We start from the raw sequence: 57671 nt of genomic DNA on the forward strand, positions 1-57671 counted from the left end.
ATATAATTTAAATGAGCATATATAGTTAGGAATAAGCAAGCTTAAAGAAAATTCATCCTCAATACTTATAGAAAACAGTAAAATTATATAAATAAAACAGTAAAAAGAGAGAAGAACTTGTTATTAAAATACAGTCTTCTCTCTTTTTTATTTTGATATTTTTTATTGAATAACTATATTTTAATTTAATTAATCACTTTAAGAAGTGTTTAATAAAAAATTATAAAGGAGAAGACGTACGATGGGAAAAAATAAAAAAGATGAAGTTTTATATAATGAGAAAGGAGAACGTGTCATTATTAAAGAAAAAAAGAAAAATCCTTTACTAGTTGGTTGTTTAGGTCTAATCATAATAATTATCATAATAAGTGCTTGTGCTGCAGCTTTAGGTGGTGGAAACAATAATAAATCATCAAATGATAAGGCTGAACAACAAGAGAAAAAATCAAGTAAGAATAATGATGAGAAAAATAAAAATGAATCTACTAATCAAGAAGAAAAAGATAGCCCTAAAACAACAAGAGAACAAAAAGCTGCTTTGAAAAAAGCAGAAACTTATTCTAAAACAATGCATATGTCTAAAAACGGTATCTATAATCAACTTACGTCATCAGTGGAAGGATTTAAACCCGAAGACGCTCAATATGCGGTAGATCATTTAAAAGCAGACTATAATAAGAATGCTTTAGAAAAAGCTAAAGAATATGCTAAAACTATGAATATGTCTAATGATGCGATTCATCAACAATTAACTTCGACTATAGAAGGTTTTACAGCTGAAGAAGCACAATATGCAATAGATCATTTAAAAAATTAAAATCTTTATACAAAACAATGGGGTGTTATTAAAACTACCCTATTGTTTTTTATTTATTATATCATTTCAAATACTCACCTTTGTTCCTTGATGAAAGATCAACTTCCATTCATCTTTATATAAAACCCATATCGAACTTCTATTACTAGCCATGCCAGAGCTTTTGTTTACTAAAATATATTTACACAAATAACTATTATTTGATAATTGTACTTCGTTAAAATTCAATATTTCATACTCATTAGAATCTAAATCAACCTCAATAAAATCTTCTTTTTTAAATACCTTTCCAGATTGGCCAAATTCTTCAAATTCAGGATGAAGGATATCTAAATACTTTCCATTTTTTCTATTATCCGAATTCAAGTGAAAATATTCGTATTCGATCATAAAATACACCCTTTTCTATCGTATATATTTTATAGTGATTAATTATCTTAATCATACACCTAAAAATATTATTTTTGTTTTCTATAACAATAATTTATATATAATCATTAACTTGAATATTCATTGTATATTGATATCATTAATTTGAGGTGGTAAAAATGAGATTTGAAGATAAAAAAGAACTAGAATTCACCGTTTTAGGCTTCGATATTAAGATTGATACTTTCTACAAATTACTTTATCAAATTAACGATATAATCTTAGCAATGTTCTTTATCGTTGGTAGTTTTTTATTTTTTAAAGAGTCTACAACATTTGCTGGTACTGTTTTATTTGTAATTGGTAGTATTCAAATGCTTATAAGACCATTAATCGCTATTACACGAGACATTCATATTAGTAAGGTAAAAAAAGATATTACAAAATAGATAAAAATAGGAGTGGGACAGAAATCTTATTTTAATAAATAGATTTCGTAGTCTCACCCCGGCAAGGATAACTAGGGTTGGAAAAAGCTTGATATAAGCGCATTTTTAATCCAGTCAGCTACTGCCATTTTAATAAATGAGGCTGAGACATGTATTTATGTCCCAGCCTCATTTTGTTATTTCTTAATTCTAGCATTTTTTCTTATGTTTACAGTTATTATATCAACTCTTAAATGATATTTCACTTTAGACTTTTCTCGTGAAGATATACGAAAGTACTTTTAAAAGTGTAACTACTTGGATTATTGTCTTAGTTAATCCAATAAGAAGTACTCTACTTGGATTATTGTCTTAGTTAATCCAACAAAAGGTACTCTACTTGGATTATTGTCTTAGTTAATCCAACAAAAGGTGCTCTACCTGGATTTTCGGCTTAGTTAATCCAACAAAAGGTGCTCTACTTGGATTTTCGGCTTAATTAATCCAACAAAAGGTGCTCTATTTGGATTTTCGGCCTAGTTAATCCAACAAAAGGTGCTCTACTTGGATTTTCGGCCTAATTAATCCAATAATAAAATCAACTCTTGCATTTTTGATTAATCCCATCCAAAAAAGAGCTAAGGATTTATATCCCTAGCTCCTCTATCGATATTAATATTGCTTAATATATTGTTCTCTTTCCCATTCTGATACTTGGGTTCTGTAGTAATCCCATTCTAATGATTTAGATTGGATAAATTGTCTGTAAATGTGATTACCTAATGCTGATCTTACTACATCGTTTTCTTTCATTGCTTTAACAGCTGTGTAAAGTGTTGATGGTAAGTCTTGTACGCCCACCGCTTCTCTTTCTTCTCTGTTCATTTCATAGATGTTTTGGTCTACTGATTCTGGTGGTGTTAATTTGTGTTTAATACCGTCTAATCCTGCTTCTAAGATTGTAGCTAATGCTAAGTATGGATTAGCTGCTGGGTCTACTGAACGGATTTCGACACGTGTTGACACGCCTCTTGATACTGGTATTCTTACTAGTGGTGAACGGTTCTGTCCACTCCATGCGATATAACATGGTGCTTCGTAACCTGGTACTAGTCGTTTGTATGAGTTAACTAATGGATTACATACTGCTGTGAATCCTCTTGCATTTTTCAAGATACCTGCAATAAAGTGGAATGCATTATCTGTAAGTTGCATGTCGCCATCTGGATCGAAGAACGCATTTTCTTTACCATTGAATAATGATACGTTAAAGTGCATTCCGCTTCCGTTTACACCGAATAATGGTTTTGGCATAAATGTTGCGTGTAAATTATGTTTACGTGCGATAGTTTTAACAACGAGTTTGAATGTTTGAATGTTATCACATGCTGTAATTGCGTCAGCATATTTAAAGTCTATTTCATGTTGGCCAGGTGCCACTTCATGGTGACTTGCTTCGATATCAAAGCCCATATCTTCTAATTCTAGTACGATATCACGACGACAGTTCTCACCTAAGTCTGTTGGTGCTAAGTCGAAGTATCCACCATTATCATTTAATTCTAATGTTGGTTCACCTTTTTCGTCTAGTTTAAATAAGAAGAATTCTGGTTCTGGTCCTAAGTTGAAATCTGTAAATCCTAATTCTTGCATTTCTTTTAAGACACGTTTCAAGTTAGTACGTGGGTCACCTGGGAATGGATTACCGTCTGGACTATAAACGTCACAGATTAATCGTGCTACTTTACCTTTACCTGCAGTCCATGGGAAAATCACCCAAGTGTTCAGGTCAGGACATAGATACATATCCGATTCTTCAATTCGCACGAATCCTTCAATTGAAGAACCGTCAAACATCATTTCATTGTTTAAAACTTTTGCTAATTGTGCAATTGGTACCTCTACATTTTTAATTGTTCCTAAAATGTCTGTAAATTGTAACCTTAAATAACGTACGTTTTCTTCGTCTGCAAAGCGAAAAATATCTTCTTTCGTAAATGTTTGCTTAGCCATGTGTTGATCCTCCAGTATTTTATTTAAAAAATCTTGATAAATCTCCACGGTTGAGTGGACCTTCTGTCTTCGAGGTACCTCTAATAACCCGCTCTCTCATACGTAGTTCTTCATCTGAAAGGTCATTTTTTTCTTCTAGAAGAATTTGTTTAATCCCTTTCATATTGAATCCCTTTTCGATGAGATTTTTAATTTCAAGTAATCTCTCTAAGTCATTTAATGAAAACAACCTCTGATTACCGTCAGTTCTTGTCGGTGTAACCAGCTCATTACTTTCATAATATCTGATTTGTCTTGCTGTAAGTTCTGTTAATTTGATGACTACACCTATTGGAAACACGGCCATGTTTCTTCTAATTAAATCTCTTGACAGCACGACCGCCTCCTTCTACTAAGAACTTAAAATAAATTTAGCACATAAATTTTCAGAAAACAATTATGTGTGAGGAAACCTCACACATAATTATAACATAACTAATTCTTTTTTCATTAATGTTTCCACTGCTCTAATTATCGCGATTTTAACGTGTTCATATGTTAATCCACCTTGAATATAAGCTTCATACGGTGCTCTAATTGGGCCATCAGCTGTTAATTCAATTGAAGAACCTTGTACAAAAGTTCCTGCTGCCATAATGACATCATCTTCATAGCCCGGCATATAACTAGGCATCGGGCTGAAATGTGCATTGATTGGCGATGCATGTTGTATAGACTGACAAAATGCAATCATTTGTTCAGCTGTATCAAATGTTACAGATTGTATTAAATCAGTTCTTTCATCTGTGTAATGTGGTGTTGTCTTCATATTTAATTTCTCCAATAGTAAGGACGTAAACAATGCGCCTTTTAAGCTTTGACTAACTACGTGTGGCGCTAAAAAGAACCCTTGATACATTTCAGGTAAACTACCTAATGAAGCCCCCGCTTCTTTACCGATACCAGGAGCTGTTAATCTATATGCACAACGCTCTATTAAATTTTGTTTACCTGAAATATATCCACCTATTTTAGATAATCCACCGCCTGGGTTTTTGATTAAAGAACCAGCAATTAAATCTGCGCCTACTTCTATAGGCTCTTTATCCTCTACGAATTCACCATAACAGTTATCTACGAAAATAATAATTTCTGGATAAACTTCTTTTATTCTAGTAATGGCATATCCTATTTGCTTTATTGTTAATGAAGGTCTAGAACTATAGCCTTTAGATCGTTGTATTGCGATTACTTTTGTTTTATCATTTATTTTGTTTAATACAGCATCAATATCAATATCATTATCTTTTAAAGGAACTTCATTGTATTGAATACCTTGTTCAATAAAACTCCCGATACCATTTCCATTAACACCGATTACTTCTAATAAAGTGTCATAAGGTGTACCTGTTATATACAGTAATTCTTCACCGTGTTTTAATTGACTATTTAATGCTATTGTAATCGCATGTGTTCCTGAAATAATTTGTGGTCTAACTAAACTATCTTCAGCTCGAAAGACTTCTGTATATACTTCTTCTAAATGATCTCGTCCCATATCATCATAACCATATCCTGTAGTACCGACTAAATCTGCTTCTGATATTTTCACTTTATGGAAAGCATCCAATACGCGTTCTTGAGCAATTAATGCATTATGCTCAATTCCATCAAAATATGGTCTTAATGTTGTTTCTACTTCTTTTACTAATGATTGTAATTTTTCTTCCATTTCTTTACCTCTTATTTTTGTTTATATCCTGTTATTTTATACATTTCATTTGTTTCATCAAACTCTAACGTTTCTACTAGTGTATGTGTTTTTTGCCAATACAATTGGTCAGCATCAGACGCATCTAATTCCATCTCATAATATTCCATTGTATTTTTAATCATTTCTACTAGCTTGTCTTTGAATACAACTTGATCTTGTTTATCTCTTGCTGACACAAATATAGAATTCTCGGAGACAGGTTGATTGATGTTATCTACTTTATCTTTTTTATTGAACACAACTAACATTGGAATGTGATTCATATCTAATTGTTTCACAAGTTTCATAACAGTTTCATACTGTTCCATATAATGTGGGTGACTAGCATCTACAACATGTATTAATAGTTGTGCATATTTTGCTTCTTCTAATGTTGATTTAAATGCTGCTATAAGTGTCGTAGGCAATTTTTGAATAAATCCAACCGTATCAGATAATATAATATTAAATCCTTCGTTTATTGAAACAGCTCTTGATTTAGGGTCTAACGTTGCGAATAATAAATCTTGTTCAAATGTTTCATCTTGTGATAACTGATTAAACCATGAAGATTTACCAGCGTTAGTATAACCTATTAACGCGACTTGATAAGCTTGGTTATGTTGTCTTCTTTCCCTATATCTTGAACGGTGAGATACAATCGTTTCTAGTTGATGTTTAATTTCGTTCATGCGCGTTCTAATGTGTCTTCTATCAGTTTCCAGTTTAGTTTCACCAGGACCTCTTGTACCAATTCCGCCACCTAAACGTGATAGACTTTTACCATGGCCAGACAGTCTAGGCAGTAAATAATCTAATTGTGCAAGTTCGACTTGTAACTGCCCTTCTCTACTAGAAGCACGTTGCGCAAATATTTCTAAAATTAATTGTGTTCTATCTATAATTTTAGTATCAAACAACTCATCTAATTGTTTCGACTGTGCAGTTGTTAACTCATCGTTAGCGATAATAGCATTTACTTTTACATCGTTTAAATCGATATATTCAACCACTTCTTCTATTTTACCTTTACCAAAGTAATATTGTTGATCTGGTCTATCTCTTTTTTGAGTAAATACTTCAATCACTTCTAATTGACTTGTTTTAGCTAAAGATTTTAGTTCTTCAACTGTTGATTGAAACGTATCCTCATCTACTTGTTTATCATGGAAAGCTAATAATATTACTTTCTCCGTTTCATGATCTGTTGTTATTAAATCATTTTTCATTTTTATCACGCTCTCTTTACTTCATTTTAACATATAATTAGATATGCATATTAATATGACTTTGAATAAATCTTTACTATAATAGAGTTAAGAAAAGGAGTGATTAGAATGTCTATATATGACTTCGAGGTTGCTAAAACAAATGGAGATACTTATTCGTTATCTGAATATAAAGGTAAAGCACTATTGATTGTCAATACAGCAAGTGAATGTGGTTTCACTCCACAGTTTGAAGGATTGGAACAACTTTATCAAGATTATAAAGATAAAGACTTTGTAGTACTTGGTTTCCCTTGTAACCAATTTGGTAATCAAGAACCAGGTGATTCATATGAAGCTTATCAAAATTGTAAATTAAATTATGGTGTTACATTCCCAATGCACGAAAAGATCAAAGTAAAAGGTTCTGATCAACATCCACTTTATGACTATTTAACAAGTGCTAAAAAAGGCATTTTAAACGGCTCCATAAAATGGAACTTCACTAAGTTTTTAGTGAATAAAGATGGAGAAGTTGTTAATCGCTTCTCACCACAAAAAAGTCCAGAACAGTTAAGAAATGCTATAGAAGAAGTATTATAAAAAGAAAGAGTTCGAGACTTTAATCATTGTTTCGGGCTCTTTCTATGTATTTGCAGTAGTGGACTCGATGTCTATGTTGCACGTGGATTTTGTAGTTCAAAACTTGGCTATAGCATTATCCTTATTGCCTTTTCTTGCCAAACGTGTCAACAGCGATAGCCTTATTGCCTTTTCTTGCCAAACGTATCAATAACGGTAGCCTTATTGCCTTTTCTCAGTAGTCTTGTCAATAAAGAGAATGTTATGTTTCACGTGAGCATCGTCTCGAAATATAACATTCTCTTTATTTATTAAAATAAAAAAGCTAAGACAAATAAATTGTCTTAGCTTTTTTAGCCACGAGCACAAAAATTACGCATTTTCTTTATTTTCTTCTTCTTGTGCTACGACAAAAGTAGAAATAGCATGTTTGTAGATAAGATTTTCAGTACCTAGAATATCTAGTAATACAACATTCTCGTCAAAACCTACAATTTTGCCTTTCATTTGGAAACCGTTTAATAAGAAGACTGTTAATTCAGTACCTTCAGATTTGAACTTCTCCAATAATACTTCTTGAATATTTTCTTTCTCTGCCATATGACTTTCCCCTTCACTTGGATAATTGGATTACGTTGTCTGCGATTTCTGATAAAGACTGTTCATCCCGTCGAAACCAAGTTACATTCATTTTATTTTTAAACCATGTCAATTGACGTTTGGCGTATCTTCTTGAATTCTGCTTGATTTGTTCTATTGCAATATCTATGTCTTTTTCTCCTTTTACAACGGGTATTAACTCTTTGTATCCAATTGCTTGCATACTTTGTGAATGTTCATACCCCATATCAACGAGATTAGATACTTCTCTTAATAATCCTCGCTCCAACATCATGTCAACACGCATATTAATTCTTTCATATAAAGTTTCGCGCGACATGTCTATCCCAATTAATAATGTACCATATTTTCCAGAAAATGTCTGGCTTTTCTTTCTTTCACTTAATGTTTTTTTAGTCTTCAAGTAGTACTCTATGGCTCTTTCTACTCTTTGACGATTGTTTGGATGCACTGATGACGCAGTTTCTGGATCAAATTCTTTTAAATAATTGTGCAATTCAATATTTGTATAATTCGATAATTCATCAAATTTATTATTAATTTTTTCCAATTCTTCATTTGTGATTTCTTCTTTTTCTAAATGATAATCATACAGTACTGACTGAACATATAAACCAGACCCACCTACTAATATAGGAAGTTTTCCTCTATTATGAATATCATCGATTATATTGGAAACATCTTCTTTAAACTTGTACACAGAATAAGGCTCATCTGGATTGTATGCATCCACTAAATGATGTTTTATGCCTTCTTTTTCTTGTTCTGTTACTTTTGCTGTACCTATATCTAATCCTTTATAAATTTGAAATGCATCACCATTGATAACTTCACCATTTAAAGCTTGAGCTAATCGTATACTAAGTTCAGTTTTACCAACTGCTGTTGGACCTACTATTGCGATTAACGGTTTTTTCGACATATTATTGTTCCTCTTTTTCTAATTGTTTAATTTGCGTCATCAACCAATTAAAGATGTGTTCATATACTACAGATTGGTTCGTTTCAAATAATACTTCATGTCTTTTATTTTTATATAATTGTACAGTGACATGTTTAACGCCATTTCTTTTATATAACGTGGCAAGCTTTTTAATACCTGTTCCAAAACCTCCAAAGTGATCTTCTTTACCAGAAAGCAGTAATATGGGCATATTGAGGTTTTGTTTTTTGATATAGCTTGATTTTTTGGATTGTTCAGCCGCTTTCACTGTTTCTAAAAAGACTCTGTGAGATACTGAATACCCAGTATAAGGATCTTCTTCGTAAATCTTTTTATTTTCTTCACTTTCGCTAATCCAATTGTTATCTTTATTTAATTCTTTATGTTTTCTATTAGGCGTCTTAAAGGCTAAGTTATTAATAAGTTTAGATTTAGTACGATTACCTAAAAATAGATTAACAAATTTTAATCCATATAAATTTAATTTACCTTGAATATTTGAATAGACAACAGTGCCGGATAAAATTAATATATTAACATCATCCGGATAATCATGAACATATTTTCTTGCTACTAAAGATCCCATAGAGCGACCTAACAGAATATAGGGCAAGTCATTGTTCAATTCAGGTTTGAAAGTATCTCTAATTTCTTTTAAATCTTCTACTAATTCTTTTAAACTATTAAAATGACCTCTAGTAGATTCTTCAATTTTTTTACCGTGGCCACGATGATTATGCCTAATAACATGGAAACCTCTTTTACAAAAATACTCTACTATGCCATCATATCTATCTTTATGTTCTGAAACACCATGTAAAATATGTAAGATACCTATTGGTTTTTCATCAGTTTTATCAATCGTCACTTCTAATGTTTGGCCAGATGATAATGTTATCATGTGATTAAATCTTCTCAAGATACGTACGCCTCCCTCAACCGTTATTATAGCAAATTCTATACTGCTTAAAAATACATTGCTTTCATACATAAAAATGCACCCAAAAATCAAGAGAAAATCTCACTTTTTGGGTGCGTTATTTGTAATCTTTAATTATTTAGCAATTGCAGGTTGATCATTTGGGTTAATCGCTTCTTTAACTGCTTTTTCTAATTCTTGTTTGTATACGCGTTTAGTATCTGCATCGTAGTTAAGAACTTTAGCCATAACTTCTAAGATACCATCTTTATATTCTAATACGTAATTGATATCAAAGTATAATCTACCTGAACGACGTACTAAGAAGTCAGTTGGTTTATGCACCATTTCTTTTTGAATACTATAGATAACTTCTGCATAAACTTCAACAGGTAAATCTAAGTCAGCAACTTGCGTAGCATGTGCAATTTCAAATACTTCATCTACGTTTGAACCATATTTTCTAGCTAAGTAACGTGCCACATCTTCAGAAAGATTGTAGTTTTTAGCTTCTTCTACTTTACTTTCAACAAATGCATCGTAGTTATTGCTTCCTCCTACGTTACCACCAGAAATATAAGTGTGCTTAGTCTCACAAGGTTTGAATTTCAATTTGTATTCTTCTTTTAATCGTTTACTTAATAAGTCTACAATATCTTGAGCCATGTGACGGTAACCTGTTAACTTACCACCAGCTATTGTTAATAGACCTGAGTCGCCTTCCCATATTTCATCTTTACGAGAAATTTCAGAAGGGTCTTTTCCTTTTTCAAAGATAAGAGGTCTTACACCAGCCCAAGTTGACTCGATATCACTATCTACAACTTTAACTGTAGGGAACATATAACGAATTGCATCTAGTAAATATTGACGATCTTCTTCAGTAACTTTAGGTGAAGATTTATCGTTATCATATACAGTGTCAGTTGTACCAACGTATGCTTTACCTTCTCTAGGAATAGCAAAAATCATTCTGCCATCACTTTCAGTATCAAAGTATACTGCTTGTCCTAATGGGAAGACACTTTGATCAATAACAATGTGTACACCTTTAGTTAGTCTTAATTGTTTATTATTAGTAGAATAGTCTTTACTTCTCACGTCATCTACCCAAGGTCCTGCAGCGTTAATAACTCTTTTACCTTTAATTTCAAACATTTCATTGTGAAGTAAATCTGTCACTTCTACACCTGAAACTTTATTTTTCTTGTTATATAAGAATTGATTTGCTTTAGCATAGTTGATGATATCTGCTCCAAATTCACGTGCGCGTTTCATTACTTCAATTGTTAAACGTGCATCATCAGTACGATATTCAACATAGTAACCGCCACCTTTAAGGCCATCTTGTTTAACAAGTGGTTCTTTTTCGATAGTTTCGTCTCTATTTAACATTGAACGGCGTTCTGATTTTTTAACACCTGCAAGAAAGTCATATACTTTTAATCCAATAGAAGTTGAAAATGGTCCCATACTTCCACCTTTATGCATCGGTAATAACATCCATTCAGGTGTTGTTACGTGAGGTCCATTTTCATATACAATTGCTCTTTCTTTACCAGTTTCAGCTACTACTCCAACTTGAAGTTGTTTTAAGTAACGTAAACCACCATGTACTAATTTAGTACTTCTAGAACTTGTACCTTGAGCAAAGTCTTGCATTTCTACTAAAGCGACTTTCATACCACGTTGTGAAGCATCAAGTGCGATTCCTGCACCTGTAATACCTCCACCTATAATAACGACATCATATTCTTTACTTTTAAGTTGATCTTTAACTTGATTACGATTTAATGCTGATAATTGTTGCATAACCATTTCCTCCTATAAATGTAAAAAAATGAGAGACTTATCCCTACAAATTAAATTGTATGAACAAAGCCTCTCACATCTCTACGGAATATTAACTTACCTTAATGATAACACAACTTAATCTAATTTAAAAGCTTGAGTGGCTTTAACTGCTGTTTTCCAACCTTTATAAAGAGATTCTCTCTCTTCTTCTTCAAGTTCTGGTTTGAATTCAGTTTCTAATTTCCATCTTTCTTGTATTTCATCTTTTGATTTCCAGAATCCAACTGCTAAACCTGCTAGGTATGCAGCACCTAATGCTGTTGTTTCACTTACTTCTGGTCTTTCAACAGGTGTATTTACAATATCAGCTTGGAATTGCATTAAGAAATCATTCTTAACAGCTCCACCATCTACTCTTAAAGTTTCTACAGTAATACCTGAATCTTTTTCCATTGCTTCTAATACGTCACGAGTTTGATAACATAATGATTCTAAAGTAACTCTAATGAAATGTTCTTTTTCAGTACCTCGAGTTAAACCAAATATTGCACCACGTGCGTCAGCATCCCAATATGGTGTACCTAAACCAACGAATGCTGGTACTACATAAACACCTTCTGTTGATTTAACACGTTTAGCATAATCTTCAGAAGCTGGTGCTGATTTAATCATTCTTAAACCGTCTCTTAACCATTGGATAGCTGAACCAGATACGAATATACTACCTTCAAGTGCATAATTAACTTTACCATCTAAACCGTATGCTAATGTTGTTAATAAACCGCTTTCTGATTTAACTGCTTTTTCACCAGTGTTCATTAACATGAAACCACCAGTACCGTATGTGTTTTTAACTTCACCTTTTTCGAAACATGCTTGTCCAAATAAAGCAGCTTGTTGGTCACCTGCTACACCTGCAATTGGAATTTTTTCACCGAAGAAATGATGCTCTTGTGTATAGCCGTAAACTTCACTTGAAGGTTTTACTTCAGGTAACATTGATGAAGGTACAGTTAAATATTCTAATAGCTCTTCATCCCATTTTAAATCATAAATATTGTACATTAAAGTACGACTAGCATTTGAATAGTCTGTAATGTGCGTGCCACCAGTGAATTTCCAAATTAGCCATGTATCAATTGTACCGAATAATAAATCGCCATTTTCAGCTTTTTCTCTAGCACCTTCAACATTATCTAAAATCCATTTTACTTTCGTACCTGAGAAATATGGATCTAATAGTAAACCAGTTTTATCTTTGAAAATTGGCTCTAAATCTTTAGATTTTAACTCAGCACAAATGTCTTGTGTTTGTCTTGATTGCCATACAATTGCGTGATATACAGGACGTCCAGTATTTTTATCCCACACAACTGCAGTTTCCCTTTGGTTTGTAATTCCGATACCTTCAATTTGTTCAGGGGAAATATTATTCTCGTTTAATACACTTGCAATAACGGATAAAACTGATGTCCAAATTTCATTTGCATCATGTTCTACCCAACCACCTTTTGGAAAGTATTGCTTAAACTCACGTTGGCTTACAAATTGAATTGTCCCGTCTTTATCAAATAAAATCGCTCTTGAACTTGTCGTTCCTTGGTCAATTGATAAAATATATTTTTCCATATTAAACACTCCTAATATTTTGTATATTACAGAATCTCTGAAGTTTCATCTTTAAGAATTGCTTTATTCAATACTATACCGAATAACACTACAACGACAGTAAAGATGATTGAGAAAATGATAAATCCATTAACGATCCCGTTAAATAAAATGTTATATAAAGCTGCACCAAACATACCACCAGCGATTGGACCTAAAATAGGTACCGGTGAGTATTTCCAGTTAGAATCACCTTTACCTGGAATAGGTAATAACATATGCATAATACGAGGACCGATATCACGTGCTGGATTAATAGCATAACCTGTAGCTCCCCCTAAACTTAAACCAATCGCTACGATTAATAAACCAACTATTACTGGATTTAAACCATCTGTAAATTTATTAGCTCCTATAAATAATAATCCCATAACTAAGATCATAGTTCCAATAATCTCACTTAAGAAGTTTGCGATATAGTTTGGATATGAAGGTCCTGTAGAGAATACTCCAAGCTTCGCACCTTGATCTTCAGTTTTTTCCAGTGAGGTAAGTAAGAAGCCCAAACGAAACCTGCACCGATCATTGCACCAATCATTTGTGCAATAATAAACGGAATAACTTTAGACCAAGGGAATGATCCATCAATTGCAAATCCTAACGTTACTGCAGGGTTTAAATGCGCTCCCGACACATTACCTACTGCATAAACACCTAACATTACGGCTAAACCCCAACCTAATGAAATAACTATCCAATCAGCACCTTTACCTAAAGTCCCTTTTAGGTTGACGTTAGCACAAACACCGCCACCAAATAAAGTTAATATGGCAGTTCCTACTAATTCTGCCAAAAATTCACTCATATTAAACAACCTCCTATAGATTCTTGCTAATACATAAAAAGACCCCTACACAAACCTATACAAATTCATTGCATAGATATCCACGTAGAGGTCTCATTTACTCATCTCATATATTAACTTACTTAAGAGTATAATACTTAATGAAAACGTTGTCAAATCGACTTACCAAATTTCTGTATCACTTGTCGTTATATACTTTGCACCGCTTTCAATAGCTAATTGTATTTCTTCTTCAGTGTTAATTAAACCACCAGCTATAATACTTTTCCCAGTCTTTTCACTAATTTCTTTTATTACTTTCGCAGCAACTCCAGGTAATACTTCAACGAAATCCGGATCAGCTTGTTTAATCAATTCTATACTTCTACTTAAAGCAGTACTATCCAATATAAATACTCTTAAAGTTGTAAGTGTATTTAACTTTTTAGCTCTTCTAATAACTTTTGTCTTAGTAGAAATAACACCATGCGGTCTGAATTGCTGAATAATATATTCAACAGCCGCTTCATCATTTGATAATCCTTTAATTAAATCTATATGCAACATAACTTCTTTATCGTTTTTCTTCATTTGATTTAAGATACCTTGTAAATGACCAATATGGGTATCTAATAAAACACATCTTTTATAATCTAACTTAAAAAACTTTTCCATATCTTTCATAGAGCGAATTGCGGGTAATAAATGCTCGTTCATATTATCCTCCTACATTACACGTTTAAATAACTTTTCTAGTTCATAAGTCGTTAATTCTATAATAATTGGTCTACCATGCGGACAAGTGAATGGATCAGTTGTTTCTCTTAACTCGTCTATTAAATGAGCCATTTCATGATTTCTTAAATAATGATTCGCTTTTATAGATTTTTTACAACTCATCATGATTGCCGCATCTTCTCTAAGTTTCTTAATATCTACACGCTCATGTTTTAATACATAATCAATCATATCTTTAATGACTTCTTCTGCTTCAACTTGAGGTAACCATACAGGATATTCACTAACCATATAATCATGATGACCAATAGGTTCTAAAAATATTCCTGCTTCTTTCAATGGTTGAAAGTATTTTTCTATAATCATATGTTCATCTCTAGAAAAATTAAAAGTTAAAGGTAATAATAAACTTTGAGTCTCGTTTGTTACCTCACCAATTTTCTCTTTGAAATACTCATATTTAATACGTTCTTGAGCTGCGTGTTGATCTATCATAAACATACCTGTATCATTTTGCGCGATGATATATGTGCCGTGAACTTGCCCTACTACTTCCATATAAGGAACTCTAGGTTTATCTTGCGTTTCATGTTGTTCAGGTGGCAATTCGTATGTGTCTTGATCGTATTGTGTTTGTTCTGTTTCTTCTCGCAAAATTGGTTCTTCTTTTTCAATATTAAACTCATTTTCCGGATTTTTATTTTCTTGTTCTTCATCTTCTACGTGATGAGCGCCTTGTTCTTCTTGTATATAAGAATTATTCTCTTTCGGTTTAAAATGCCATTGTGATGATGGTTCACTTTTTTCTGTTTCAGAAATAATAGGTTTAGGATCATTTATTGAGTTTGTAAAATTTGGTGTTGTAGGAGAATGATTCTCAGATGATGTTTCTGTTCGATTTTTTGCTTCAAAATCTAAACGTTGTTGTTCAAATATTTCTTTCTGAGATTTCTTTTGTTGATGCTTCTCTAACGAAGTACCAGGTATTAAAGATAATCCTCTAAATGCTTCTTTAATTTTATGATTAATTAAATCGAACAACGACTGTTCTTTTGAAATTCTAACTTCTAATTTAGTTGGATGCACATTCACATCAACTAAAATTGGATCCATTTCAATATTTAAGTAAACGATAGGATATCGACCAATTGGTAAAAGTGTGTGATAACCTTCAATAATCGCCTTATTCAATACAAAATTCTTAATATAACGCCCATTTATGAATATAGAAATATAATGCCTATTGCTTCTTGTATGTTCGGGTTTACAAACGAATCCGTGCATAACATAGTCTTCAGTTTCACCTTTAATTTCAACTAAATCTTTCGCGATTTTCATACCATATATTTCAGCCATTACTTCATTTGTACGGCCAGAGCCATTTGTCGATATTACTGTTTTTTCATCAGAAACTAAGTTAAACGCTATGTGCGGATGACTCATCGCCATTCGGTTAACAATATCTGTAATTTTCCCTAATTCAGTATATAAACTTTTTACATATTTTAATCTTGCAGGTGTGTTATAGAACAATTCGCTAACAAGAATATCAGTTCCTTTTTTAGCTTTAGCTGGCTGTTGTTTAATTATTTCTCCATTTTCAACAAGGACTTCATGACCTAATAGACCATCTGTACAAGTTTTCATAGTTACTTTACTGACTGAGGATATACTCGCTAAAGCCTCACCTCTAAATCCTAAAGTTCTAATATGGAATAAATCATAATCGTTATCAATTTTACTTGTAGCGTGCCTACCAAAAGCTTTACCGATATCCTCTTCATCTATGCCTGTGCCATTATCTACAACTCTTATTGATTGTATACCTGATTCTTTAATTGTAATGTCAATTTGTGTTGCTTGTGCATCTATAGCATTTTCCAACAACTCTTTAACAACTGAAGCTGGTCTTTCAACCACTTCTCCAGCTGCTATTTTATTGGCTAAGGATAATTCAAGTTCTTTAATTTTTCCCAATGCATTCACACTTTCTATTTAATTTGATTTTGAATTTCTTGAAGTTTAGTTAAAGCTTCAATTGGCGTCATATTCATTAAATCCATAGATTTTATTTGTTTTTCAACTTTTGAAGGTGTTTGTTCTTCGAATAATTGGAAAGATGGCTGTTCAAACGTTTGTTCATTGCGCTCAACACGCGTATTGGATTCTAGTTCTTCTAGAATAACATTTGCTCTTTCGATAATTTCATCTGGTAAATCAGTTAGTTTTGCTACATGAATACCATAACTTTGATCTACTGCACCTTCTTTAACTTTATGCAGAAAGATTAATTCACCTTGGTACTCTTGTGCAGCTACATGTATATTTTTAAGTCCAGATAAAGTTTCGTCCAAATGTGTTAACTCATGATAATGCGTAGAGAATAATGTTTTAGCTTTAGTATTATGATGCACATATTCAATCATGGATTGTGCTAAAGCTAACCCGTCAAATGTAGATGTTCCTCGACCAATTTCATCAAAAATAATTAAACTGTCTTCAGTTGCTCCTACCATTGCTTTTTCAGCTTCTAACATTTCAACCATAAATGTACTCTTACCAGAAACTAAATCATCCGCTGCTCCGATTCTCGTAAATATTTGATCAAATATTGGCAATAGCGCATAATCTGCTGGCACATAAGCTCCCATTTGAGCCATAATGCTAATTATAGCTATTTGCCTCATATACGTACTTTTACCAGACATATTTGGTCCTGTAATTAAATATATAAAACCATCTTGGTTCAAATAACAATCATTTGGCACATAATCATTATGATCCATGACTCTCTCTACAACTGGATGACGAGATGATTTAAGCGATAAAGTTTTATCTTCGCTAAATAACGGTCTTGTATAATGGTATTTTTGAGCTATTTCAGCAAAACTTTGTAAACAATCTATTTCTGATAATAATTTCGCTTGTGCTTGTAACTTTTCAGTATAAGCTTTAACACGTTGCCTTAATTCTAAGAATAATTGATATTCTAATTCTATTGCTTTATCTTCTGCACCTAATATGATAGATTCTTTTTCTTTTAATTCTTCAGTTACAAAGCGCTCAGCATTAGATAATGTTTGTTTACGTTGGTAACCTAATGCATCAGTATCTACACTATTTAAGTTAGCTTTTGTAATTTCAATATAATATCCGAATACTTTATTAAAACTTACTTTTAATGACTTAACACCGGTACGTTCTCTTTCTTTCAACTGTAATTCAGCAATCCATTGCTTACCATTCGTTGAAGCTTCTTTGAATTTATCAAGTTCAGCATTATACCCAGTTTTAAATAAGCCACCTTCTTTAACGGACAATGGCGGATCTTCGACTAAGCTCTCTTCTAAAAGTTCTTCTAAGTCTTCGAGAGGTTCTAAAGCTTTAAATCGATTAACAGATGTTGAATCTAGTCGTTCAATAATTTCTTTAATATATGGAATTTGTTTTATAGAATAATTTAATTGTACGAGGTCTTTCGCATTAACATTTCCATAACTTACTCGACCTACTAGTCTTTCTATATCATACACCATATTTAAATAACTTCTTAATTCATCTCTTTCTATGAAACCATTAACAAATTGTTCTACTGCATTTAACCTTTGTTCTATATCATGTTGTTTGATTAAAGGTCTATCAATCCATTGTTTTAACCTTCTAGCACCCATTGGTGTCTTAGTGTCATCCATTAACCATAATAAAGTACCTTTTTTAGATTTTAATCGGATGCTTTCAGTAAGTTCTAAGTTTCTTTTTGCATAAAAATCCATCTTCATATAGTCTAGTGCACGATATACGACAACGTCTTCTATGTGAGGCATTTCTCGTTTACCATTATCATGTATATAATTCAATAAATATATTAACGAAGTCGCTTGAGGTTTAGACGTTCCTTTTATAACGTCATATTCTCTTTCTTCATAACTTTCAACTACAGTAATCGTTTCAGTAATTAGTTGGATTTGTTTATATAAAGAATCTTGTAAAACTTTATTCACGATAATTTCATTCGGATGTATTGTCGTAATTTCATTGATTAAAGTTGTTTCATCTTCAAAAGATGTTGTCTTTAATTCTCCTGTAGTCACGTCACAATAACTTAAATGAAATTCACCATCTTCTTTAATAAAACTGAGAATATAATTATTCGTTTTCTCATCCATACCTCTTTGTTCCATCACAGTTCCAGGTGTGATGACTTGTACTACTTCTCGTCTTACCATACCTTTTGTTTGAGTTGGATCTTCCATTTGCTCACAGATGGCAACTTTATAACCTTTAGAAATAAGTTTTTCTATGTATCCTGAAGCTGAATGATATGGAACACCACACATAGGTATTGGGTCTTTTTTAGCATCACGTCTCGTCAAAGTAATTTCCAGTACTCTAGATGCTTCAATAGCGTCATCGTAAAACATTTCATAGAAGTCACCTAATCTGAAAAATAATAAAGTATCTTGATATTGAGATTTTATTTTTAAATATTGAGCCATCATTGGCGTTGGTTTAGACATCTTTCTTCACGTTCCTTTATTTAACTTTGGATTCGTCTATTTTATCAAAATTTTCAACAATACACGAGTATGGTTAATTATAATATAATAAATTGCACTGAGACATAACAATTATCTCGAATTTTATTATATAGACAGTAACTGACTGGGGCGGGAAAGAAATCTTTCTATATAATTTCTGTCCTACTCCTATATAAATAAATTCTCCTAATCTGTTCATTAAAAGTCCAACAGATTAGGAGAATTATTTTGAGCTAAGGATTTATACCAAAGCTTGTAAATATATAATTTAGTTATTAAATTATTGTTTTAGTGTGAACAGCTACTAGCATTAGGTGCATTTTTCATAGCTGCACCAGTTTCACCAGTTAATTGGTTACCACCAGTTGATTCAATAATTTCGTTTGTAACAGTATGGCTAATTGAATGTGAAACCATTTGCAGAAGTTCATTCACTTCTGCTTGAGCTTCTTTAAATTCACTTACAATCGGCATGTCATCCAATTCTTTTTCGATATTAGCTATTTTTTCTTCTACCATTGCTAAAGCTTTATCTTTACCATAGTTTTGGAAATTAACAGCTTGTTTTTGCAGTGATTTTAAACTTGCCATTTTTTCACGAACAGTTTGGTTTTCGTGAATTTGTGCTTCCGCACGTTTAAAAAATTCAACTTCTTCTGTTTCTGACATCATTTTTCCAAGTATACGTGCTTGGTCTAGTATATCATCTTTTGTATACATTTAATGTACCACCTTTTCTTTAGATACAACTTCAACAAATTCACCATTTAATGAATATTGTTTAGCTTCTGTAATTTTAACCTTTACTATTTTACCAATCACATCTTGAGGTGCTTTAAAGTTTACTAATTTATTCTTCTCAGTGTAACCAGCTAATACTGTTTCATCTCTCTTACTTGATCCTTCACAAAGTACATATACTTCTTGACCTTCATAAGGTTTTAATGATTGAGCAGCATATTCACCGACTACTTTATTTAAACGTTGTAATCTTTGTTTTTTCTCTTTTTCTGGAACGTTATCTTTCATTTTAGCTGCTGGTGTTCCTTCTCTTGGAGAATATACATAAGTATACGCATGTTCAAATCCAACTTCGTGGTATAAATCTATTGTTTCTAAAAATTGTTCTTCTGTTTCATTAGGATATCCAACTATTATATCAGTTGTCAATGCTATATCTGGTATTGCTTCTTTTATTTTATTTACAAGCTCTAAATAACTTTCACGCGTATATTTACGCCCCATTATTTTCAAGACTTTATTATTACCAGATTGAACAGGTAAATGAATATGCGGAACAATGTTTCCACCTTCTGCTATCACTTCAATCAATCGATCATCGAAATCCCATGGATGACTCGTTGTAAAACGAACTCGAGGTATATCAATTTTAGTCATATCGTTTAGTAAATCGCCTAAACCATAATTTAAACCTTCTATGTCTTTACCGTAAGCATTTACGTTTTGTCCTAATAAACAAATTTCCTGATAACCTTGCCTAGCCAAGTCTCTCACTTCGGCGATAATTTCTTCCGGCATACGACTACGTTCCTTACCTCTTGTAAATGGAACGATACAATATGTACAGAATTTATCGCACCCGTACATGATATTTACCCATGCTTTAATTCTACCGTTACGTACTTTAGGTAAGTTTTCTATAACGTCGCCTTCTTTAGACCAAACTTCAACAACCATCGCTTTAGACATATAAGCTTCTTCTAAAATTTCAGGTAATCTGTGAATATTGTGTGTACCAAAAATCATATCAACATTTTGGTATGATTTTAGTATTTTATTCACTACAGATTCTTCTTGAGACATACAACCACAAACACCTATTAAACAATCTGGTCTTTCTTGTTTTAAATGTTTTAAGTTGCCGATTTCACTAAACACTCTATTTTCTGCATTTTCTCTAATTGCACAAGTATTTAGTAAGATAACGTCAGCATCGTCTACTGAATTAGTCGGTGCAAAACCTAATGCTTGAAAAATACCAGCCATTACTTCTGTATCATGCTCATTCATTTGGCAACCATACGTTCTAATATAGAATTTACGACCTTTCCCCATTCCTCTATGTCGTTCATCTATTTTGAAATCATCATGATATTGAACTTCTGATTTACCTCTTTGCTTAGCGTCCTTTAAGTTAGGAGGTTGATAAACACGCTCGAAATATTTACTATAATCTTTTTCTAAATTAGGTTTCGTCTTCGCATTCGCTCCTTGTTTTCTTTGCTCTTCATTCAATGTCAAAACCCTTTCTGCCCATATTGATTTATCTTTATATTATATTAGAGTTCAACATAAAGTGCAAAAAAGTTAAAGCGCTTTATTTAATTTTAAATGACAATTTTTATAACTTAATCCAATATCTTTTTGTTACATTTTGACTCTCTGAAATATACGGCTTATCTTCTTTACCACCGTTACGTTCAATAACTTTAGCACTGCCAAAGTTATCTTCATCACATGTAATCAACGCATATTCAACAAAATCATTTCTCAATTCCTCTAAAGCATATTTTAATATAGTCGTTGCATAACCTTTATCTCTTTCGCTACGCCTTACACCATAACCAACATGGCCACCAACTTGCTGTAACCCATCATTCAATTGATATCGAATATTCGCAGCTCCGACAATGAAGCCCCTATCTATTAATACAAATGTTTTTGCTTTAACAAAATCACTATTTTGTGGCGGGGTTATTGCTTCTTTTTGCATTTCCAACATGCTATTAAATCCTCCATGATGGCGGACGTCCGTACTCCAAGGAACTATTTTATCATTATTGTCGTACCACTCAGATATATATTCAATAAATAGAGGTTTTATATCTTCTTTAATTTCACGAAACTTCATACACATCTTCCTTTACTGTAGTTCTTGAATTTGTTCTTCATCGCCAGCATTTAACATGTGATAGTAAACACCTTGTTTATTAATAAGTTCTTCTTGTGTTCCTGATTCAAGAATTTCTCCATGTGATAATACAAATACTAAATCTGCTTTCTTAACTGTATTTAATCTATGTGCAATGATAATGCTTGTTCTACCTACCATTAAAGTTTCCAATGCTTCTTGTATTTTAATTTCTGTTACGGTATCGATGCTACTTGTTGCCTCATCTAGCAATAATATTTTTGGATCTTGTAATAAACATCTAGCGATTGAGATAAGCTGTCTTTCACCTTGAGAAAGTGAACCTGATTCACCTTTTAGTACTGTGCTATATCCATTTTCTAAATTAATGATGAAATCATGTGCATTTGCTTTTTTGGCCGCTTCTATAGCTTCTTCTTTTGTCGCATTAGGTGTTCCATACATGATGTTATCTAGAATTGTTCCATCAAATAAGTAAGGGTCTTGTAATACAACGCCTATTTCTTTTCTTAAAGAAGCTCGTGTAATCTCAGTAATAGATTTTCCATCGATTAAAATTTCACCAGATTCTATGTCATAATAATGTAAAATCAATTGAACGATTGTTGTTTTACCGGCACCAGTAGCTCCTACAAGTGCGGCTGATTCTCCACTTTTTATTTCAAGGGATAAATCTTTAATTGTTGGTGTTTTTTGTTCTTCATCATATCTGAAGTTAACATTGTTAAATTTAATATTTCCTTCAATATTGTTTAAGCCTATAGCATCTTTTGAATCTTGTTCTACAGGTTCATTCATAATGTCGAATACACGTTCCGCACCGGCTATAGCAGACAGTACCGTATTAAATTGATTCGCTAAGTCCGATAGCGGTCTTGTAAACTGCCTTGCATACTCTGCAAAAATAACAATAACACCAACTGTTACACCGGCAGATTCATTTAAAGCTAATATACCACCTATCCCAGCTACGATAGCAAAACTTAAATTATTTAAATAATTCATTACTTTAGGTATTAATCCTCCAAATGTTACTGCCCAAAAGCTATATTCTTTAACATTATCTGCTTTCTCATTAAATGTTTCCATCACATAATGCTCTTGAGAAAAAGCTTTTACAACAGTTTGACCATTCACGATTTCTTCGATATAACCGTTCATAATACCCAATTGTTTTTGCCTCATCGAATACAACACGCTTGTTCTAGCTGTAATCCAACGTAAACTTATGAACATGATAGGTATAATGATTACTGTTAATAAAGTTAATAATGGACTTAAATACAACATGATAGATAATGTTCCTATTAACGTAACAACGCTTGAAGTAAATTGAATGAATGAGGAGTTTAACACTTGTGACACATTTTCAATATCATTTTGCATTCTACTCATTAATTCACCATGTTGTTTTTTATCAAAGTATGAAACAGGTAACTTTTGGAAATGACTAAATAAATTGTCCCTTAATAAATAAACTGTTCGTTGTGCGATATTTACCATCATATACGAACCTATATAAGAAGTGATGGATAATAAAGTATATACAGATATCAATATAATGATATATTTTAATAATCCATTTAAGTCTTTAGGGATAATTTTTGTATCAATTATTCTACCAATTAAAAATGGCCCTACTAAACTCAATGAAGATGAACATATAATCATGAGTATGACAATGATAAGTTGAACACGTTTTTCATCAATTAAATGCCAAATATTTAATAAAGTCCCTTTAGTATCTCGTGCTCTCTTTTTCTTCTTAGTATTATTTTTAGACATATCATCCGGCGTTATAACCGTTTCATGTCCGTACGGATTTTTAATGCCCATCATGTATTCACCGCACTTTCTTGGCTGTTAGCAATCTCATTATAAAGTTTAGATGATTTTAATAATTCTTCATGATGACCTATTGCTTCTATATGACCATCTACCAATAACATAATACGATCTGCTGTTTTAGCTGTAGAAATTTTTTGAGTAACAATCAGTTTAGTTGTATCTTCATGTTCAAGTGCATCCCATAAAGCTGATTCCGTCTTCACATCCAATGCAGAAGTAGAATCATCAAGTATTAACACACCAGGTTTCCTTACAAGCGCTCGAGCAATAGAAAGTCTTTGTTTCTGACCACCAGATAAAGTAACGCCTTGTTGTCCAATCATCGTTTCATACTGATGATCAAATGCTTCGATAGAATTGTGTATTTGTGCTTTTTGAGTAGAAGTTTCTAACGTTTCTAATTCAGCATTCGGGTCTCCGAATTGCAAGTTTTCATATATTGTTCCTGAGAATAATAATGCAGTTTGTGGTACATATCCGATAGCGTCTCGTAAATCTTCAATTTCCCAGTCTTCTACATTCTTTCCATCTAAAAGAATTTCTCCTTGTTTAGTTCTATAAATTTTCGGAATTAAACTCAGTAAAGTAGATTTTCCTGAACCTGTAGAACCCATAATAGCGAAGGTTTCTCTCGGTTCAACTTCGAAGGAAATATTGTGAAGTACCGGTTTATTAGCGTTTGGATAAGTAAATGAAACATTATTGAATTTAATACTATAAGCATGATTTTCCACTTTGTGACCGTTCTTTTCTAATACCCATTCATCTGATGGAGTAGTAAGCACTTCTTCTATTCGATCACTGGAAGCCTTCATTCTACTTAATGTCATGATAAGAAATGCCAACATACCAAATCCACCTTGCATTCTCATACCATAATTGATGATTGCGACCAGTTTACCAACTTCTAGAGTTGAACTATTAACCATATCGGACCCAAACCAAATGACAGCTAATATACTCGCATTAATAATAAATAGTAAAGATGGATTAATCAATTCCATTAGTCTTAAAGCGTATGTATAATTATGTCTAATGTCCTTTATTTTTTCTTTAAATTGATTAATTTCTTGGTGTGATGTCTGACTCGCTTTGATCAATCTAACAGCTTCAAGATTTTGTTGGAAAAATCTATTCATTTCATCAAATTTTCTTTGTATCTTTGTAAATAATTTAGAACCCGTGCGCGCAATAAAGAATATTATTATAAATATGAATGGCGTTCCAATCACCAAATAAAGCGCTAGTCTAGGTTCAACTATAAAGCTCATTACGATACTTCCAATAATCATCAAGGGGGCTCTTAACATGATTCTTATAGACATATATACTGCTGTATCACAGTTATTAACATCGCTTGTGAGCCTCGTAATTAAACTAGAAGTTTTAAACTTCTCTAATGTTGCCAATGAAAAAGTTTGAATTTTACTAAATTGTGCAGTTCTTAAATCATATGCAAAAGTTTGACTAACATGGCCAGCTACAAAACTATTCCATATCCCAGACACTAAAGCTACAAGACCTGTAACAAGCATAATGCCTAAATAAAGATAGACGTGGTTTAAATCATTCTTTAAAATACCATTGTCTATTATTTCAGATATAAAAATAGGCTGGATTAATTCTACTGCTAATTCTATTAACATTAATATTAAACCTAATATAAACAGACCCGTATACGGTTTAATATATTTTAATACAGTTCTCATATCTTTCGTCCCCTTTACTTCTTAAACCGATATAATATAATACATTTCTCCTTTATATTTATAATAAATAGCGTTCATTCATTAAACTATCTTAATTAAGATCTATATTTATCCGTTAACGTATCCATCATGATGCCTTCGGGAACGTGATAAAACTTCACTTGAGATATAATGCTTTTACATTCCAACTCAACCATGCGCTCGTTAATTTGTTCTATTAAAATTAGGCAAGCATTCATATCCCCTTCAATAGTAGTTTCTAAAGGATTCACTTGATACTTTAAACCAGAATCATCTATTATTCTTATTGCTTCATCAACTAAAGGTATTACCCCTGTATCTTCGTGCTCTGGAATAATTTGAATGCTCATTAATGTATTTGTCATTTGAAAATCCCCCTTTTTATTAAAAAAAGCTCATAGACAAACTATGAGCTTAAAGTGTATTCATTATATAATTATTTAAATTGAGAAACAAGCTCTTCAAATTGGTTTTCTTCAAGCTTCAATGATTTTTTAACTAGTGGTGTTTCATCAAGTTGTTCTAATTGTTGTTCATATGATGGAGTTTCTTTATCTTGATATATAATACCTGTAATCATAGATTCTTTATCCATCACTGTTTGTATTGCTTGATTTTTATTTGAAAAATCATAATCCTCAATATCAGCTAATTTAGTTAAATTCTCTTTAAACCAATCATAAGTATTTATTTTGTTGTATGTTACACATGGTGAAAATACGTTTACAAATGAAAATCCTTTGTGATTGATTGCTTCTTCAATTATATGTGTTAATTCTTTGATGTCGCTTGAAAAGCTTTGTGCTACAAAAGTAGCACCTGATGATAATGCTAATTCTAAAGGTGCAACGTTTTGTTCAATGTTACCTTTAGGTGTTGTTTTTGTAACAAAACCTTTAGCAGAACTTGGTGAAGTTTGCCCTTTAGTTAATCCATAAATTTGGTTATCCATGATGATATAAGTCATATCCATATTTCTTCTTAAAGCATGAATAGTGTGACCCATACCTATAGCAAATCCGTCTCCGTCGCCGCCTGAAGCAATTACTGTTAAATCTTTATTAGCCATTTTAACACCTTGTGCTAAAGGTAATGAACGTCCGTGAATTGAGTGTAGACCATATGAGTTTACATAACCACTCAAACGACCCGAACAACCTATACCTGTAATAATGGCAACTTCTTCTGGTTCCAATCCTACATTTGCTGCTGCTTTTTGAATCGCTGCTTGCACAGAGAAGTCACCACAGCCTGGACACCAGTTTGGTTTAACATTATTTCTAAAATCTTTAAATGTTGCCAATTATATCAACTCCTTCATATTACTTGCGATTTCTAAAGCTTTATCTTCTATTTCATGCGGTAAGAATGGTGTACCGTCATATTTTGTTTGGTTAATAATTTTACCTTGATGATTTACATTCATTTTGATAATGCTAGATAGTTGTCCTTGGTAATTATGCTCAGCTACAACTACTTTTTTAGCTTTATTAAAGGCTTCTTGTACAGCATCAGTAGGGAATGGATGTAATTGTCTAATTTGAATATGATTAACTTTTACATTTTGCTTATCTAATCTTGTAATTGCTTCTTCGATTGCTCCTATAGTAGAAATGAATCCTACATATAGAATATCCGCTTCATCATATTTTTCATTAGATTTAACTGGTTCATCAATTAATAATTGAGCTGTTTTACGCATACGTTTATCCATTTGTAATTGTCTGTTTTCAGCACCTTCAGAAGGTTTTCCTTCTTCGTTATGTTCAACACCTGTAACATGGTGAATACCACCTTTTGTACCAGGAAGAACACGTGGAGAAATTCCAGAATCAGTCAATGCATAACGTTTAAAGTACGCCTTATCTTCAGGTGTTTCCATGTCTTCTTCTACTAGAGCGCCTCTACGAATTTCAATTTTGTCATAGTCTAATGATTCAACGGTTTGTTTACCTAAAGATAATTGTAAATCTGAAAGTAATATAACTGGACATTGATATTCTTCAGCTAAGTTAAATGCTTCTATCGTTAAATAAAACGCATCGCTTGCGCTTGTTGGTGCTATTACAATTTTCGGAATATCGCCATGAGTACCGTATATCATTTGCATTAAGTCAGACTGTTCTTGTTTAGTTGGTAAACCAGTTGATGGCCCACCGCGTTGAGTATTAACGATTACTAAAGGTGTTTCAGTCATTCCTGATAAACCTATTGATTCCATCATCAATGATAATCCTGGACCAGCAGATGATGTAAATGAACGTACACCAGCATAGTTAGAACCAATTGCCATTGTACATGCAGCAATTTCATCTTCCGTCTGTATAACGGCGCCACCTAATTCTGGTAAACGATCAATCATGTACTCCATAATTTCTGAAGCTGGCGTGATAGGATAAGCTGCCATAAATCTAACTCCAGCTGCTACTGCCCCTAAACCAATCGCGTCATTACCTATCATAAATAAATGGCCATCAGAGTCATTCTTCTCTAAAGTATGTTCACTTTCTAATGAATCCATTTCTTCTTTCATTAATCTATAACCTTCATTTAACGCTTGAATGTTTAAATTAACGACACTTTCGCCTTTACGACTGAATAAATCACTGATTAATGATTCAAATACGTCTGTATCTAAATCCATGACTGCACAAGTAGAACCTACAGCTACCATGTTCTTCATTAACGCTGTTCCTAATTCTTTAGCTACGCCTGTAAACGGTAAGCTCACTAATTGTGCTTTACTATCTTCTGGATTTTCAGGTTTTGCTTTTGCATCGGCAATGATAATACTGCCTTTTTGCATTTCATGATAGTTCACATCTATTGTTTCTTGGTCAAATGCTATTAATATATCTAAATCATCACTAATCGCTCTTACTGGCGTGGATGATACTCTTATTTTATTGTTTGTGTGTCCGCCTTTGATTCTACTAGAAAAATGACGGTATCCGTATAAATAATATCCTTGACGGTTCATAGCAGTTGCGAATATTTCACCTGTTGACTCAATTCCTTCGCCTTGCTGTCCGCCAACTTTCCATGAAATTTGTGATTTCATCTTATGGCCTCCCCATATAATATCTCAATTCACATCATACCAAAAAAATCCCTTTAATCCTATGAAATTAAAGGGTTTTAACAAAAATCATCCTAATGGACGATACTATTCAAATGGATGATCATCGTTTATTAATATTCTTTGAATTTTTTTAGCTTTTCCATCTTGAGTTAAATCAACAACCACACCTGAAAGTACTTTTCGACCTTCATTTGGCAAGTTATGACGTTGAGGTAAACTCGTAATAAATCTTTCAATAACCTCATCTTTATTAATGCCAAGAATACCGTCGTAATATCCAGTCATTCCCACATCTGTAATATATGCTGTACCTTCATTTAAAACACGTTCATCAGAAGTTTGTATATGAGTATGCGTACCAACAACTGCACTAACGCGTCCATTTAAATACCAAGCCATCGCATTTTTCTCAGAAGTTGTTTCTGCATGAAAATCAACAAAGATAAACGGCGTTATTTTAGATGCTTCTTCTACTAATTCATCAGCTTTTTTAAAAGGACAATCGATAGCAGCCATAAATGATCGACCTTGCAAATTGATAATAGCAACATCTTTATCGTTGACTTTAATGATTCTCATACCAATTCCCGGTGCCTCATCAGGAAAATTCGCAGGTCTTACCATTCTATTCGCTTGACCTATAAATTCGTAAATTTCCTTCTGACCGTATGTATGATTACCCATCGTCATAAAGTCTGCGCCCATACGTAAAATTTCTTTATATATTTTTTCAGTTATTCCTTTACCATGTGCAGCATTTTCACCATTAACAATCGTTAGTGTTGGTTTGTATGTTGCTTTAATTTTAGGTAAATATGTTTCTAATTGTTCTCTACCTAATTTGCCTACAATATCACCTATAAATAAAATTCTCACTACAGTCATCCTCTCTATTACTCTTTATATTCTAATGGAAAACAAAATATTTTAAAAGTAATGATTATTAATTTATAATATTGGGTATACGTTACAAGAGCGTTATTTATATAGTAACGTATCAAAAAATTAATAGGAGTGTTTATTTAAACATGGGAATTGATATTGAACCCGAAAAGTTTGCAGAACTAGTGGTTAAAGCAAATCCATCCGTACACGAAGAGGCAGAAGATATTGCCAAGGATAGTTTGGAGTTATACGTAACAGCTTTTAAATTAGCTGAAAAATACGGTAATTGCGCGATAAACTCGCACGAAACTTCAAATGTATTAAAAGAAGCATTAGATTTAGAGTTGAACTTAACGAATTAAAAATAAACATGAAAAATGAAAACGAGACTAGGTATAGATTATCCTAGCTTAAATAAAACAGAGACGATTTTCTTAATCATTTAAGAATCGCCTCTGTTTTTTAATTTGTATAAATTATAAAATCGTTATAATGACTTAAATAACTCTTCCCAATATTGTTTAACTTTATCTCTACTAAATCTATCTTTTATACTTTTAGCCGCATTTATACGCATTTCATTTATTAATTCAGGATTACTAAATAAATAATTCATATTTTCAGCTAATTGTTTTATATTATTTTTTTCAATAATTAAACCATCTTTACCGTTAGTAATAATATCTTCAGGACCATAGTTAAAATTATAACTCAATACTGGAACACCATTTGCCATACTTTCTAATATAGATAACGAAAAGCCTTCTGTTTTCGAAGTTACAATCGAAAAAGCCGCTTCTTTATAAACATTTTCAATATTATCGGTATAACCTTTTAATATAACGTTCTCAGTTAAACCTTTAGATTTAATTAAATCTTTAAGCTTTTTCTCTTGATCACCAGAGCCATATATTTCTATCAAAAAGTTTGGATTGTATTCTACGAGTAAACTTGCAGCTTCTAATACATGATGAATTTGTTTTAATGAAACTAATCTAGAAATAACAACAGCTTTATCTTTTTTAAAATTATTATGGGCATCGCTATTTTTCACTTCTATGCCATGTGGTAGCGCAAGTAGTTTTTCATCATGATTTCTTCTAGTTACTATATCTTCTTTTTGCCTCTCTGTCAGCGCGACTAAATAATCTATTTTATCTAAATTATTTAATGCAAATTTTACAGTACTTACAATTTCTGATTTTTCAACATCAAACGGCTCTTTCACATGATTACTATGCAATCTAATAAGTTTTTTAGCTTTTTCATCATCGACTAGTGTCATCACATCATCAGTATTACGAGCATCTGAAATTAAAATTGGATATTCATCGTTTTCAACAACTTTTTCTATAAAATAAGCTTTTAAAGCTTCATCACTTTTAAATGTCTTTTTAATTTCATTACCATTAAATAATAAAACTTTATGAGCATTGCCAGTTTCGGGATTAACCCATTTAGATAAATAACAATTGCCTTTACTGTCTTTAAAAACCATCTGTCTCGGCTTATTTAATTCAAAATCCATATAAGAAACCTTGCCCAAATATCCTTTAGGCGTGTATGCTTCACTCCTAATTCTATATCTAAAATCATTAAAACAATCTACACCTTTTACAGTCTCATCGTCACGATGAGTCATATAATACCTATATAAACCATTTTCATATATTCTATATCCATTTTTATTTTTTACTTTTTCATAAGCAAAATCAGAAGAAATACAATCATTAACTTTCGTTAAATCTTCTTCAACATTTTTCTCATCTCTATAAAAATCATACATATTTCTTATTTCAACATCTCTATTAATACTATAGTATTGAAATAATTTTTCAGTTATAATGTCATAATCACTATTATAATTAAAAGTTAATATTGTTGTTTTATAACCCAATTCAGCACTCATGTTTGCTTGCTGAATACAAGCTTTAGTTAAACCGCCTCTACCAACATCAAGTGAGTTTATCAAAAAATAAATTTCTTTTCCCATAATAATAAACCTCCTAATTGAGGTTCATTATATAGTCGCTTAAACATCATTTCAAACGATAAGTTATTTCTAAGGAGATAATATGTTTATAACAAAAAACGTTTAATCATTAATTTCGTCTTTATTTTTTTAATAGGGTCCATTACATCTTACTTTGGCTATAACCTAAAAACAGATCATTTATTCTTAATATTATCGATTGCCGGGTTAACAATAGGTTACTCAATACTTATTCCTATTAAACTATTAGCTGAATATTTAAGTGCTAAAGAATAAAATATATACCAGTATAATAATAAGAACGTTGCATCTTAGGATACAACGTTCTTATTTTTTCTTTTTATTTAATTACTTATTCTTATTATCAGCTCAAATACCTTTTCTTATAGTAATAATTTATTAACACACTTTTTGTTACAAAACTGTAAATTATTTGTAATATATAAATAATAATAATATTTGGTAAATGTGTTATTATATTAAAAAAACAAAGAGGTGTTTATATGAAAAGTTTCAAAAAAGTAATGATTTCTCTAGTTGTTGGCAATATCGTTATAACTCCCTTTATTACTTCTAATGTAGATGCTATGGAGCAACCTTCATTTAAAGTTGGCGGTAGAAAAGATTATCAAGAAATTCAAGGTACTCATTTAATGGTGAATGTTACTGGGGTGGATAAGAAAGGTAACGAAATTCTTGTTCCTGGCTTTATAGAATTCCCTTTAACACCTGGTGAAGTATTAACAAAAAAAGATATTTTAAATTATGTTCAAATTGCAATAGATGCAAAGGCTGCAGATGAATATCGAGTGGTAAATTTAGCGCCTAATTCGAAAATTGAGGTATCATATAGTAATAACAAGTCTGATATATTTCCTATAACAGATAAAGGATTTGTTATTCCTGATTTAACTAAGCATATAGAAAATCCTAGTTTCAAATTGATTACTAACGTAGTTTTAGAAGAAAAATCTTCAACTGATAATAATCAAGTATTTAGTAAATCCACAGAAGTTTCGATAGAGCATTTTGTAAAATTTTTAAAACGCGATAATGAATCAAATATATTATTACCTATCAATACAGGAAGAATCACAAATTTAAAAGAAAAACATCATGTTGGAGATAAAATTACTGAAAATGACTTATTAAAAGCTGCTGAACTAGAGTTTAAAAAGACTAAAGAATATAAAGAAGGTTATCGAATAGTTAAAAGATTAAATGCTAATGTTATAGAAAATGGTGTCAGTTCTAGAATTCTATATGATTTTCAAGATAATAAACCATTTAATTATACAATATCAGGTAAAAGACAACCTGCTAAATTACATACAGATGGCTTGTCAGATACTTATTACATTTCTAAAAATGGAGACGATTATCCATTAAATTAATAGATTTAAGAAAGTGGGACTACGAAACCTTATAGAAAATTACGGTTTCTACCCCACTTCTTTAATATTTTTCTATTTCTTCTGCTAAATTTTTATCTAGATCACTTTCAGTATTATTAAGATGTATGACAATGTTCTCTTTATCCGCTTCACTACGATTTTGACTTAACTTATATGCAGCTTCTAATTTATCTACTTTTACTTTGAAACCCACTATACCTTTTATTTGTTTTTTTGTCTGATCAGATAAATTTTCCCATGTTGCCCCACCTCTATGTTCACTTTCATACTTATCCAACAAAACTTTTAAATCTTCTTTTAACTGGTGTTCATTTAACAAGACACTTTTCCCATAAACATGTATGCTTTGATAATCCCATGTCGGTACATCCTCAGTTTCATACCATATTGATGATATGTATCCATGTGGCCCGTGGAATATAATGAGTACATCTTCGTTATTGTCCATTGTTCTCCATTGCTTATTGCCTCTAGCAAAATGCCCAGATATAAATAAAGCATCATCATGCTCATTAATAATTACTGGTAAATGTGTTGCAATAGGTTTTAATTCATCAACAGTAACTACAGTCGCAAAATTATATTTAGTCATAAAATTTTTAATTTCTTGATAATCTTTCATTTGATAATGTTTTGGTATGTACATCTGAATGCTCCCCTTTACAGCTCAATTAAATACACATTTTACACTTAATTTTAAATACCCTATTCAACTATTGTCAAAGCTTTTAATACAAATAAATAATCTATGCTACACTTTAGAGTATAAATTTAAAATATTGATAATATCAAATGATGAAAAGGGGTATGTAGATGAATAAATTAGGAACTTTGTATTTTTTTACAGGTAAAATGGGAGCTGGAAAATCAACTACAGCAAAAAAATTAGAAATTAATAAAAACGCTATTTTATTATCTGAAGATGATTGGTTATCTCAACTTTATCCCAATGAAATAACAACATTTGACGACTACTTAAAATATTCAAAATTAATAAAGCCTTTATTAAAAGAACACATACAACGTATTTTAAAAGTTGGCAGCAATGTAGTATTAGACTTTCCAGGAAACACAAAAGCTCAAAGAAGCTGGTTACTCAGTATAGCGACTGAAATAAAGGCAAATCATGAATTAATATTTCTTAATATAGATGACGAGAAATGTTTAGAAAGAATAAAAAAGAGAAGTATTGAAGAACCTTCAAGAAAGAATTTTGATACAAAAGAAACGTTTGAATACGTAACTAGCTTTTTCGAAGAACCACTTCTCTCAGAAGGATTAAATATAAACGAAATAAAAAGGAGCGGGACAGAAATCTAGTTGTATTTAATAAGATTTCTTAGCCTTACCGCGAAGAGCGACTAAGATTGAAATAAGCTTGATATAAGCGTGTTTTTAGTCTATTCAACTACTACCATAACAAAATACAGTCTGGAACAATTATTTATGTTCCAGACTGTTCAACTTCTAAAGATAAAATCTTTTTCTTGTTTTCACTCAAAATATCAAACTTATCTTTTGAATTTTTATCCGAAGTAAAAACATCAAAAGAATCATTAAAAATGCCCTTAGCAGTATCAGTATTCTCTTTTGAAGTACTTGAATAAATTGTACCAATTTCCTCTAATAAATCAGCACTTTTTCTATAATAAACTAAATCTTCTTTATTAGCTTCAATTTCAATAAGCGCATCTCTAATACCGTATCGTAGCGCACAGTATAAAGCTATAGCTGATACAAATATGTATACAAAAACCACTTGATACCCTCCCCTTTTAAGCTTGCAAAATAACCTTGCATTATCTAAGTTTTAGATCAAACTAAATTGCTAATATAGTAACACTTATAATGTTATCACAGATATCTAGTACATATTAATAAGTTAAACTTTATGTTTAATTTTTATCTATAACGATTACTTTAGTAAATTAATATCGTTTTATAGTATAATATACTTAAATGTAAAAATATGGATATATATAAACTATGAAAGGAGAAAGTACTATGAGCGATTACATTACTAAAGTAACTTTTGAACAAATGAAAAAAAGAATAGATGATAAATTTGAGCATTTATCCGATAAAATAGATGATTTATCTAAGATTATGGAAAATAATATGAAGCCCATGGAAAGTAATGTGAAATATCAAATCTCTGAAATGAAAAATATACAATTCAAATGGTTCATTGGGACAATGATAGCTATTGCTGGTGTAGCTGGAAAAGTTTTTGGGTTGTATTGATTATGTGTTTTTTTTGAGAGTTATAAAATTAATAAATTATAATGACGAAAGGAGAAATCAGTATGAGCGATTACATTACTAAAGAAACTTTTGAACAAATGGAAAAAAGAATAGATGATAAATTTGGACATTTATCCGATAAAATAGATGATTTACTAAAAATCATGGAAATAATATGAAATATCAAATTTCTGAAATGAAAAATATACAATTCAAATGGTTCATTGGCACAATGATAGCTATTGCTGGTGTAGCTGGAAAAGTTTTTGGGTTGTATTGATCGTTTATTTCTTTTTTAATTCATTCTAAAGAATAGCTATTATTCCAGTTAATCAATAATTAACAAAAAGTTATTTATCTAACATCTAGGAAAAGATAAAATGGATGAAAATAACAAGAAAACACTCAACAATATAATAGGATGGTCTATAGGTGGAATTGGCCTATTATATTCAATCGTTAACGGATTCGGTGGGTTATAAGTATTAGGTCGTGTTAATAATTCCTTTATTTTTTAAAGATAGATTTGTAAACATTAAAATATATTTCTTACAGTCCCCCTCATTTATAAACCTTCAAAAAACTTTTGAAATTCTTTTCAAACAATTAATATAACGTAAAAATATCATATATAAATAAAACGCTTTTCATTCAAATAATTTATTAATAAGTTATCTTTTTTATCATAAAACCCAAAAAATCCTGCAACCTTTGGGCTGTAGGATTTTTTCGTGCAGTATATTATGGGTTGTTATTGAAAGCACCGTCAACATTCAGTTCTTTCATTTCCTTAACTTCGTCTTCATTATTTAAAGTAAAGACATGTACTTTCAATCCATTCTTATGAACTTTTTCTACTAATTCTTTGCTTATAACATCCTTATTAAAACCTAATCCATATGTAAATTTAGATAATCTTTTTAATTCTTTATTGTTTAAATCTTTTACATCTTTATCATCTATTAAATGAATTAACGGTATATTTTCATTTAGTTTATGTATGTTTTGTAAACTAGTTTCAGAGAATGATTGAATAATTAAATTCCCGCTTTTCAAGCCATCTTTTTTGAGTAAACCATTCTTTTCTAAGTCTTTTATCAACTGCTTATCCATTCCCGGGTACATATCTGGGTGTTTAGTTTCGATGTAAAAATTAGTTTTATCTTTATACTTATCCAATACTTCATTTAATTCAGGAACTTTTTGATTTTCATATTTTTTATCAAACCATGATCCGGCATCTAAGTTTTTAATCTCTTTTAACGTTTTATCCTTAACTAAGCCAGTTCCGTTTGTTGTTCTATCTACTTTATTATCATGCATAGCAATTAATTTATTATCTTTAGTCATTTGTAAATCTAACTCAGTATAATCTGCTTTTTGCTTTATTGCTTTATCATAAGCAACATATGTATGTTCTGGTTTAGAACCACTTGCACCTCTATGAGCTATGTTCAAATAATCTTTATCTAAAGTACTACTCCCACAACCTGCTAATAATATACAATTTAATATACTAATACCTATCAATTTCTTCATGTTGTTCTCCTACATTTTTATTTGTCTATCTAACTAATATAGTATCATTTATTCAAATAAAAAATAAGCTAATAAGGTTCGTTTGGTAATAACAATGACATTTGAAACCCTTCAATTGATAGTCGTCAATTACTGGACTTTATGGTAATTTTTATCACACCCTCCAAAATAATACTGTGACTCTTTGAAGTGTGAATTTCTTAAATTTAATAAAATAACAAATTCATAGCAATTTACAAAATTATTATAATCAATTATACTATTAATAATTAAATAGATGTGCTGCTATTATCCCCGGGTAAAAGCATTTAAAGCACCGAAAATTTATTCCATTAGGGCCTGTTTTACAGGAGGAATAAATTTTCGGTGCTTTTTATTTACTTCTATTTAAAACTTTAAGGAGTGGTTTCTATTGGTAAAAATAAAATCTTTAGATAGTGAATCTTTAAAACTGTTACTATCTATTAATGACATTATTCAAATTGTCGAAAATGTATACAAAAGTAAAGCGTGCAATTCAACTATGACATGGCCAACTATATTTTATGAATTTCAAAAAGGAAAAGCAGATATGGATATTAAATCTGGATATATTCAAAATGAAAATATTTTTGGTCACAAAACAGCAAGTTGGTTTCAAGAAAATGAGGTTAATGGATTACCAACTCTAAATGGTTTAATAACTATTTATAATGCAAAAAATGGTATACCAATTGGGATTACTGGCGCTGAATATATAACTGGTATAAGAACAGGTGCTTCAAGTGCTGTTACTATAAAGCATTTAGCAAATAAAACTTCTGAGGATTTACTAATTATTGGCTCAGGTAATCAAGCATTATTTCAAATAGCATCAGCTGTTACAGTATTACCTAATTTAAAAAACATAAGAGTATACAGTAGAAATATTGAAAAAACAAAACTTTTAACATCAAATTTAAAAAAGAATTTAAAAGAATTTAAAAGAAAACTTTAATATTTTTATCGATGATATTGAAATAATCAATGTAATTAATTTAAGAGAAAACGTAGAAAGTAGTGATGTAATAATTACAATCACACCATCTAAAGAACCATTAATAGAAAAAGAGTGGATTAAAAAAGGTACTCATATTAGTTGCGTTGGTGCTGATATGCCAGATAAACAAGAGATTGATCCACAGATACTAAAAATCGCTAAGGTATATGTAGATGACTTAGAACATTGCATAAAATCCGGTGAAATAGAAAAAGCTATAAAAAAAAGGTACAATAACTGCCAAAAATATTTATGGTACTGTCGGAGAAGTAATTATAGATAATATACGAGGGAGAACAAGTCAAGATGATATAACTGTTGTTGATCTAACAGGAATGGCTTTACTAGATATCGGAACTGCTTATCACGCACTTAAATTAGCCAATCAAAATAACATTGGGACAACAATAAATATTTAATAAAGGAGAGAACATTTATGACATTTAATTTTCAAGACACAAAAGATGCCTATAATCGTATTAAAAGCTATACAGTAAAAACACCTTTAGAAGAGTCTTTTTACTTAGGAGATGATAATAAAAAATATTTTTTTAAATTAGAAAGTTTTCAAAAAGTAAAGAGTTTTAAAATTAGAGGAGCGCTCAATAAGATGCTTACTTTAAATAATGAAGAAAAAAAGTCTGGTGTAGCAACAATTTCTTCTGGTAACCATGGAAGCTCAGTAAGTTATGCAGCAAAATTATTAGGAATAAGAAACGTGAAAATTATTGTTCCGGAATCCACACCACAAAGCAAAATTGATAAAATTGAATACTTTGGTGGAGAAGCCATTCTATTGGGCAAAAATTATGATGAAGCAAATTCATTAGGGATGAATTATATACTAGAAAATAATTTAACTTATATAGACGCTTACTATGATGACCCATATATATATGGTGGTCAAGGTACTATAGGTATTGAAATTTTGGAACAAAACCCTGATATAGATACAATTGTTGTACCTATTGGTGGTGGTGGTTTAATTACAGGTATAGCTGTAGCTGCAAAACATATTAAACCAGATATTAAGATTATTGGTGTACAAACCGAAGCATGTCCTGCAATGATTAAGTCCTACCAACACAATACATTTTATGAAGAATACCCTAATACAGATACTCTTTGTGATTCTCTCATAGGTGGAATAGGAAAACTTAGTTATAAATTAGCAAAAGATTATGTTGATGAATTTTTAATAGTATCTGAAAATGGCATTGCTAAAGCGGTAAGTTTTATGGCTAAACAAGAAAAGTTTATTGCTGAAGCTGGTAGTTGTACTACAATCGCTGCAGTTAACGAATACCCAGAAAAAATTTCAGGAAAAAATATTGCATTAGTTATATCTGGCGGTAATATTGATGGTGAAATTTTAACAAATATTTTACGTAATCACTAATTTTAAAACGACTACCCTTTTTCCCATTACAAACCACAAAAATAATCCTACAGCCCTAATGGTTGTAGGATTTATAATCACAAAATAATTATTTTGCGTATTCTGTTCGTATTTTTTAATACTTCTTTATACTTACTTTATGACGACTTTCTACTATATAAATGGTAACATTTATTTTATAAACCAAAACGATACTTATTTATACTTCATATAACTTTTGCCCCGAATTTGCCCCTAAATAAACTTTACAAATCAGAACATTTGTTCGTATAATGTGTATGAGGTGATTATATGAAAGTCATTAACCATGACATGCCAGAAGCATATAAATACGAAACAGATTATAGAAAGATACCAAGAGAATATCTTAACCCACGTATACCACATGGACGTGGAATGATTAAATGGGCACCATTTGCGACTATGCCACAACAATATGAAGAAATTAATCAACACATACGTGATCAAGATAAAATTGAGAAACCAGAATTAAGCGAATCAGCCCTAGCCGATTTAAACCATGTATTGTTAGAAAAGATGTTTTATAACCCATTTTCTACTATAAAATACTGGCATAATGGATATATTAAAGAATTGAAGTGTGAGATACACAAATTTGATAAGATGATGAACTCATTGCAGGTTATTAACTATGAAGATAAAGGTATTATGTACTTAGATATGGATTGTATTCTGGAGATAGAGTGAAAATAAAAAAGAGGCAACCGTCGCAACAGTTAACCTCAAAACGGGTTATACCGAAAAAAAAGATATAACCATAATATAACGTAGCACTTGCTTAACCACGCCAGTACGATTGTACTGTTTCCTCGTTAATATTATACCATAAAAAAGCCCACCTTAATTGGTGGGTTTAGTTATCTGAAAAAAAATCCCGAAAATACTATTGCAGCTATAATTCCTAGAGCACTCCACATAGTAGTACTTCGAATACTGCTTAATTTTTCTGTAACTTCAGCTTTTAAAGTGTTTATTTTAGCGTCCATTATATCGCTAACAGATCTATCAATACTATCGACGTTATTATTAAGAGTACCTACAGATGATTTAATTTCAATTACTTCTTCTTTTAATTCAGTTACTTTCGTTCTACAACTAGTAACTTCTTCTTTTAATTCTTTATGATTCTCTTTATAATCACTAACAAAGTTTCTAAAATCTTCATTTGAAAAATAGGACATATTATTCCCCTCCATCACAAAAGACATTTTAGTACTTTTATTAATTTTACTAAAAGTTTTATTATCTTTAAATGTTCTTCCATATTGTTCATGTGTAGTTTTTCTTTTGTATCCTGCTGGGTTAAAATTATATTCCAGGTTATTTTTGAGTGCCGTCATTTTTCTTCATCTCTTCAACTTGTTCTTCATACACGTCTATCATACCATTAATTCCCTCTCTAAGAGAGTATAAAGCATTCGGGTTAATAACTACACTTATACTTTTAGGTTCAGTTTCAGGTATATTACAATCAAAATTTAAAACTAATTCATTTAGGTTTATATTAAAACCTATACCATTTGCATAGAATATTTCCTTAGCTTGTACTCTTTCTCTTTGTTTTGGATAATCTTTAAATTGTTCCATTTTGTGTTCCCCTTTTTTAGTGTAATTAAATATATATTACACTAAAATTTAATTGGACAAAAGATAGAACTTAAATCGAACAAAAAAATAACCCTACCTAGTTTCTACTAAGTAGGGTTGTAAATAATTGGATTATTATTTTTGATTTTATGGAATTGAGATAATAGTCTATCTAAAATAATTATATCATAATCAATAACTTCAGTTAACTAATATTATTTGCTAGTATCAGTATAAATTGGGCATTTTACTCAGAATTTAAATATTATATAATAACTATTGTACATGCTATTAATATAGCAACTTTCAAATTAAGTAATCTAGAACTCCTGTTTTTGTAAACTAGAACTTGCTTTTGATAAAACTCGTGATTTGTTTTGATTACTTTAATTTTTACATGCTACTAGTGATTCATTATTATGAATTGTAATTTCTATTCCATCTACGGTAACTGTTTCTTCTTTAATAATTGATGGATTATAAATATCAATATGACTTAAACCATAGCTTGTTGTATTACTAATTCTAACAGTATTAGATTGCCATGTATTTACTGCAATATGATGATGATAATCGTTTGTTGACATGAATAAAGCTTGTGGAAAGTCAGAAATATGTTCAAGTCCTAATTCATTAATGTAAAACTGTTGTGACAACTCTAAATTAGATGTTTTTAAATGTAAGTGTCCAATTTTCGAATCAGATGGCATTTGTTGCCATCCCTTTTTAGTTCGTTTATTGATTAAATCATTAAAGTCTACCTGTAAGGTATCCATCTTCACTTTATTATTCTCCCACACCCAATCAGTTAAAGGCTTATCATAATAAACTTCAATACCATTTCCTTCTGGATCTGAAAGATATATTGCTTCACTTACCAGATGATCTCCTCCTCCAACAGGGATGTTAAACTTCGAAACATGAAATAGAAAATCAGCTAAATCTTCAATTGTTGGTAATAACAATGCAACATGAAACAATCCAGATTCTTTCATAGAAGGGTGGCGACCTTCTTTAAGCTCATTTAAAGTTATTGTATGTCCATTTGATCCTACTTTTAAAATTGCAATATCCTTATTTTCTGAAGCGAGAGTTAGCCCAAGGATATTTGTATAAAAATCGATCATATCTGATAAATTCTTAACATTTATTGTTATATTGGTAACTTGAATTGCCGTTTTATCGTGAAAATTCATTCTATATTCCTCCAATTTTATATTAATATATAAGTTAATATAAAAATTATATCTACGTCAATTATCTTGACTCATCTATTTTACATACTCACCAATCTCTTACGATATTTAGACACAAAAAACACCCTAGCCTATTTTGGAAAGCTAGGGTTTTGTTTATAACCTTTTCTTTAAACTATTTACTTCATTTTCTAATTTTTTTATTTTTACTGACTTACCATATAGCGATAAATATAAGAGTGCCATCGTTAATAAGTATAGTAAAATACTTATGGTATCATTAAACATAAAATTCACTCCTTACTATCAATATATTCCTTTATATCAATAACGAAATTATTCACTAATTCAAATACTTCATATAAAAACTCGAATACCTCTCTACTATTGTATTCAAAATAGACTATTTCTTCATATGAATAGCCTTCTACATTCTCATAATTTATTTTTTCATCGTTAACTAATATGTTGTTATCTATGCTATCTTCGTTTCCAATTATATCAACATTTTCAATAGTTATACCGTTTTGTTCTGTATAACCAATTGATTTAGTAATGGTTTTCTTATGAGTATTTATTTGCGCATGTTTTTCTTTATTTTGCATATTATTAAACTGATTATAAGTGTTTGTAACAAATAAATTATCGAAAATATTTTTGCCCTTTTGATCATCAACTCCAAATCTTTGTTTTAAAAGTTCATAATATCTTTCCGTGTTTTTAAAGTCTTCTTTATTTAATATATACGGCTTTTCACTTTTGCTTATATTGTTGTGGTTTCTTAAATATTGTATAGAATACTCCATCGACGATTTAAATACATTTAATAATAAATTAATCATTATCTGATCGTTCATATCTATAACTTCTTTTTTCTTCAGTTTATCTATTTGGAATAAACAAAATTCTAGTTTTTGCACACTTTGTTCATGCGAATCTAAATCTTTTAATTTCTTCATATAACTACCTCTTTTTTATGGTAATTATCTTTAATAGTATGAACTAGTATAAAGTATCTATCTTCTATTTCGTATATAACTCTATCTTCAAATTCTAATATTCTGCCGAATTTATATTTTGATAAAATGTTTGTAACAATATCTTTATTTTCACTAACACATATTACATTAGTTTTCGAATTTTCATAATCCCATATATGTTCAAACAAAATGTACATACAGACACCTCTTTTTAAGTGTATTATAACATGTTATTTACTAATTTTACGCAAAAAAACACCCTACCTAGTTTCCTAAGTAGGGTTATAAATTTAATACACTTTATAATTATTTTGATATTATTCATGCCATTTGATGTTTATATTTATTTTTTTGATTATATTATTAACTTTATCATGGACATTGGTAAAATCTATATTAATAAAAGATCTTACAGTTATATCGTCATCGGTTATTACCATTAGAGGTACGGACAGATTTTGAAAATCACTAAAGTATTTATCATATTCTCTTATGATTCTATTATAATACATAACAGGATTTATAATAGAATCATTGCCAGTGAAATTAAAATTGTTTGTAACTAGATTGTTTGGTACTTCATCATTATTGTGAATGATTTTTTGATTTAAATTGTAATTTAAATACTTATCATATGGTTCTATAAATATGTTGATTTGATAAATGTAATAATCCAAAACTTTTATTAAATTGTTTAAATCCCTTTTTATCTCATAATATTTATTATAATTGAAATTAGAATCATCAATATTGTTAATGTAATACTCTTCAATTGTTTTTTGCATATCTTTCAATATATTTAAGAAATATTCGTTTCCATAAGAATTGATAAAATATGTTATGAGATCTAATCTATGTCCATATTCAGATTCAGTTTCCGGATTATTTCTTACTGCTTCTTTATATTGGTTTAAATTATGATTAAATGCTTTGTATGACCTTTCAATGTGTTTTTTTCTATCAATTATATTTTCTTTAAGAATGATTTCTGTTCTTTCTCTTTTTATTCTATTGCTATTTCTTTCTTTGTAAAAAGCTACTATTGTAACAATTAGTCCAATTACCGTTAAAAGTCCTACTATTATATTAAATAGATTCATAGTTATACCAACTTTCACTCTAAAATAAATCTAGGCACTAAAGCACCTCAATTATAAGTTAAAATAACTATAACCCAATTATATTCTTATAACAACTAAAATACAATCAACTAAATGTACCCCAAGCACTACCAACTCGTTGCCCTTTACCATTTGATTTACCAATTGGCATATAAACAGTTGCACCACTGTATACTTCCCAACTTATCCAAATATAACCTTCATAATCTTGGACCTCACTGTAATTAACTGATTGGTTATATTCTAAACCACCTGCTATAGGATTATGAATACTGGGCCCTGTGTATCTAGTAACGATACCTTTTTTAGTTTTACATGTAAATGTGCCTTTTTCACCTTTATAAAGTATCCCCCATTTATTCACTTTATAACCGTTAACCGTTTTAGTACCTTTTTTCTTAGCTGGTTTAGCTGCCTCTTTTTCAGTTGGTATAGTTGTTCTATCAGGCACATCATTACTTGCAGGACTACCAGCTTTTAACGATGGATCATTGTAATACTTTTTAATTTCTTTAATAAAGTAATCTTTTAATTGGTTAACTATAGAAGTAGGTGCAGCGCCTTTTTTAACTGGGTCCCAACCTGTATGGAGTGCCATGCTACGATGTGGACAGGCAGTTGGAACGAATTGACAATGCAACATCACTGTTGAACGATTAACAGGTAAGCCATAGTACAGCATATCAGCTGCAGCCTTTTTAAATGTTGCTTGTTCGTTTGCCATAAAGTCTTTGTTGTTAGCACTCATTGATTCGTTTACTTCATAACCAATATAACTATTATTACCGTTAGTATTAGCAACATGCCAAGCTACACTATATGTGTCTATTGCACGCCAAACTGTTTTTCTATCTATATAGTAATGAGCAATACCTGCTTCATAACGTGCCACAGATGCGTTACGCAAGTTATTAAAATCTTGTTTAGCAGTTGCGCTACCAGCAGTGTTATGAATAACTACGCCTTTAACATTGCCACTACGGTTAGCCATTTTATAATTAATCGTATGGTTAATTGTTTCAATTTTAGTAGATTTAGAAACGGCGCCTTTTTCAGCATCTTCATAAGGTGGTCTTATCACGCCTAAGAAATCTTTATAATCATGGTCTTCGACAAAAGCAGCAGGTCTTCCAGTTTTCAAATTGGCATTAAACCAATTCTGGTCGATACTATTAAATAATGTGCCATTAGCTTCAGTAACGATACCTGTGTGTCCATGTGTGCCTCCATAAACAAATATATCTCCTGGTTGTGGTATCTGTTTCTTGCCTTTGATTACTTGGAATCCTTTAGGCCATTTAAAATTAATAAAGTCTTTTGCGTCTCCTGTTGGATGTACATTCCAATATTTTTTAGTAAATTCAATAATAAACGTTGCACACTGTGCTCCATATGGTTGACCTGCTGTAAGTCTTTTACCCATATTATTTACTGCCCATTTTACGCCTTCTTGTTTTTTCATTTAAAACACTCCTTTTCCATAATAAAAAAGCCGACTATTTAGCCGACTTTCTTGGTTTGATATCGTTTGGTTTTTTATACTGTCTTGCCATTTCTGAATCTGTTATCCCTTCTGACGTATCATCAATGATCGAGTTATAAAAAGATACAACAACCATTGCTAATACATACGGATTAGATATCGCTTGTCCGATTATCGTGAATAGTGCGTTCCAACTTGTAATATCCTTACCTGTCACACCAAAGTATGTGCCGATTGGTACTGCGATTGATAAGAATATTTTGAACCAAAAGTGTGGATTACTTGCTCGTACTTCCCAGTTAATACCTAAGAAATTTTTCATTTATATTTCCTCCTTAAATTAAAAAAGACACTCGTGATAGAGTGACTTAGATTATTCTTCTTCCCATGTCCACTCATCAGTTGCCATGATATCTTGTGCTTCTGGTGCGTCTATAATTTGTACATCACTATTATTGTGTAAGTCATGTGCTAGTATTTCTGCATACTCTAAGTGACAAATTGTTTTCTTACCGTCTACGGACTTACGCCAATATTTTGTGTTGTAGCCTAATCGTTGAAAAAACTCCATTTCTGCTATAACAAATTTCATTATAAATTCCACCTTTCTTTTTCTAGTTGGTAGTTGTTTTTTATTTCTTGGTCGTTAAGTATCCTGTTGTATACTTTTATAGATTTTAAGGTATCATCTAATGATTTCGTATTATTAAAATTAAATATATTCACTAATTTAAAATCAATTGCTTCCTCTGCATAATCTGAAATGTTACCTGTTGAAAGACCATTGACGTATACTTCACATTTTAAATTATCTTGAACTAAAGTAATGTGTTTGATTTTAGACAAATCTTTTTCAGTACTATTACTAATACTTTTCAATTGATATGAACCAGTAGATTTTCGTCTGTTTCTCATTACAAAATGTGCTGATGTGTTGATATAGAAATAATCAAGGGTATGATTTCCGTGAAATAAAATTTTATCTCCTGTACTGTTATTAGAAAATGATAATGTTATTTCAATAGTACGTATTGATGTGGCTGTACCAACCGTTAAATTATCATCAACTCCATCAAACTTTAAACCTTCGTTATATCCACTTTCACTATTGTAAGCAAAATTTTTAAGTGTTCCGTTATTACCATGACCACTCAAATCTTTAGCCACATCTTTGCTTACATCATTGTTTCTCATACCTTTAAAGTCATACCACAACACTAATCCATCTTTAACAGGATTAGGGTATAACAATTCATTTCCTTGATATATGAACGGGATATTCTTATCTCCTAATTTAACTTGTGTGATACCTTACACCTCACTTATGAAATACAATGTATTGCTGTCTTTAGTTTCTAATTGATTATATTCATCTCTTGTATATATTCTAGGAGGTGCTAATAAGGTATCTCCTTTTGGTCCTTGTTTACCTCTTAACTCTTCTTTATTTTCTGGTGTTAAATCGTCAAAAGTTAACTTATCCCCTTTTTCACCCTTAAATAGTTCTGGGGATTCGTTCATTATTTTTTTAACAGTATCCTCAACTAAGTTGATATTGATTTCTTTTGAAATCGCACCCTCAATGCCACTGTCTTTTATAGCAAAATGGAAGTTTGCTACATGAATAGATTCTTTCTCATTCTTTAAAAATAACTTAGCGTTAACTGTGCCAGGATGTTTTATGACTTGATCAGTTATTTTATATTGAATTAACCCTTGTTCTGCTAGGACAATATCAAGTTTTTCATTCATAAAAATAGACCCATCACTGTGAAATAGGTCTAATTGTGGTTGCATATTAATAGAATTTAAATCAAGTTTTTTATTTAACCAATGAAGGTATATCCTAATAGACGCTGTGCCTTTATCTTCTGTATAAAAGTTTGCCTTAATGTTCCCTTTATCAGCAGAATTAACATTAACGCTTACGTCTATATCTTTATTTTTATATATAGCCATTTAATCACTCCTTCTCATATTCGTGAATAGAACCTTTTGAGTTGATTTCTTTCTTATACTTTTCTGTTTTGTCTTGTTCGTGCTTGTTACTTATCTTGAAAACTTCTTGGAAACTCTTAAACCCAACTAATGCAAAAACGGCCAATCCTATATTTGGATATGTGAATAAATACGTCACTGAAATTAATGTGAAGAACACACCACTTAATCCATTCACAAACATTGATAAACCATGATATTTAAAGAACATTGACAATATATATAGTCCTGTAATAATCAAAGCGAATATACACCAGCCAATTTGACTGGGTATCACCTTTAATAAAGACTTATATAATTCAGATTGTTCATTAGTAAATAAATCATCAGCAAAAAATAATGTGAGTGCGAAGTAAGGTGCATAAAGAATATTAATCTGTTCTATAGTCGCTAGTTTTCTCATTTTTAATCACCTACCATATGCCTAACTGTTTGAGTACAAAAGTTATAATTGCGGAAACGATAACTGTTATACCTCCAGATAGAATTGAATTTTTTACTGTTTTTCGGGTGTCTTTTTGTGCTTCTAATAAATTTTCTAGTTTTTTGTCGATTGTCCCAACGTCCTCAATCAAATCATGAACGACCCACTTTAACCCTTTTTCATCTTCTGATATAGATTCATCTACTTTTTTTAATTCTTTTTTCAAATAGTCTAAATTCTTTTTTAAATCTTTAATGACAAGCCGTAATTTAGTTGGGTCTTTCAAATCTTCGTTGCTCATGTCATCAATCAATCTGACACCCACTCTCTATAAGTTATTTATATATAAAAAGACACTGAAATTAATCAGTGCCTTGTGATTTATTCTGCTTCGATTGTTGCTTGGTATGAATGTGCGTGAACATTAACGTTTGTAGGTTCATTTGGATTAACCTTATATGGCTCTCCTGTAATATCTTCGTATTGTTCAGGCGTTATCCATTCATAGTAAGTAGCCTCTGCTATTTCTTCTTTACTCATCATGTTAAAGCCATATAATCTTTTCAGTGTTGAATACATTATTTTTTGCCTCCTTCACTACCTAACATTTGTTTCGTTAAGTTTGCAATGTCTTGCTTTAATGCTTTGATTTCATTATTATGCTCTAAGTCATTTTTGATTAGTTGCATATTCAAAGCATCTAGTTCATCAGGAGTAATATTCCCTTCATCTTTAGGCAAACTCTCAAGCCATTCCTCACGAGTAGAGCCTATCCACTCATTACCATTAAAGTAGAACGGACTGTATATTCCTTCTGGTGGCGAAACTTCTGTCCACTCATCATCGGGATATTGAAATTCTCCTTCTTCATCTTTTTAGAAACTAAGAAAAAAGCTTCTAAAGTATCTAGTGTTTCAATACCAGTACTACAAAACATCGCAACATCAGTAATGAAAAATTATTTAGGTCTCGATTAATCTAACTTGAATTCAATGCTATCGATTTGTACATAATAATTATTTTTCAAATGTGGCATATATTGAATTTGCTTATTAATCATATTTTTAGAAATTGACATTTCTAAATTATCTAATGTGCCAACTTCTACAGGTCGTCTATTACCTTCTTTGTCGTAGAAGTAATAGATGACTATTTTTTTAGCCACTTCTTACCCTCCTTTTCCGTGAACTGACTGGTCTATCATGTTCACTGCTTAATAGTTATAATTAGTTTGTGTTGGTCGAATAAATCATATGTTCTAATTACAACTATTAGTTGTTTTATTATTTAAAAAAAATAGTCCACTCAATATCAAGTATAGATCCAATCTGTTTAGCTATTGCAACAGATGGTTGTTTTTTATTATTCTCAATCATGTTGTAATATTGACCTGTTACACCTAATAATTTAGCCATATCTTTTTGTGTAAGATTTAATTCTTTTCTAATATCTTTTACTGAAGATAAAGTAATCATGCTATCACCTCTTTCTGTATTACAACTTTAAGTGTTATATATAATATAATACAACTTTTTGTTTAAGTCAATAGAAAAATACAACTTTTTGTTGTTTGTTAAAAATAAACTAATAGTTTATATTTATTACATAAGAAAAACAAGATAATTTAGGAGTTGGAACTATGTCCAATAAAGAATTAGCATCTAAATTAAAATTCTATAGAAAACGTAAAAAGTTAACTCAAAAAGATGTCGCTAATCATTTGAATATAACTCCACAAGCTTATCAGCGTTATGAATCACAAACTAATACAAATGAACCTAGTATAGATAATCTAAAAAAGCTTAGTAGCTTGTTTAATATCAAATTAAACGATTTAATAGATATTGAAGAAAATGAAAGTGAGAAAGTTTCTCTAGAAAATGCTGAAGTTTTAATGTTCTCTGATAAAGAAGGTTGGGACGAACTGCCTGAAGAACGTAAAAAAGAAATTATGAGAGAACTATCTGATTTAGCTGATTTTTATATAGAGAAAGATAAACGTGCAAAAGGTGAAAAATAGAAAGAAAAATATAAACTGATTTCATTCAGCTTATATTTTTTTAAACAAAATTATATTGTATTAAATTATTAGACATTTTATTATTAATAGTAAGTACATAAATTGTAGTTTGATTAAAATTTAAATTAAGGGGATGTATAATTGAAAAACAAAAATAATTTTCAAAAAATACCGAATAACGGTATGCCTAAATGGGTAAAAAATACTTTAATTATCATTTCAATTGTATTTTTTGTAATTATATTAATGGGAATATTAGTTGCTATAACTTCGACTAGTGAAGATTCCGACAACAAAGTAGAATCTAACTCAAATAATGACAAATCAGAAGATAGTAAAATTGAAGAAATAGACAATGACGATGATGAGACAGAAGAAGAATCGGAAGAATATAAAGCTAAACATAAATTTATGAATACACCTAAAGATGAGTTTAATATTTTAAATGCTACTAATGTCAAAGATGTTGAAAGAAATCCAAATGATTTTATAGGTAAACCTTATAAATTTGAAGGAAAAGTTATCCAAGTATTAGAGGAAGACATATATAATAATTATAGAATAGCTATAGATGATGAATATAGTAGTGTTGTTCTTGTGGAAATAGTAGATCTATCTAATAATGATAACCGAATATTAGAAGATGATTATGTAACAGTTTATAGTCAATTTGAAGATTTAACTTCATATGAAACAGTATCTGGTTCAGAAGTAACGTTACCTAAATTCTTTTCAGATAAAGATATGATAGATATACAATAAGGAGATGCATAAATGAAAAAAATACTAATAGCTGCCTTATCAATTACTTTATTGATAGGAGCATGTGATAATCAAAGCACTAAAGAAAGTAAAAATAGTAATAAAAACGAATCAGTTAGTAAATCAAAAACTAATAAAAAAGAAGAAAAACAGTATAGAAAAGAATTAAGACAATTTTTAAGCACAGACTTAGCTAATTACGAAACAATGTCTAACTATATAGAGTCTGTAGAAGAAGATATTGATCCGGATAATATTATTACTGCATATCGACAATATGCAGATGAGTTTAAAAGAAGTTTAAAAGAACACAAAAAGAAAACAAAAAATATGAATGTAAATAACAAGGATAAAATAGTAAATGATTTCTTTGTAGAATTCAACTTATCTTTTACGAGTATGTTAAATGGTTCATCTGATTTGATAGAAAAACTTCAAAATGAAGAAATAACAGAAGACGAATTTAATGAGAAATTAGACAATTTACAATCAACTTTAGAATCACGTTTAGATAAAGCTGACAAAAACTCTGAAGATATTTCAGATGAAGAAATAATAAAAATCATTGGAAAAGACTTGTTCAATGAGTACGAAAGAGTATTAAATAAATTCTCTGAAGAAGATGTTTCTGAAGAAGCCAGTTCAAGCGCAAATAATGATACAGATAGCGATGATACAACATCATCCATGTACACCGAAGATGATTTTAAAGAAGTTAAATCTGAAGATATTACTTATACACAACCTGTTGGTAATTTAAATGTAAACTTTAAAGAAATGAAAACATATAAAGTTAAAGTTACAGAAGAAAATGAATACAACTTCGAAAACTATTCTACAGGAGATACAGCGTATGTATTAGGAATAGAACTTGAACTTGAAAATACATCTGAAACACCAAGTGAATATTTTATCGATCAAGCAGAGATTGTAACAAATAACCAAGAACAAATAGAACCATCATTAATCACGCCAAAAAAATTAATTAAAACTGAACTAAAGGGAAAAGTTAAATCAAGTGGAATGATTTATTATGAATTGGAAACATCCACTGCAGACAATATAGAATGGCTAGATTTTATACTGCCTGAAATGTTTGACGATGAATCTATGGATGTCACATTTGAAGAAAAGAAACTAAGATTAGAATTTTAATAAATTTTAAATTTAGCTGACCACTAAATATACTGGTCGGCTTTTATTACAACTTTAAACCGAACATACGTTCTAATATTAGGAGGAATTTAACATGAATACGAACACTTTAATTGAAATACCAGAAAGATATAAACAATTTAGAATGGATATTACTAATTTTGCTACTTCAAAAGATAATAAGAGAATTGAGAATAATGATAAAGGTATCTGTATCTACTTTGATGATACAGATAATATAGAACCATTATTATTTGATAGAGATATAGTAATACTCGATGATGAATTTAATGGTACACCTTTTTCGAAATATGTAGCTGAAATAAGATTTTGCGATGAAGAACACTTTGAAATTAAAAAATTATCTAATTATGTATCTGTTGATAATTCAACCTACCCTATCGAAGATATAAATAACTTAAATATAATTGGTAAGGTTATTAAATTAATTAGATCATTTGATTAATATTGGGGAGGTTGTTTTATGAGAGTGGAAGACATTGTTAACGAAATTACAGCATATACAATTTTGGATAGAAGTGATTTGAATATCGATTATATAAGTAGCATATATAACATTATAGTAGTATATAACTCGCCTACTACATTATATGCAAAAATTAGAAATAGAGATGTCATATGCGTTAGAAATGATAGTTCTGAAAATATGTGGCATGAATTCTGTCATGAGTTTGCTCACTTCTACATGCATTTTGGTAATCAAACAAAAATGAAAAATTTATTTAATTATAAACAAGAAGCTGAAGCTGAAAAATTTTCATTATTATTACGTATGCCTGAACGTTTAATAGTAACTAATAATTTATGGACTGTAGATTTAATTATAGAGTATTTTAGAGTGTCGTTTAAGGACGCTTATCGACGTTTGGAGTTACTAATGAATAGAAGTAAAACGCATCGTCTAATAGGTATTAAATCGATTTAGGAGGTATTTAACATGTGGATGACTGAATATAAAAGTAGTAATAATAAAATTAAATATAGATTTTACGAAAGATATACGGATGATCTGACTGGTAAAGTTAAAAGAGTTAGCGTAGTTATGAATTCCAAGACTAAGCAGGCTAAAAAAGAAGCACTTAAATTATTAGATGAAAAAATTGAGGGGTTAAAAAATCAAGTTAAAATCGAAGGATATGACACACTAACCTTTAAAATTGCGTATCAAATGTGGGAGAAACATTATAAAAATAATAGTAAAAATAAATATTCTACAATGATCACATATTTAACTAAAGGCAAAATATTAAGTAAAATACTTGATTTTGATATATTAGTACATAAGCTTAATTTACCTTATTTACAAAATTGTTTTGATAAGTTGAGAAAGTTTAATTATTCTAATCAAACCAATAGAGATGTTCTAAGAATCTTTAAGAACGTAATGAACCATATAAAACTATATTATGGTATATCTTTTCCATTTATTAATGATATTCAAGTACCAATCAAAACAAAAACATATGAAGAAATACGAGCAAAGAAGAATAACTATCTAGAAAAAGATGAATTAAAATCAATTCTAGATGAAATTTATGTTATGAAATTAACTGCAAATAATATTGATAATAAACGACATTATTTATTTATGTATTATATTGTTAATTTTTTATCTTTAAATGGTATGAGGATTGGTGAGTTGTTAGCAATTGAAACTAATAATATTGATTTTCAAAACAAAAAACTAACTATAGATGGAACAATATTAAGAATTCAAAATGAAAATGGTCATTATGGTGTCAAAGATACTACAAAAAACCAATCTAGCTACAGAACAATAGAATTAACGAATCGAAGTTGTGAGATTCTAAAGTCTTGTATTTTAGAAAATAAAAAAGCTAATCAGTGGGATAGCAGATATACTGATAGGGGATTTGTATTTACAAACTATCGTGGAAATCCAATTTATTTTAATAGAGTAAACGAGGCATTAAAAAAGGCATGCGATAATCTTAAAATAAGCAGAAAAATTACAACCCATACATTAAGACATACCCATATCTCATTTTTAACACAAATGGGCATCCCTTTAAAAACTATCATGGAGAGAGTTGGTCACAGTAACCATAAAACTACTTTAGAAATATATACACACGTAACAAATCAAATGAAAAGTGATATGATAAATAAACTAGAAACGCTGGAAAGAAAAGATAATTTTTAATCAAATTGCCCCGAATTTGCCCCGAGATTCGGTTTATAACATAATAAAAACCCTCTAACCGTTGTGGTTAAAGGGTTTTAAATTTCAAAGCAACTATTTTGCGTATTCAGTTGCTCTCATCTCCCGGACAACTGTCACTTTAATATGCCCTGGATATTGTAATTCACTTTCTATTTGGTCTTTAATACCTTTTGCTATTCTATGTGCTTTTAAGTCATCAATATCTTCAGGTGATACTATTACTCTAATTTCTCTACCTGCTTGAATCGCATATGCTTTTTCAACACCGTCATAGTCTTCAGATATTTCTTCTAATCTCTCTAGTCGTTTAACATAGTTTTCTAATGTCTCACGTCTAGCTCCTGGTCTAGCAGCGCTTAATGCGTCTGCAGCAGCTACGAGTATAGAGATGACTGATGTCGGTTCTACATCCCCATGATGAGAGTGTATTGCATTTATGACTGTATCATGTTCATGATATTTCTTAGCAAGTTCTACCCCTATTTCAACATGGCTGCCTTCAACTTCATGATCGATAGCTTTACCAATATCATGTAATAAACCTGCACGTTTCGCTAATGTTTCATCTTCACCTAATTCAGCTGCTAACATTCCTGAAAGTTGTGCAACTTCTATAGAGTGTTTCAGAACACTTTGACCGTAGCTTGTACGATATTTCATTCTTCCTAATATCTTAACTAATTCTGGATGTAAGTTATGAATACCTAATTCAAAGGTAGCTTGTTCTCCTGATTCTCTCATCAAGTCATCTACTTCTCTTCTTGCTTTTTCAACCATATCTTCAATTCGACCTGGATGTATACGTCCATCAGATACTAAATTAGTTAAGGCTGTCTTAGCAATTTCTCTTCGAATTGGGTCAAAACCAGATAATATTACTGCTTCTGGTGTATCGTCTATAATCAAATCTACTCCTGTTAATGTTTCTAAAGTACGTATATTTCGACCTTCACGACCGATGATACGTCCTTTCATTTCATCGTTTGGTAAATTCACGACTGATACTGTTGATTCTGAAGTATGATCTGCCGCTAATCTTTGTACTGTAGTAGCTAACAGTTCCTTTGCTTTCTTATCAACATTTGATTTAAGTTCACGTTCTTTTTCCTTTACAAGTACGGCAATATCATGTGACAGTTCTTCTTCGACTTTTGAAAATTGCTCTTTACGAGCTTCTTCGCGTGTCAATCCGGAGATGCGTTCTAGTTCTTGTTCATGTTTCGTTATTATGTCTTGAACATTACTCTCTTTTGCATCTACCTGTTGTTGTCGCTCTTCAATTTTAGCTTCTTTGTTTTCTAGAATTTCATCTTTTTTGTCTAAAAGATCAGATTTGCGCTCTAAATTTTCTTCTTTTTGAAGTAATCTTGATTCTTGTTTTTGTAGGTCACTTCTTCTCTCTCGAATTTCACTATCAAGATGATCTCTAATTTGTTGATTTTCTTCTTTTGCTTCTAGCAATTTCTCTTTCTTTAGGCTCTCAGCTTCTTTGTTCGCTTCACTTAAAATATAGTGAGCTGACTGACGAGCTTGATCTTGCTTTTTCGTTAAGCTATTTTGTGCGAAAAAGTATCCTACAACAACACCTAGAATAACTCCTAGCAAAATGAGTAAGAGGGTTAATAAGTCCACATAAACACCTCCTTCTATCTAGGTTTTTACGTCTTATATATACAAAAATATGATTAAATGAAACTATGGAATCATACAACTCAATTGTACGTTTAAATTTGTACAAGTGTCAAGGACATCACCTTTATTTTTCATATGATTTCAATAAAAAAGCGTTCTATAAATCATCTCATTACAAGTGATTTATAGAACGCTAATAAAAGTTATTGATCTAGCAATGATTCTTGCTCAGGATTTTCTTCTTTTTTATCTTTCTTATCTTTCTTAGCTTCTTCTTTAGGTTTACCATTAAAACCTAATTCATTTCTAAGAATAGAATCAATTTCTTCAATGATAGCTGGGTTTTCTTTCAAGTATGTTTTAACATTTTCTTTACCTTGTCCCATTCTTTCGCCATTATAAGAATACCAAGCACCTGATTTATCGACGATTTCATATTCAACAGCTAAATCGATTAATTCGCCTTCACGTGAAATACCTTCACCGTACATAATATCAACTTCTGCTACTCTAAATGGTGGTGCCACTTTGTTCTTAACAACTTTAATCTTAGTACGGTTACCTACAACTTCTTGACCTTGTTTCAATTGTTCGGCTCTACGCACTTCTAAACGAACAGAACTATAGAATTTAAGTGCACGACCACCAGGTGTAACTTCAGGGTTACCGAACATAACGCCTACTTTTTCACGGATTTGGTTGATAAATATTGCAGTTGTATTTGATTTAGATATTGCAGCTGATAATTTACGTAAAGCTTGGCTCATTAGACGAGCTTGTAAACCAACGTGTGTATCGCCCATTTCGCCTTCAATTTCAGCCTTAGGTGTAAGAGCAGCTACAGAGTCAACGATAATAATATCAACAGCACCACTTCTTACGAATGCTTCAGCAATCTCTAGTCCTTGTTCCCCGTGGTCAGGTTGTGATAAATAAAGGTTATCTATATCTACGCCTAAATTCTTAGCATAAACTGGGTCTAAAGCATGCTCAGCATCGATAAACGCAGCTACGCCTCCTTGACGTTGAGCTTCTGCAATAGCATGAAGCGCAACAGTTGTCTTACCAGAACTTTCTGGTCCATATATTTCAATAATACGTCCTTTAGGATATCCACCTACTCCTAAAGCTTTATCTAATGTAATAGATCCACTGGACACAGCTGAAACTTCTCTACTTGTGTTATCCCCAAGTTTCATAACTGCCCCTTTACCAAAGGATTTTTCCATATTCTTAATTACTGTATCGAGTGCTTTCTGACGTTGTTCGTTCACGCGATAACCTCCTATATATATAAAATGAGTTTACTTGTTTAATTAGCTATCATTTACTATAAATCTTTTTCTCTTAAAATGCAAGTATAAAGCGAATATTTGTTCGTGTTTTTATGTGTGTTTTCTTAATAAATGCGAACATAAGTGCCACTTTTATGAATTTATGCTTGTTCTCTTAAAAAATTCAAAAATTCAATAAGCGCTATATTACTGATTCTATCACGTTTCCCAGCATAAGATTGACTCAGTCTAGAATTAAATTTTTTGTGTTTTTGCACATCTGAAATATAAACCATCGATTCTTCATCTTGTTCCAATAATATTAAGACAGTATCTACATTAAATCTTTCTTTTAATTTAAAAGCAATGTTCTCAACATTATCTTGCTTAGAAATATTTAATAGTTGATCAATACTTTCTTCTTGTATGACATAACCTTTTAAGTATTTTTCACTTTTATCATTTAATTTCAACCTTGATAACAGTATACCATCTGTAATACCATCGTATACTAAAAAGGGCTTATCTGTATGTGAAAAAACAGCTTCTTCCATCGTAGTATCATCACTACCGTAATAATATGAACCTATTCGATTTAAAATTTCTTCTTTT

At 30.8% G+C, this 57671-nt stretch carries 66 protein-coding genes and 1 pseudogene (1 of these 67 running past the window's edge); 18 read left to right on the forward strand and 49 right to left on the reverse strand.

Annotated features, from left to right (window positions below):
* The first annotated feature begins 241 nt into the window (after positions 1-241).
* Positions 242-817: an Ltp family lipoprotein gene (locus CD135_RS09995; protein ID WP_017000451.1), complete on the forward strand. Its 576-nt coding sequence runs from the start codon at positions 242-244 to the stop codon at positions 815-817.
* 66 nt (positions 818-883) lie between these two features.
* Here CD135_RS09995 and CD135_RS10000 read toward each other — a convergent pair whose 3' ends face one another.
* The gene (locus CD135_RS10000) at positions 884-1207 is read right to left on the reverse strand and encodes a nuclear transport factor 2 family protein (RefSeq protein WP_017000452.1); all 324 of its coding nucleotides are present in this window, start codon (positions 1205-1207) and stop codon (positions 884-886) included.
* Between the two features lie 158 nt (positions 1208-1365).
* On the opposite strand from CD135_RS10000, the gene CD135_RS10005 reads away from it, so the two are divergent.
* Positions 1366-1635, forward strand: coding sequence for a YrhK family protein (locus CD135_RS10005; protein WP_017000453.1), 270 nt, complete (start codon positions 1366-1368; stop codon positions 1633-1635).
* 651 nt (positions 1636-2286) lie between these two features.
* Here CD135_RS10005 and glnA read toward each other — a convergent pair.
* The 4 genes from glnA to hflX all read right to left on the reverse strand — a co-directional run bounded on the left by glnA (position 2287) and on the right by hflX (position 6588).
* Positions 2287-3627 carry a type I glutamate--ammonia ligase gene (gene glnA, locus CD135_RS10010; RefSeq protein ID WP_103269392.1) on the reverse strand — a complete coding sequence of 447 codons (1341 nt, stop codon included), beginning with the start codon at positions 3625-3627 and terminating at the stop codon, positions 2287-2289.
* Positions 3628-3646: 19 nt separating this feature from the next.
* The gene (locus CD135_RS10015; protein ID WP_017000455.1) at positions 3647-4003 is read right to left on the reverse strand and encodes a MerR family transcriptional regulator; all 357 of its coding nucleotides are present in this window, start codon (positions 4001-4003) and stop codon (positions 3647-3649) included.
* Between the two features lie 87 nt (positions 4004-4090).
* Complete coding sequence (locus tag CD135_RS10020) at positions 4091-5338, reverse strand: methionine gamma-lyase family protein (protein ID WP_103269393.1); 1248 nt, start codon at positions 5336-5338, stop codon at positions 4091-4093.
* An 11-nt stretch (positions 5339-5349) separates the two neighbouring features.
* Entirely contained in the window at positions 5350-6588 is a 1239-nt protein-coding gene (gene hflX, locus CD135_RS10025) for a GTPase HflX (RefSeq protein ID WP_103269394.1), read from the reverse strand.
* Positions 6589-6696: 108 nt separating this feature from the next.
* Here hflX and CD135_RS10030 point away from each other — a divergent pair, with 108 nt between their 5' ends.
* Positions 6697-7170 carry a glutathione peroxidase gene (locus tag CD135_RS10030; RefSeq protein WP_017000458.1) on the forward strand — a complete coding sequence of 158 codons (474 nt, stop codon included), beginning with the start codon at positions 6697-6699 and terminating at the stop codon, positions 7168-7170.
* Between the two features lie 351 nt (positions 7171-7521).
* On the opposite strand, the gene hfq is transcribed toward CD135_RS10030, so the two are convergent.
* The 18 genes and pseudogenes from hfq to CD135_RS10120 all read right to left on the reverse strand — a co-directional run bounded on the left by hfq (position 7522) and on the right by CD135_RS10120 (position 29583).
* Positions 7522-7749 (reverse strand): RNA chaperone Hfq, encoded by a 228-nt coding sequence (hfq, locus tag CD135_RS10035; RefSeq protein ID WP_017000459.1) that lies wholly within the window; start codon positions 7747-7749, stop codon positions 7522-7524.
* Between the two features lie 13 nt (positions 7750-7762).
* Positions 7763-8692: a tRNA (adenosine(37)-N6)-dimethylallyltransferase MiaA gene (gene miaA, locus CD135_RS10040; RefSeq protein WP_103269395.1), complete on the reverse strand. Its 930-nt coding sequence runs from the start codon at positions 8690-8692 to the stop codon at positions 7763-7765.
* A 1-nt stretch (position 8693) separates the two neighbouring features.
* A complete protein-coding gene (locus CD135_RS10045; protein ID WP_103269396.1) occupies positions 8694-9704 on the reverse strand; it encodes an alpha/beta fold hydrolase in 1011 nt (336 codons plus the stop codon).
* 63 nt (positions 9705-9767) lie between these two features.
* The gene (locus CD135_RS10050) at positions 9768-11444 is read right to left on the reverse strand and encodes a glycerol-3-phosphate dehydrogenase/oxidase (RefSeq protein WP_103269397.1); all 1677 of its coding nucleotides are present in this window, start codon (positions 11442-11444) and stop codon (positions 9768-9770) included.
* A 117-nt stretch (positions 11445-11561) separates the two neighbouring features.
* Entirely contained in the window at positions 11562-13055 is a 1494-nt protein-coding gene (gene glpK, locus CD135_RS10055) for a glycerol kinase GlpK (RefSeq protein ID WP_103269398.1), read from the reverse strand.
* Between the two features lie 26 nt (positions 13056-13081).
* A pseudogene (locus CD135_RS10060) lies at positions 13082-13899 on the reverse strand (MIP/aquaporin family protein).
* Positions 13900-14061: 162 nt separating this feature from the next.
* Positions 14062-14595: a glycerol-3-phosphate responsive antiterminator gene (locus tag CD135_RS10065; RefSeq protein WP_017000464.1), complete on the reverse strand. Its 534-nt coding sequence runs from the start codon at positions 14593-14595 to the stop codon at positions 14062-14064.
* A 9-nt stretch (positions 14596-14604) separates the two neighbouring features.
* The gene (gene mutL, locus CD135_RS10070) at positions 14605-16593 is read right to left on the reverse strand and encodes a DNA mismatch repair endonuclease MutL (RefSeq protein ID WP_103269399.1); all 1989 of its coding nucleotides are present in this window, start codon (positions 16591-16593) and stop codon (positions 14605-14607) included.
* Positions 16594-16607: 14 nt separating this feature from the next.
* Positions 16608-19133: a DNA mismatch repair protein MutS gene (mutS, locus tag CD135_RS10075; protein WP_103269400.1), complete on the reverse strand. Its 2526-nt coding sequence runs from the start codon at positions 19131-19133 to the stop codon at positions 16608-16610.
* Positions 19134-19442: 309 nt separating this feature from the next.
* Positions 19443-19874 (reverse strand): YlbF/YmcA family competence regulator, encoded by a 432-nt coding sequence (locus CD135_RS10080; protein WP_103269401.1) that lies wholly within the window; start codon positions 19872-19874, stop codon positions 19443-19445.
* Positions 19875-21410 carry a tRNA (N6-isopentenyl adenosine(37)-C2)-methylthiotransferase MiaB gene (gene miaB, locus CD135_RS10085; protein ID WP_103269402.1) on the reverse strand — a complete coding sequence of 512 codons (1536 nt, stop codon included), beginning with the start codon at positions 21408-21410 and terminating at the stop codon, positions 19875-19877. It lies immediately after the preceding gene.
* A 106-nt stretch (positions 21411-21516) separates the two neighbouring features.
* Positions 21517-22026: a GNAT family N-acetyltransferase gene (locus CD135_RS10090; protein WP_103269403.1), complete on the reverse strand. Its 510-nt coding sequence runs from the start codon at positions 22024-22026 to the stop codon at positions 21517-21519.
* A 12-nt stretch (positions 22027-22038) separates the two neighbouring features.
* On the reverse strand, positions 22039-23883 hold the full coding sequence (locus tag CD135_RS10095; RefSeq protein ID WP_103269404.1) for an ABC transporter ATP-binding protein: 1845 nt from the start codon (positions 23881-23883) through the stop codon (positions 22039-22041).
* On the reverse strand, positions 23883-25604 hold the full coding sequence (locus tag CD135_RS10100) for an ABC transporter ATP-binding protein (protein ID WP_064210911.1): 1722 nt from the start codon (positions 25602-25604) through the stop codon (positions 23883-23885). The genes CD135_RS10095 and CD135_RS10100 overlap by 1 nt, the downstream gene beginning before the upstream one ends.
* A 95-nt stretch (positions 25605-25699) precedes the next feature.
* Entirely contained in the window at positions 25700-25990 is a 291-nt protein-coding gene (locus CD135_RS10105; protein WP_017000472.1) for a thiamine-binding protein, read from the reverse strand.
* A 71-nt stretch (positions 25991-26061) separates the two neighbouring features.
* The gene (locus CD135_RS10110; protein WP_017000473.1) at positions 26062-26928 is read right to left on the reverse strand and encodes a 2-oxoacid:ferredoxin oxidoreductase subunit beta; all 867 of its coding nucleotides are present in this window, start codon (positions 26926-26928) and stop codon (positions 26062-26064) included.
* A complete protein-coding gene (locus tag CD135_RS10115) occupies positions 26929-28686 on the reverse strand; it encodes a 2-oxoacid:acceptor oxidoreductase subunit alpha (RefSeq protein ID WP_064204833.1) in 1758 nt (585 codons plus the stop codon).
* A gap of 105 nt (positions 28687-28791) precedes the next feature.
* Positions 28792-29583, reverse strand: coding sequence for a TIGR00282 family metallophosphoesterase (locus CD135_RS10120; protein WP_103269441.1), 792 nt, complete (start codon positions 29581-29583; stop codon positions 28792-28794).
* Between the two features lie 152 nt (positions 29584-29735).
* On the opposite strand from CD135_RS10120, the gene CD135_RS10125 reads away from it, so the two are divergent.
* On the forward strand, positions 29736-29954 hold the full coding sequence (locus CD135_RS10125) for a hypothetical protein (RefSeq protein WP_017000476.1): 219 nt from the start codon (positions 29736-29738) through the stop codon (positions 29952-29954).
* A 125-nt stretch (positions 29955-30079) separates the two neighbouring features.
* On the opposite strand, the gene CD135_RS10130 is transcribed toward CD135_RS10125, so the two are convergent.
* Positions 30080-31585: a glycosyltransferase gene (locus tag CD135_RS10130; RefSeq protein ID WP_103269405.1), complete on the reverse strand. Its 1506-nt coding sequence runs from the start codon at positions 31583-31585 to the stop codon at positions 30080-30082.
* Positions 31586-32088: 503 nt separating this feature from the next.
* Here CD135_RS10130 and CD135_RS13290 point away from each other — a divergent pair.
* The gene (locus CD135_RS13290) at positions 32089-32979 is read left to right on the forward strand and encodes a staphylokinase domain-containing protein (protein ID WP_017000478.1); all 891 of its coding nucleotides are present in this window, start codon (positions 32089-32091) and stop codon (positions 32977-32979) included.
* Positions 32980-33040: 61 nt separating this feature from the next.
* Here the strand turns inward: CD135_RS13290 and CD135_RS10140 are convergent, their stop codons facing one another.
* The gene (locus tag CD135_RS10140) at positions 33041-33646 is read right to left on the reverse strand and encodes an FMN-binding negative transcriptional regulator (protein ID WP_103269406.1); all 606 of its coding nucleotides are present in this window, start codon (positions 33644-33646) and stop codon (positions 33041-33043) included.
* Positions 33647-33813: 167 nt separating this feature from the next.
* On the opposite strand from CD135_RS10140, the gene CD135_RS10145 reads away from it, so the two are divergent.
* Positions 33814-34320: a P-loop nucleotide/nucleoside kinase family protein gene (locus tag CD135_RS10145; RefSeq protein ID WP_017000480.1), complete on the forward strand. Its 507-nt coding sequence runs from the start codon at positions 33814-33816 to the stop codon at positions 34318-34320.
* Positions 34321-34444: 124 nt separating this feature from the next.
* Here CD135_RS10145 and CD135_RS10150 read toward each other — a convergent pair whose 3' ends face one another.
* The gene (locus tag CD135_RS10150; protein WP_103269407.1) at positions 34445-34759 is read right to left on the reverse strand and encodes a hypothetical protein; all 315 of its coding nucleotides are present in this window, start codon (positions 34757-34759) and stop codon (positions 34445-34447) included.
* 245 nt (positions 34760-35004) lie between these two features.
* Between CD135_RS10150 and CD135_RS10155 the strand changes: the two genes are divergently transcribed.
* Positions 35005-35244 carry a hypothetical protein gene (locus CD135_RS10155; protein ID WP_103269408.1) on the forward strand — a complete coding sequence of 80 codons (240 nt, stop codon included), beginning with the start codon at positions 35005-35007 and terminating at the stop codon, positions 35242-35244.
* A 741-nt stretch (positions 35245-35985) separates the two neighbouring features.
* Here the strand turns inward: CD135_RS10155 and CD135_RS10165 are convergent.
* A complete protein-coding gene (locus CD135_RS10165; RefSeq protein WP_016998744.1) occupies positions 35986-36783 on the reverse strand; it encodes a glycerophosphodiester phosphodiesterase family protein in 798 nt (265 codons plus the stop codon).
* Positions 36784-37195: 412 nt separating this feature from the next.
* Here CD135_RS10165 and CD135_RS13245 point away from each other — a divergent pair, with 412 nt between their 5' ends.
* The 5 genes from CD135_RS13245 to CD135_RS10180 all read left to right on the forward strand — a co-directional run bounded on the left by CD135_RS13245 (position 37196) and on the right by CD135_RS10180 (position 39908).
* Positions 37196-37759 carry a hypothetical protein gene (locus tag CD135_RS13245; RefSeq protein WP_258027592.1) on the forward strand — a complete coding sequence of 188 codons (564 nt, stop codon included), beginning with the start codon at positions 37196-37198 and terminating at the stop codon, positions 37757-37759.
* Between the two features lie 73 nt (positions 37760-37832).
* Positions 37833-38084 (forward strand): hypothetical protein, encoded by a 252-nt coding sequence (locus CD135_RS13250; protein WP_258027594.1) that lies wholly within the window; start codon positions 37833-37835, stop codon positions 38082-38084.
* Position 38085: 1 nt separating this feature from the next.
* Entirely contained in the window at positions 38086-38220 is a 135-nt protein-coding gene (locus tag CD135_RS13255; RefSeq protein ID WP_246520820.1) for a hypothetical protein, read from the forward strand.
* A 17-nt stretch (positions 38221-38237) separates the two neighbouring features.
* Positions 38238-39200 (forward strand): threonine ammonia-lyase, encoded by a 963-nt coding sequence (locus tag CD135_RS10175; protein ID WP_016998742.1) that lies wholly within the window; start codon positions 38238-38240, stop codon positions 39198-39200.
* A gap of 291 nt (positions 39201-39491) precedes the next feature.
* The gene (locus tag CD135_RS10180) at positions 39492-39908 is read left to right on the forward strand and encodes a YolD-like family protein (protein WP_103269409.1); all 417 of its coding nucleotides are present in this window, start codon (positions 39492-39494) and stop codon (positions 39906-39908) included.
* A 170-nt stretch (positions 39909-40078) separates the two neighbouring features.
* Here the strand turns inward: CD135_RS10180 and CD135_RS10185 are convergent, their stop codons facing one another.
* The 19 genes from CD135_RS10185 to CD135_RS10265 all read right to left on the reverse strand — a co-directional run bounded on the left by CD135_RS10185 (position 40079) and on the right by CD135_RS10265 (position 49485).
* Positions 40079-40561: a hypothetical protein gene (locus tag CD135_RS10185; protein ID WP_103269410.1), complete on the reverse strand. Its 483-nt coding sequence runs from the start codon at positions 40559-40561 to the stop codon at positions 40079-40081.
* A complete protein-coding gene (locus CD135_RS10190; RefSeq protein ID WP_103269411.1) occupies positions 40542-40808 on the reverse strand; it encodes a hypothetical protein in 267 nt (88 codons plus the stop codon). Before CD135_RS10190 ends, CD135_RS10185 begins: the two co-directional genes overlap by 20 nt.
* 386 nt (positions 40809-41194) lie before the next feature.
* Positions 41195-42004, reverse strand: coding sequence for a VOC family protein (locus tag CD135_RS10195; protein ID WP_103269412.1), 810 nt, complete (start codon positions 42002-42004; stop codon positions 41195-41197).
* A 156-nt stretch (positions 42005-42160) separates the two neighbouring features.
* Positions 42161-42292, reverse strand: coding sequence for a hypothetical protein (locus tag CD135_RS13260; protein ID WP_258027593.1), 132 nt, complete (start codon positions 42290-42292; stop codon positions 42161-42163).
* Between the two features lie 5 nt (positions 42293-42297).
* Positions 42298-42963, reverse strand: coding sequence for a hypothetical protein (locus CD135_RS10200; RefSeq protein ID WP_103269413.1), 666 nt, complete (start codon positions 42961-42963; stop codon positions 42298-42300).
* Positions 42960-43181, reverse strand: coding sequence for a hypothetical protein (locus tag CD135_RS10205; RefSeq protein ID WP_103269414.1), 222 nt, complete (start codon positions 43179-43181; stop codon positions 42960-42962). Before CD135_RS10205 ends, CD135_RS10200 begins: the two co-directional genes overlap by 4 nt.
* 120 nt (positions 43182-43301) lie before the next feature.
* On the reverse strand, positions 43302-44084 hold the full coding sequence (locus CD135_RS10210; protein WP_103269415.1) for a hypothetical protein: 783 nt from the start codon (positions 44082-44084) through the stop codon (positions 43302-43304).
* A gap of 106 nt (positions 44085-44190) precedes the next feature.
* Positions 44191-45567 carry an SH3 domain-containing protein gene (locus CD135_RS10215; RefSeq protein WP_103269416.1) on the reverse strand — a complete coding sequence of 459 codons (1377 nt, stop codon included), beginning with the start codon at positions 45565-45567 and terminating at the stop codon, positions 44191-44193.
* A 34-nt stretch (positions 45568-45601) separates the two neighbouring features.
* Entirely contained in the window at positions 45602-45910 is a 309-nt protein-coding gene (locus CD135_RS10220; protein ID WP_103269417.1) for a phage holin, read from the reverse strand.
* Between the two features lie 51 nt (positions 45911-45961).
* Positions 45962-46180, reverse strand: a complete 219-nt coding sequence (locus CD135_RS10225; protein WP_103269418.1) for a hypothetical protein — start codon at positions 46178-46180, stop codon at positions 45962-45964.
* Complete coding sequence (locus CD135_RS10230) at positions 46180-46839, reverse strand: hypothetical protein (RefSeq protein ID WP_103269419.1); 660 nt, start codon at positions 46837-46839, stop codon at positions 46180-46182. Before CD135_RS10230 ends, CD135_RS10225 begins: the two co-directional genes overlap by 1 nt.
* A gap of 60 nt (positions 46840-46899) precedes the next feature.
* Entirely contained in the window at positions 46900-47547 is a 648-nt protein-coding gene (locus CD135_RS10235) for a BppU family phage baseplate upper protein (protein WP_103269420.1), read from the reverse strand.
* Between the two features lie 4 nt (positions 47548-47551).
* Entirely contained in the window at positions 47552-47989 is a 438-nt protein-coding gene (locus CD135_RS10240; RefSeq protein ID WP_103269421.1) for a hypothetical protein, read from the reverse strand.
* A 10-nt stretch (positions 47990-47999) separates the two neighbouring features.
* Positions 48000-48323 carry a hypothetical protein gene (locus tag CD135_RS10245; protein ID WP_103269422.1) on the reverse strand — a complete coding sequence of 108 codons (324 nt, stop codon included), beginning with the start codon at positions 48321-48323 and terminating at the stop codon, positions 48000-48002.
* 68 nt (positions 48324-48391) lie between these two features.
* Positions 48392-48589, reverse strand: coding sequence for an XkdX family protein (locus CD135_RS10250; RefSeq protein ID WP_103269423.1), 198 nt, complete (start codon positions 48587-48589; stop codon positions 48392-48394).
* A complete protein-coding gene (locus tag CD135_RS13030; RefSeq protein ID WP_174700878.1) occupies positions 48589-48750 on the reverse strand; it encodes a hypothetical protein in 162 nt (53 codons plus the stop codon). Before CD135_RS13030 ends, CD135_RS10250 begins: the two co-directional genes overlap by 1 nt.
* Before the next feature lie 29 nt (positions 48751-48779).
* Positions 48780-48947, reverse strand: a complete 168-nt coding sequence (locus CD135_RS13035; protein WP_180991117.1) for a hypothetical protein — start codon at positions 48945-48947, stop codon at positions 48780-48782.
* Between the two features lie 36 nt (positions 48948-48983).
* Positions 48984-49175, reverse strand: a complete 192-nt coding sequence (locus tag CD135_RS10260) for a hypothetical protein (RefSeq protein WP_103269424.1) — start codon at positions 49173-49175, stop codon at positions 48984-48986.
* 118 nt (positions 49176-49293) lie between these two features.
* Positions 49294-49485, reverse strand: a complete 192-nt coding sequence (locus CD135_RS10265; RefSeq protein ID WP_103269425.1) for a helix-turn-helix transcriptional regulator — start codon at positions 49483-49485, stop codon at positions 49294-49296.
* A 164-nt stretch (positions 49486-49649) separates the two neighbouring features.
* On the opposite strand from CD135_RS10265, the gene CD135_RS10270 reads away from it, so the two are divergent.
* The 6 genes from CD135_RS10270 (at position 49650) to CD135_RS10295 (ending at position 54132) form a co-directional block, all read left to right on the forward strand.
* Positions 49650-50030, forward strand: coding sequence for a helix-turn-helix domain-containing protein (locus CD135_RS10270; protein ID WP_103269426.1), 381 nt, complete (start codon positions 49650-49652; stop codon positions 50028-50030).
* A gap of 141 nt (positions 50031-50171) precedes the next feature.
* Positions 50172-50792: a hypothetical protein gene (locus CD135_RS10275; RefSeq protein ID WP_103269427.1), complete on the forward strand. Its 621-nt coding sequence runs from the start codon at positions 50172-50174 to the stop codon at positions 50790-50792.
* A 12-nt stretch (positions 50793-50804) separates the two neighbouring features.
* Positions 50805-51947 (forward strand): hypothetical protein, encoded by a 1143-nt coding sequence (locus tag CD135_RS10280; RefSeq protein WP_103269428.1) that lies wholly within the window; start codon positions 50805-50807, stop codon positions 51945-51947.
* A 94-nt stretch (positions 51948-52041) separates the two neighbouring features.
* Complete coding sequence (locus CD135_RS10285) at positions 52042-52413, forward strand: hypothetical protein (protein WP_103269429.1); 372 nt, start codon at positions 52042-52044, stop codon at positions 52411-52413.
* Positions 52414-52431: 18 nt separating this feature from the next.
* Positions 52432-52893 (forward strand): ImmA/IrrE family metallo-endopeptidase, encoded by a 462-nt coding sequence (locus tag CD135_RS10290; RefSeq protein WP_103269430.1) that lies wholly within the window; start codon positions 52432-52434, stop codon positions 52891-52893.
* A 12-nt stretch (positions 52894-52905) separates the two neighbouring features.
* On the forward strand, positions 52906-54132 hold the full coding sequence (locus tag CD135_RS10295; protein ID WP_103269431.1) for a tyrosine-type recombinase/integrase: 1227 nt from the start codon (positions 52906-52908) through the stop codon (positions 54130-54132).
* A 93-nt stretch (positions 54133-54225) separates the two neighbouring features.
* Here the strand turns inward: CD135_RS10295 and rny are convergent, their stop codons facing one another.
* The 3 genes from rny to CD135_RS10310 form a co-directional block, all read right to left on the reverse strand.
* Positions 54226-55785 carry a ribonuclease Y gene (gene rny, locus CD135_RS10300; protein ID WP_016998658.1) on the reverse strand — a complete coding sequence of 520 codons (1560 nt, stop codon included), beginning with the start codon at positions 55783-55785 and terminating at the stop codon, positions 54226-54228.
* Between the two features lie 203 nt (positions 55786-55988).
* Positions 55989-57059: a recombinase RecA gene (gene recA, locus CD135_RS10305; protein ID WP_016998657.1), complete on the reverse strand. Its 1071-nt coding sequence runs from the start codon at positions 57057-57059 to the stop codon at positions 55989-55991.
* A gap of 161 nt (positions 57060-57220) precedes the next feature.
* On the reverse strand, positions 57221-57671 hold the 3' end of the coding sequence (locus tag CD135_RS10310; RefSeq protein WP_016998656.1) for a CinA family nicotinamide mononucleotide deamidase-related protein. Its footprint extends 707 nt past the window's final position; only the last 451 of its 1158 coding nucleotides appear in the window; the start codon falls outside the window, past its right edge; it ends in the stop codon at positions 57221-57223.

It is taken from the genome of Mammaliicoccus lentus (assembly GCF_002902755.1).
Classification (GTDB): Bacteria; Bacillota; Bacilli; order Staphylococcales; family Staphylococcaceae; genus Mammaliicoccus; species Mammaliicoccus lentus.

Coding starts and splice junctions, on each gene's coding strand:
- glnA (WP_103269392.1), bottom strand. CDS start 3,627: ATGGCTAAGCAAACATTTACGAAAGAAGATATTTTTCGCTTTGCAGAC.
- CD135_RS10080 (WP_103269401.1), bottom strand. CDS start 19,874: ATGTATACAAAAGATGATATACTAGACCAAGCACGTATACTTGGAAAA.
- CD135_RS10185 (WP_103269410.1), bottom strand. CDS start 40,561: ATGACGGCACTCAAAAATAACCTGGAATATAATTTTAACCCAGCAGGA.
- CD135_RS10065 (WP_017000464.1), bottom strand. CDS start 14,595: ATGAACGAGCATTTATTACCCGCAATTCGCTCTATGAAAGATATGGAA.
- CD135_RS10130 (WP_103269405.1), bottom strand. CDS start 31,585: ATGGGAAAAGAAATTTATTTTTTGATAAACTCACTTGATGTTGGTAGA.
- CD135_RS10140 (WP_103269406.1), bottom strand. CDS start 33,646: ATGTACATACCAAAACATTATCAAATGAAAGATTATCAAGAAATTAAA.
- CD135_RS10175 (WP_016998742.1), top strand. CDS start 38,238: ATGACATTTAATTTTCAAGACACAAAAGATGCCTATAATCGTATTAAA.
- CD135_RS10000 (WP_017000452.1), bottom strand. CDS start 1,207: ATGATCGAATACGAATATTTTCACTTGAATTCGGATAATAGAAAAAAT.
- CD135_RS13260 (WP_258027593.1), bottom strand. CDS start 42,292: ATGTTTAATGATACCATAAGTATTTTACTATACTTATTAACGATGGCA.
- CD135_RS10200 (WP_103269413.1), bottom strand. CDS start 42,963: ATGAAGAAATTAAAAGATTTAGATTCGCATGAACAAAGTGTGCAAAAA.
- CD135_RS10165 (WP_016998744.1), bottom strand. CDS start 36,783: ATGAAGAAATTGATAGGTATTAGTATATTAAATTGTATATTATTAGCA.
- CD135_RS10205 (WP_103269414.1), bottom strand. CDS start 43,181: ATGTACATTTTGTTTGAACATATATGGGATTATGAAAATTCGAAAACT.
- CD135_RS10195 (WP_103269412.1), bottom strand. CDS start 42,004: ATGAATTTTCACGATAAAACGGCAATTCAAGTTACCAATATAACAATA.
- CD135_RS10225 (WP_103269418.1), bottom strand. CDS start 46,180: ATGAAATTTGTTATAGCAGAAATGGAGTTTTTTCAACGATTAGGCTAC.
- CD135_RS10180 (WP_103269409.1), top strand. CDS start 39,492: ATGAAAGTCATTAACCATGACATGCCAGAAGCATATAAATACGAAACA.
- glpK (WP_103269398.1), bottom strand. CDS start 13,055: ATGGAAAAATATATTTTATCAATTGACCAAGGAACGACAAGTTCAAGA.
- CD135_RS10280 (WP_103269428.1), top strand. CDS start 50,805: ATGAAAAAAATACTAATAGCTGCCTTATCAATTACTTTATTGATAGGA.
- CD135_RS10050 (WP_103269397.1), bottom strand. CDS start 11,444: ATGCAACAATTATCAGCATTAAATCGTAATCAAGTTAAAGATCAACTT.
- CD135_RS10285 (WP_103269429.1), top strand. CDS start 52,042: ATGAATACGAACACTTTAATTGAAATACCAGAAAGATATAAACAATTT.
- CD135_RS10215 (WP_103269416.1), bottom strand. CDS start 45,567: ATGAAAAAACAAGAAGGCGTAAAATGGGCAGTAAATAATATGGGTAAA.
- hflX (WP_103269394.1), bottom strand. CDS start 6,588: ATGAAAAATGATTTAATAACAACAGATCATGAAACGGAGAAAGTAATA.
- CD135_RS10115 (WP_064204833.1), bottom strand. CDS start 28,686: ATGAAATCACAAATTTCATGGAAAGTTGGCGGACAGCAAGGCGAAGGA.
- CD135_RS10220 (WP_103269417.1), bottom strand. CDS start 45,910: ATGAAAAATTTCTTAGGTATTAACTGGGAAGTACGAGCAAGTAATCCA.
- mutS (WP_103269400.1), bottom strand. CDS start 19,133: ATGTCTAAACCAACGCCAATGATGGCTCAATATTTAAAAATAAAATCT.
- CD135_RS10095 (WP_103269404.1), bottom strand. CDS start 23,883: ATGGGCATTAAAAATCCGTACGGACATGAAACGGTTATAACGCCGGAT.
- CD135_RS10005 (WP_017000453.1), top strand. CDS start 1,366: ATGAGATTTGAAGATAAAAAAGAACTAGAATTCACCGTTTTAGGCTTC.
- CD135_RS10295 (WP_103269431.1), top strand. CDS start 52,906: ATGTGGATGACTGAATATAAAAGTAGTAATAATAAAATTAAATATAGA.
- CD135_RS10265 (WP_103269425.1), bottom strand. CDS start 49,485: ATGATTACTTTATCTTCAGTAAAAGATATTAGAAAAGAATTAAATCTT.
- CD135_RS10290 (WP_103269430.1), top strand. CDS start 52,432: ATGAGAGTGGAAGACATTGTTAACGAAATTACAGCATATACAATTTTG.
- CD135_RS10235 (WP_103269420.1), bottom strand. CDS start 47,547: ATGGCTATATATAAAAATAAAGATATAGACGTAAGCGTTAATGTTAAT.
- CD135_RS10210 (WP_103269415.1), bottom strand. CDS start 44,084: ATGAATCTATTTAATATAATAGTAGGACTTTTAACGGTAATTGGACTA.
- CD135_RS10030 (WP_017000458.1), top strand. CDS start 6,697: ATGTCTATATATGACTTCGAGGTTGCTAAAACAAATGGAGATACTTAT.
- CD135_RS13290 (WP_017000478.1), top strand. CDS start 32,089: ATGAAAAGTTTCAAAAAAGTAATGATTTCTCTAGTTGTTGGCAATATC.
- CD135_RS10190 (WP_103269411.1), bottom strand. CDS start 40,808: ATGGAACAATTTAAAGATTATCCAAAACAAAGAGAAAGAGTACAAGCT.
- CD135_RS10240 (WP_103269421.1), bottom strand. CDS start 47,989: ATGAGAAAACTAGCGACTATAGAACAGATTAATATTCTTTATGCACCT.
- CD135_RS10045 (WP_103269396.1), bottom strand. CDS start 9,704: ATGTATGAAAGCAATGTATTTTTAAGCAGTATAGAATTTGCTATAATA.
- CD135_RS10100 (WP_064210911.1), bottom strand. CDS start 25,604: ATGAGAACTGTATTAAAATATATTAAACCGTATACGGGTCTGTTTATA.
- CD135_RS10125 (WP_017000476.1), top strand. CDS start 29,736: ATGGGAATTGATATTGAACCCGAAAAGTTTGCAGAACTAGTGGTTAAA.
- CD135_RS10250 (WP_103269423.1), bottom strand. CDS start 48,589: ATGTATTCAACACTGAAAAGATTATATGGCTTTAACATGATGAGTAAA.
- CD135_RS10270 (WP_103269426.1), top strand. CDS start 49,650: ATGTCCAATAAAGAATTAGCATCTAAATTAAAATTCTATAGAAAACGT.
- CD135_RS09995 (WP_017000451.1), top strand. CDS start 242: ATGGGAAAAAATAAAAAAGATGAAGTTTTATATAATGAGAAAGGAGAA.
- CD135_RS10145 (WP_017000480.1), top strand. CDS start 33,814: ATGAATAAATTAGGAACTTTGTATTTTTTTACAGGTAAAATGGGAGCT.
- CD135_RS10105 (WP_017000472.1), bottom strand. CDS start 25,990: ATGACAAATACATTAATGAGCATTCAAATTATTCCAGAGCACGAAGAT.
- CD135_RS10090 (WP_103269403.1), bottom strand. CDS start 22,026: ATGAAGTTTCGTGAAATTAAAGAAGATATAAAACCTCTATTTATTGAA.
- CD135_RS13035 (WP_180991117.1), bottom strand. CDS start 48,947: ATGTTTTGTAGTACTGGTATTGAAACACTAGATACTTTAGAAGCTTTT.
- miaA (WP_103269395.1), bottom strand. CDS start 8,692: ATGTCGAAAAAACCGTTAATCGCAATAGTAGGTCCAACAGCAGTTGGT.
- hfq (WP_017000459.1), bottom strand. CDS start 7,749: ATGGCAGAGAAAGAAAATATTCAAGAAGTATTATTGGAGAAGTTCAAA.
- CD135_RS10020 (WP_103269393.1), bottom strand. CDS start 5,338: ATGGAAGAAAAATTACAATCATTAGTAAAAGAAGTAGAAACAACATTA.
- CD135_RS10155 (WP_103269408.1), top strand. CDS start 35,005: ATGAGCGATTACATTACTAAAGTAACTTTTGAACAAATGAAAAAAAGA.